Annotated in this window: 47 protein-coding genes (2 of these 47 running past the window's edge); 44 read left to right on the top strand and 3 right to left on the bottom strand. The window is 53.7% G+C overall.

From position 1 onward, the window contains the following. The 14 genes from ACTQ1N_RS00915 to obgE all read left to right on the top strand — a co-directional run. Positions 1–158, top strand: partial view of a sugar ABC transporter ATP-binding protein gene (locus ACTQ1N_RS00915; RefSeq protein ID WP_441953728.1) — the 3' end only. Its footprint begins 1,342 nt before the window's first position; the window shows 158 of its 1,500 coding nt (coding positions 1,343–1,500); its start codon lies off the left edge, out of view; the stop codon is at positions 156–158. 11 nt (positions 159–169) lie between these two features. Next, positions 170–1,165 (top strand): ABC transporter permease, encoded by a 996-nt coding sequence (locus tag ACTQ1N_RS00910; RefSeq protein WP_441953726.1) that lies wholly within the window; start codon positions 170–172, stop codon positions 1,163–1,165. A gap of 84 nt (positions 1,166–1,249) precedes the next feature. After that, positions 1,250–2,251, top strand: a complete 1,002-nt coding sequence (locus tag ACTQ1N_RS00905; RefSeq protein ID WP_441953724.1) for an ABC transporter substrate-binding protein — start codon at positions 1,250–1,252, stop codon at positions 2,249–2,251. Between the two features lie 222 nt (positions 2,252–2,473). Continuing rightward, a complete protein-coding gene (locus tag ACTQ1N_RS00900) occupies positions 2,474–3,766 on the top strand; it encodes an AGE family epimerase/isomerase (RefSeq protein WP_441953722.1) in 1,293 nt (430 codons plus the stop codon). 12 nt (positions 3,767–3,778) lie between these two features. Further along, positions 3,779–5,368, top strand: coding sequence for a response regulator transcription factor (locus ACTQ1N_RS00895; protein ID WP_441953720.1), 1,590 nt, complete (start codon positions 3,779–3,781; stop codon positions 5,366–5,368). Between the two features lie 11 nt (positions 5,369–5,379). Beyond that, positions 5,380–6,414 carry a sensor histidine kinase gene (locus tag ACTQ1N_RS00890; protein WP_441953718.1) on the top strand — a complete coding sequence of 345 codons (1,035 nt, stop codon included), beginning with the start codon at positions 5,380–5,382 and terminating at the stop codon, positions 6,412–6,414. A gap of 37 nt (positions 6,415–6,451) precedes the next feature. Next, the gene (locus ACTQ1N_RS00885) at positions 6,452–7,924 is read left to right on the top strand and encodes a hypothetical protein (RefSeq protein WP_441953716.1); all 1,473 of its coding nucleotides are present in this window, start codon (positions 6,452–6,454) and stop codon (positions 7,922–7,924) included. A gap of 167 nt (positions 7,925–8,091) precedes the next feature. Beyond that, positions 8,092–10,017, top strand: coding sequence for a TIGR03960 family B12-binding radical SAM protein (locus ACTQ1N_RS00880; protein WP_441953714.1), 1,926 nt, complete (start codon positions 8,092–8,094; stop codon positions 10,015–10,017). Next, positions 10,014–10,787, top strand: coding sequence for a TIGR03936 family radical SAM-associated protein (locus ACTQ1N_RS00875; RefSeq protein WP_441953712.1), 774 nt, complete (start codon positions 10,014–10,016; stop codon positions 10,785–10,787). The genes ACTQ1N_RS00880 and ACTQ1N_RS00875 overlap by 4 nt, the downstream gene beginning before the upstream one ends. Further along, positions 10,784–12,013, top strand: coding sequence for a ribonuclease E/G (locus tag ACTQ1N_RS00870; RefSeq protein WP_441953710.1), 1,230 nt, complete (start codon positions 10,784–10,786; stop codon positions 12,011–12,013). Before ACTQ1N_RS00875 ends, ACTQ1N_RS00870 begins: the two co-directional genes overlap by 4 nt. 119 nt (positions 12,014–12,132) lie before the next feature. Further along, a complete protein-coding gene (gene rplU / locus ACTQ1N_RS00865; protein ID WP_441953708.1) occupies positions 12,133–12,441 on the top strand; it encodes a 50S ribosomal protein L21 in 309 nt (102 codons plus the stop codon). 1 nt (position 12,442) lies between these two features. Next, a complete protein-coding gene (locus tag ACTQ1N_RS00860; protein WP_441953706.1) occupies positions 12,443–12,772 on the top strand; it encodes a ribosomal-processing cysteine protease Prp in 330 nt (109 codons plus the stop codon). 34 nt (positions 12,773–12,806) lie between these two features. Next, positions 12,807–13,109: a 50S ribosomal protein L27 gene (rpmA, locus tag ACTQ1N_RS00855; RefSeq protein WP_154524894.1), complete on the top strand. Its 303-nt coding sequence runs from the start codon at positions 12,807–12,809 to the stop codon at positions 13,107–13,109. A 104-nt stretch (positions 13,110–13,213) separates the two neighbouring features. After that, complete coding sequence (gene obgE / locus ACTQ1N_RS00850) at positions 13,214–14,536, top strand: GTPase ObgE (RefSeq protein WP_441953704.1); 1,323 nt, start codon at positions 13,214–13,216, stop codon at positions 14,534–14,536. Positions 14,537–14,673: 137 nt separating this feature from the next. Here obgE and ACTQ1N_RS00845 read toward each other — a convergent pair whose 3' ends face one another. Next, positions 14,674–16,434, bottom strand: coding sequence for an Rqc2 family fibronectin-binding protein (locus ACTQ1N_RS00845; protein WP_441953702.1), 1,761 nt, complete (start codon positions 16,432–16,434; stop codon positions 14,674–14,676). 205 nt (positions 16,435–16,639) lie between these two features. Between ACTQ1N_RS00845 and ACTQ1N_RS00840 the strand changes: the two genes are divergently transcribed. From ACTQ1N_RS00840 to ACTQ1N_RS00785, 12 genes are all read left to right on the top strand, one after another. Continuing rightward, positions 16,640–18,298 carry a diphosphate--fructose-6-phosphate 1-phosphotransferase gene (locus ACTQ1N_RS00840; protein ID WP_441953700.1) on the top strand — a complete coding sequence of 553 codons (1,659 nt, stop codon included), beginning with the start codon at positions 16,640–16,642 and terminating at the stop codon, positions 18,296–18,298. A 161-nt stretch (positions 18,299–18,459) separates the two neighbouring features. Next, on the top strand, positions 18,460–19,338 hold the full coding sequence (locus ACTQ1N_RS00835) for a YicC/YloC family endoribonuclease (RefSeq protein WP_441953698.1): 879 nt from the start codon (positions 18,460–18,462) through the stop codon (positions 19,336–19,338). Then, positions 19,331–19,582 (top strand): DUF370 domain-containing protein, encoded by a 252-nt coding sequence (locus ACTQ1N_RS00830; protein WP_441953696.1) that lies wholly within the window; start codon positions 19,331–19,333, stop codon positions 19,580–19,582. Before ACTQ1N_RS00835 ends, ACTQ1N_RS00830 begins: the two co-directional genes overlap by 8 nt. Next, complete coding sequence (gene gmk, locus ACTQ1N_RS00825; RefSeq protein WP_441953694.1) at positions 19,579–20,211, top strand: guanylate kinase; 633 nt, start codon at positions 19,579–19,581, stop codon at positions 20,209–20,211. The genes ACTQ1N_RS00830 and gmk overlap by 4 nt, the downstream gene beginning before the upstream one ends. 36 nt (positions 20,212–20,247) lie before the next feature. Then, the gene (rpoZ, locus tag ACTQ1N_RS00820; RefSeq protein WP_441953692.1) at positions 20,248–20,658 is read left to right on the top strand and encodes a DNA-directed RNA polymerase subunit omega; all 411 of its coding nucleotides are present in this window, start codon (positions 20,248–20,250) and stop codon (positions 20,656–20,658) included. Between the two features lie 9 nt (positions 20,659–20,667). Next, positions 20,668–21,993, top strand: a complete 1,326-nt coding sequence (gene rimO / locus ACTQ1N_RS00815) for a 30S ribosomal protein S12 methylthiotransferase RimO (RefSeq protein ID WP_441953690.1) — start codon at positions 20,668–20,670, stop codon at positions 21,991–21,993. After that, on the top strand, positions 21,990–22,637 hold the full coding sequence (pgsA, locus tag ACTQ1N_RS00810) for a CDP-diacylglycerol--glycerol-3-phosphate 3-phosphatidyltransferase (protein WP_441953688.1): 648 nt from the start codon (positions 21,990–21,992) through the stop codon (positions 22,635–22,637). Before rimO ends, pgsA begins: the two co-directional genes overlap by 4 nt. A gap of 223 nt (positions 22,638–22,860) precedes the next feature. Continuing rightward, positions 22,861–24,066 carry an NADP-dependent isocitrate dehydrogenase gene (locus ACTQ1N_RS00805; RefSeq protein ID WP_441953686.1) on the top strand — a complete coding sequence of 402 codons (1,206 nt, stop codon included), beginning with the start codon at positions 22,861–22,863 and terminating at the stop codon, positions 24,064–24,066. 53 nt (positions 24,067–24,119) lie between these two features. Further along, the gene (locus tag ACTQ1N_RS00800; protein ID WP_441953684.1) at positions 24,120–26,153 is read left to right on the top strand and encodes a BMP family ABC transporter substrate-binding protein; all 2,034 of its coding nucleotides are present in this window, start codon (positions 24,120–24,122) and stop codon (positions 26,151–26,153) included. Positions 26,154–26,185: 32 nt separating this feature from the next. Continuing rightward, on the top strand, positions 26,186–26,782 hold the full coding sequence (locus ACTQ1N_RS00795) for a metallophosphoesterase family protein (protein ID WP_441953833.1): 597 nt from the start codon (positions 26,186–26,188) through the stop codon (positions 26,780–26,782). Positions 26,783–26,796: 14 nt separating this feature from the next. After that, on the top strand, positions 26,797–28,635 hold the full coding sequence (locus ACTQ1N_RS00790) for an ABC transporter ATP-binding protein (protein WP_441953682.1): 1,839 nt from the start codon (positions 26,797–26,799) through the stop codon (positions 28,633–28,635). Then, entirely contained in the window at positions 28,632–30,269 is a 1,638-nt protein-coding gene (locus ACTQ1N_RS00785; protein WP_441953680.1) for an ABC transporter ATP-binding protein, read from the top strand. The genes ACTQ1N_RS00790 and ACTQ1N_RS00785 overlap by 4 nt, the downstream gene beginning before the upstream one ends. Positions 30,270–30,311: 42 nt before the next feature. On the opposite strand, the gene ACTQ1N_RS00780 is transcribed toward ACTQ1N_RS00785, so the two are convergent. Then, on the bottom strand, positions 30,312–31,196 hold the full coding sequence (locus ACTQ1N_RS00780; RefSeq protein WP_441953678.1) for a phosphoribosylaminoimidazolesuccinocarboxamide synthase: 885 nt from the start codon (positions 31,194–31,196) through the stop codon (positions 30,312–30,314). 460 nt (positions 31,197–31,656) lie between these two features. Next, positions 31,657–33,621, bottom strand: coding sequence for a ribosomal protection-like ABC-F family protein (gene abc-f / locus ACTQ1N_RS00775; protein ID WP_441953676.1), 1,965 nt, complete (start codon positions 33,619–33,621; stop codon positions 31,657–31,659). Between the two features lie 185 nt (positions 33,622–33,806). On the opposite strand from abc-f, the gene ACTQ1N_RS00770 reads away from it, so the two are divergent. From ACTQ1N_RS00770 to mutL, 18 genes are all read left to right on the top strand, one after another. Continuing rightward, positions 33,807–34,475, top strand: coding sequence for a redox-sensing transcriptional repressor Rex (locus ACTQ1N_RS00770; protein WP_441953674.1), 669 nt, complete (start codon positions 33,807–33,809; stop codon positions 34,473–34,475). Positions 34,476–34,616: 141 nt separating this feature from the next. Next, on the top strand, positions 34,617–35,777 hold the full coding sequence (gene alr, locus ACTQ1N_RS00765) for an alanine racemase (RefSeq protein WP_441953672.1): 1,161 nt from the start codon (positions 34,617–34,619) through the stop codon (positions 35,775–35,777). A 105-nt stretch (positions 35,778–35,882) separates the two neighbouring features. Further along, positions 35,883–37,208, top strand: a complete 1,326-nt coding sequence (locus tag ACTQ1N_RS00760; protein WP_441953670.1) for a hemolysin family protein — start codon at positions 35,883–35,885, stop codon at positions 37,206–37,208. Between the two features lie 19 nt (positions 37,209–37,227). Continuing rightward, entirely contained in the window at positions 37,228–37,971 is a 744-nt protein-coding gene (locus ACTQ1N_RS00755) for a YebC/PmpR family DNA-binding transcriptional regulator (protein ID WP_441953668.1), read from the top strand. A gap of 65 nt (positions 37,972–38,036) precedes the next feature. Next, positions 38,037–38,837: a CFI-box-CTERM domain-containing protein gene (locus ACTQ1N_RS00750; protein ID WP_441953666.1), complete on the top strand. Its 801-nt coding sequence runs from the start codon at positions 38,037–38,039 to the stop codon at positions 38,835–38,837. A gap of 84 nt (positions 38,838–38,921) precedes the next feature. Next, entirely contained in the window at positions 38,922–39,794 is an 873-nt protein-coding gene (locus tag ACTQ1N_RS00745; RefSeq protein ID WP_441953664.1) for an undecaprenyl-diphosphate phosphatase, read from the top strand. Between the two features lie 32 nt (positions 39,795–39,826). Continuing rightward, a complete protein-coding gene (locus ACTQ1N_RS00740) occupies positions 39,827–42,847 on the top strand; it encodes a DNA translocase FtsK 4TM domain-containing protein (RefSeq protein ID WP_441953662.1) in 3,021 nt (1,006 codons plus the stop codon). Between the two features lie 185 nt (positions 42,848–43,032). Continuing rightward, positions 43,033–43,917 carry a sulfide/dihydroorotate dehydrogenase-like FAD/NAD-binding protein gene (locus ACTQ1N_RS00735; RefSeq protein WP_441953660.1) on the top strand — a complete coding sequence of 295 codons (885 nt, stop codon included), beginning with the start codon at positions 43,033–43,035 and terminating at the stop codon, positions 43,915–43,917. Then, positions 43,917–45,320 carry an NADPH-dependent glutamate synthase gene (gltA, locus tag ACTQ1N_RS00730; protein ID WP_441953658.1) on the top strand — a complete coding sequence of 468 codons (1,404 nt, stop codon included), beginning with the start codon at positions 43,917–43,919 and terminating at the stop codon, positions 45,318–45,320. Before ACTQ1N_RS00735 ends, gltA begins: the two co-directional genes overlap by 1 nt. A gap of 143 nt (positions 45,321–45,463) precedes the next feature. Further along, complete coding sequence (gene rlmH, locus ACTQ1N_RS00725) at positions 45,464–45,958, top strand: 23S rRNA (pseudouridine(1915)-N(3))-methyltransferase RlmH (RefSeq protein ID WP_441953656.1); 495 nt, start codon at positions 45,464–45,466, stop codon at positions 45,956–45,958. Between the two features lie 170 nt (positions 45,959–46,128). Continuing rightward, positions 46,129–47,724 carry a xylulokinase gene (locus ACTQ1N_RS00720; protein WP_441953654.1) on the top strand — a complete coding sequence of 532 codons (1,596 nt, stop codon included), beginning with the start codon at positions 46,129–46,131 and terminating at the stop codon, positions 47,722–47,724. A gap of 3 nt (positions 47,725–47,727) precedes the next feature. Next, the gene (locus ACTQ1N_RS00715) at positions 47,728–48,771 is read left to right on the top strand and encodes a PhoH family protein (RefSeq protein ID WP_441953652.1); all 1,044 of its coding nucleotides are present in this window, start codon (positions 47,728–47,730) and stop codon (positions 48,769–48,771) included. A 2-nt stretch (positions 48,772–48,773) separates the two neighbouring features. Next, the gene (gene ybeY / locus ACTQ1N_RS00710) at positions 48,774–49,295 is read left to right on the top strand and encodes an rRNA maturation RNase YbeY (protein ID WP_441953650.1); all 522 of its coding nucleotides are present in this window, start codon (positions 48,774–48,776) and stop codon (positions 49,293–49,295) included. 110 nt (positions 49,296–49,405) lie between these two features. Further along, positions 49,406–50,617, top strand: coding sequence for a DUF3048 domain-containing protein (locus ACTQ1N_RS00705; RefSeq protein ID WP_441953648.1), 1,212 nt, complete (start codon positions 49,406–49,408; stop codon positions 50,615–50,617). 113 nt (positions 50,618–50,730) lie between these two features. Next, positions 50,731–52,401: a putative polysaccharide biosynthesis protein gene (locus ACTQ1N_RS00700; RefSeq protein ID WP_441953646.1), complete on the top strand. Its 1,671-nt coding sequence runs from the start codon at positions 50,731–50,733 to the stop codon at positions 52,399–52,401. 3 nt (positions 52,402–52,404) lie between these two features. Then, positions 52,405–53,901 (top strand): tRNA (N6-isopentenyl adenosine(37)-C2)-methylthiotransferase MiaB, encoded by a 1,497-nt coding sequence (gene miaB / locus ACTQ1N_RS00695; protein WP_441953644.1) that lies wholly within the window; start codon positions 52,405–52,407, stop codon positions 53,899–53,901. Further along, positions 53,888–56,569, top strand: a complete 2,682-nt coding sequence (mutS, locus tag ACTQ1N_RS00690; RefSeq protein WP_441953642.1) for a DNA mismatch repair protein MutS — start codon at positions 53,888–53,890, stop codon at positions 56,567–56,569. Before miaB ends, mutS begins: the two co-directional genes overlap by 14 nt. Before the next feature lie 155 nt (positions 56,570–56,724). Beyond that, positions 56,725–57,671, top strand: the 5' portion of a protein-coding gene (mutL, locus tag ACTQ1N_RS00685) for a DNA mismatch repair endonuclease MutL (protein WP_441953640.1). 1,198 nt of this gene lie beyond the right edge of the window; only the first 947 of its 2,145 coding nucleotides appear in the window; it begins with the start codon at positions 56,725–56,727; its stop codon lies off the right edge, out of view.

Below are 57,671 nucleotides of genomic sequence, written 5' to 3'. Positions count from 1 at the left end.
CAGTCATGTTTGCTTCCTCCGAGATGCCGGAGGTTTTGGGAATTGCGGACAGAATTCTGGTGATGTGTGACGGGCAGATTACAGGAGAGCTTTCCAGGGAAGAAGCAACTCAGGATCTGATCCTGAAATACGCGACCAGCTTTCAGGCAAAACAGTGAGGAGGAACGGAATGAAGAAGAGAAGTTCATGGAAGCGTTTCTTTGAAATCAAAGGAATGAGGAACGCTCTGACAGCTTTTGCAGGGTTGATTGTCATCTATATTGTTTTCGGAATCATCAACACCAAGGTGTTTTCCCTGATGAACTTCCTGAATGTGCTCAGGTCGATGTCCAAGTACCTTCTGGTCGGAATCGGACAGAGCTATGTCATGATCACAGGGAACATCGACCTGTCGATCGGGTCAGTCGTTGCAATGAGTACGATGCTGGTGGCAAAGCTGATGACGATGGGAGTGCATCCGGCACTGGCAATTCTGGTTGCACTGGCATGCGGGCTTCTGATCGGAGTCATTAACGGGTTCCTCGTCGGAAAGTTCAAGCTTCCGCCTTTCATCGCAACGCTTGGAACGATGTTTGTTGCAAGAGGTGTCGGCTATATCGTGAATAACAACCGGAATACGGACAGCATCAACAGTGCGCTTTCCAAGCCGGTGGCAGATCATTTTCAGAACCTGTTCTATTATGGAAAGTTTCTTGGTATCTACAACACCTTCTGGATCGCGTTGATTCTATTCATCGTATTCTTTTTCGTCCTTTCAAAGACGCGGACAGGCAGACATATCTACGCAGTTGGTTCCAATGTTGATGCTGCAAGACTTGCAGGGGTTGATGTCAACAAGACAACGACCATCACATACCTTGTGAGTGCGTTCTGTGCAACAGTCGTCGGTGTGATTCTCTGTGCGCAGGCAAGCATGGGCAATATGGAAGCGGGAAATATGTACGAAATGTACGGTGTTGCAGCAGGGGTCATCGGAGGGGTTTCTCCTCTCGGAGGTTCGGGCCTTCTGCTTGGAACATTTGCCGGAGCAGGTGTCTGGCAGGTTCTTGAAAATGGGCTGAACATGGTCCATGCGCAGGTCGGAATTCAGAGAATCGTCATTGGTGTGATCGTTGTTCTGGCAGTCCTTGCGGATATTCTTCTGAGAAACAGGAAAAAGAACTGAATTTTAGGCGGTGAACATCACCTTCCGGGCTCCCGGAGGGTGGGTAAGTATTTCAAAGCATTCCAAAACAGGGAGGAATCAACTATGAACAAAAAACTTATCTCCATTCTTTGCACAGCAGCTATGGCTGGGTCTCTTTTGGCTGCGGCACCGGCCTTCGCAGAGAGCCAGACAGAGGCTTCCACGGAAGCTTCCGGATCTGCTCCGACGGCAGAGGAACTTCTTGCGGAGAAGGTGACGCCGGACAAGGCGTACAAGTTTGCACTGATTACGATGGATTCCATCGACCAGCACTGGGTCAACATGAATAACGGCGCTCAGGAGGAAGCAAAGGCTGACGGTGTCACAGTTGACTTTATGTCCCCGGATACCAAGGATGATGCAAAGCAGATTGAGATGGTCAATAATGCAACAGCAGCCGGATATGATGCCATTATGATTGCGGCAAATGGCCCGGATGCCATCACAGGGGCGCTCAAGGACGCACAGGCAGCAGGAATCAAGATTGTCTATGTTGACTCACCCGCAAATCTTGATGCGGAGGCAACGTTCTCGACCGACAATAAAGCGGCTGGAAAGACGGCTGGCGAGCAGATGATCGCAGCGCTGAAAGACAAAGGCATCACCGAAGGCGACATTGGTATCGTAAATGTCAATGCATCCACACAGACAGCTGTTGACCGTGAGCAGGGCTTCCGTGATGCATTTGACGGCACGGATTTCAATATTCTTGAGACACAGTACTGCGACGGCGATGCTTCCAAGGCACAGAGCGAGGCAGAAAATTACATCACGCAGGGTGTTGTCGGCATCTATGGAACCAATGAAGGTTCTTCCACAGGAGTTGGCAATGCAATCAAGGCTTCTGGGAATACAGACCTGGTTGGTGTTGGGTTCGATAAGTCTGATACGATCAAGGATCTGATCAAGGATGGTTACCTGGCATGCACGATGGCTCAGAATCCGGATGTCATGGGGAAGCTCGGCGTCAAGGCCTGCATCAAGGTGATGAATGGCGAGGATCTCGGCGGTGTGACGGTTGATACAGGGGTCACAGTTCTGACAAAGGACAATGTGAACGGCTGAGAAACCTGAAGGTTGTACTGCAAAGCAAAAACAGAAGGAAAAGCTGCCGGGAGCCCGGTGGCTTTTTCTGTTGTGCAGTATATGCGGAGGTTAAATGGCTAAATACAGATGATGAATCAGTATGGCTGTTGTATACTTGAATAAACAGTCTGCAATGCCGAGGTACTGAGAAAGACAGGAACCCCGAGGAAAGACACAATGGATCAACAGGAGATGGATGACATGGACAGAAAATATCAGCTGGACACAGCAGAAAACAAAGAATTTTTGAAGAAGGTCCGGGATACGCTTCTCGAATTTGGAAAAAAATTTGCAGCTCCGGACGGGACAGCTTATTATCTTGGCGATGATGGAACACCTTGGACAGACAGAAGCCGGGATACCTACGAGACGGCACGCTATGCTCACAGCTATGTGCTGGGGTATCTGCTTGGGAAAAAGCAGTATGAGCAGCAGGCTTTTGACGCGATGAGAGGACTTGCAAAAGGTGCAAGGGATGAGAAAAACGGTGGATGGTTTGAAGGAATCAAGGTAGACGGCACACCGGTTTCCGGAAAACTCTGCTATACGCATGCCTTTGCGATTCTTGCGTCTTCCTCGCTTGTTCTGGCAGAGAAGGCAGGCGCTTCTTCTCTATCAGGGGTTGCTTGCACAAAGGGAGCAGGAGCTGAAAACCTGTTGAGGCTTGCACTGGATACCTATACGGAAAAGTTCTGGGATGAAAAGAGCGGACTGGCATATGATAACTGGAATACAGAATTTACAGAACTCAGCTCATACCGCGGACTCAATGCCAATATGCATTCGGTAGAGGCGTTTCTTGCAGCCTATGATGTTACAGAAGATACAGAATATCATGATCGGGCTAAGAGCATTATTGATCATGTAATTAGCTGGGCGAAGGATTGCAGCTGGAGAATTCCGGAGCACTATTCTGAAGACTGGGTGCCGCAGCCGGACTTCAACAAGGATCATCCGGATGATCAGTTCAAGCCATTCGGTGCAACACCCGGCCATGGGATTGAGTGGGCAAGGCTGATTACACAGTTTGCACTTTCCATGTATCCGGACGATGCAGACAGGGAGTTGAGAACGCACTATGTGGAGGCAGCGGAGCACCTGTATGGAAGGGCTGTCGCGGATGCATGGGACAGTGATGGGGCGCCGGGACTTGTCTACACGACAGATTGGGACGGGAGGCCTGTGGTGCACGAGCGGATGCACTGGGTACTGGCGGAGGCGATCAATACGTCGGCAGTTCTCTATCGTGTGACCGAAAAAGCAGAATATGCGGAGCGGTATGCGATGTTTATGGCATATCTCGACCGATTTGTGCTGGATCATGTCCATGGCTCCTGGTTCCACGAGCTGGACCGTGAGAATCACGTCTCAGGTAAAGTATGGCCTGGAAAGCCTGATCTGTATCATGCGATTCAGGCGACTCTGGTTCCTTACTGCGATCCATCTTTGTCAGTAGCGGTTGCACTGGCGCAGGGAAAGTCGTCGTTAAATTAAAGGGGATGTACCATGCTTCACGTTGTAATTGCGGACGACGAGAATCGGATCTGCCGCCTGATCAGAATGCTGGGGCACTGGGAACAACTTGGCATGCAGGTCGATGGAATGGCATCAAACGGACCCGAAGCCATCGACCTGCTTACGAAGAACCATACAGATATCCTGATCACAGATATCCGGATGCCGGGAATCAGCGGGCTTGAGCTGATCGCCCATGCACGCAGTCTGAATCCGGAGCTCCGTTTTATCGTCATCAGCGGATATGCCGATTTTTCCTATGCGCAGGAGGCAATCAGCCTGGGGGTAAGCGGGTATCTGCTGAAGCCTGTGAATGAACAGGAGCTGAATGATACCCTTGGGAAGATCGCTTCAGAGATCGGGACAAGGAATGAAAGAGAACAGGCACTCCGAACGGTTGTGCAGGAAAATGAAGAAAACCTGGACAAGGTGAAAGCAGCGCTGGTCCTGGATCTGATTCATGGCGTTGTACGTGACTATTCCTCTGCAGCTTTGAAGAAACAAAACCGGATTGAGGCGGGGAAGGGGCGTTTCCTCGTATTTTGTATAAAAGCAGATGAGAAAGCGTGCAGCAATACGGACATAATCCGGCGCGGTGCTTTTGATACAGCCCAGAGGCTGGCAAAGACGGAACTGGCACCTTTTGTATTTGACCTTGCGATGGCATCATCCGGCAGCATTCTATGCGGTGTGATTTTGGAAAAGAATGGTGAGGAGCGGAGAGTGGATTCAGCCCTCCGAAGAAGCATAGCAAGCCTGCAGACACAGAATGATGTTTTCGGAAAGTGGAATTTTTCCATGGGAGCAGGAGAGCGCTGTGAGATGCCGCAGGATCTTCCGTCTTCCTTCCGGCATGCGCAGATGGCAGCCTGCGACCGGATTCTGCATGGGTGCGGACGGCTGTATCAGATAGAGGCGGACTCAGCCGGTCTGGCTGTTCAGCCGCTTCTTACACGATTCTGGGAACAAGCTGGCAGAGCGATCGAACTGAAAGACCTGGCCGGGATGGATGCAGCCATCCGGGGCCTGAGGCGGGGATGTGCTGGATGTATGAATGCACGCGGATGGGAATATTTTCAGGTAGTAAAAACTGTCATTGGACGTTCATCGCAGGAGCTTCAGCTGCCTGTGATGAAGGAACTGACGGATCGTGCGTTTGAGGTGCTCGAAAACAGTTCCACGGTGGATGAGGTATTTGCAGCTGTAAGCCTATACTATCAGAAAATGATTGGGGCGATCAGCCAGGGTGAGCGGGAGCTGGATGAACGGCCAATCCGTCTGGCCCGACGCTATATCATGGAGCATTATGCAGAGCCGCTGACACTGGAGGAGGTCAGTGAAATTGCCGGCCTTGTGCCGAATTATTTCAGCAGTCAGTTCAAGAAAGTGACTGGAGACGGTTTTGCACACTATTTGATTGGTGTCAGGATGGACGCAGCCAAACGGTATCTGCAGCAGACAAGTCTTCCGGTCTCCGAAATTGCGGGAAGAGTTGGTTACAACGATGTGAAGTATTTCACAAAGACATTTATCAAATTGAATGGAATCAAACCAACCGTGTTCCGGAAACTGTATGGGTAAGCGATATGAGCATGAAGAATAGCAGATACCTGAGCTGGAGGATCCGTTTCTTTGCAGTACTGGTGCTGGCGTCTTTTCTGGTTTTTGTCCTGCTGGCAGAAATGGCGGCAAAGAATGACACGGCTCGTCTGTTTCTGGGCGCAGCAGCAGGTATTCTGCTTGCTGCTGCATTACTGACCTTTCATTACTGGATTCACAGTCCATGGAGGCAGCTTCAGCGGCTGCTTACGAGAATGGGGGAGGGGTATTTCCCGGAAGAAAAGCCAAATCAGCAGGGTGAGGTAATGCTGTCACCGGCTTTTAGAAAAGTGATGGAAAAAACTTATGATCTCCGCCACTCCCAGCAGTATCACATGATGAACAAGAGACAGATTCAGTATCTGGCTCTTCAGAACCAGATCAATCCGCATTTCTTATACAATACACTGGATGGGATCCGGAGTGAATCGCTGCTGGAGGGAAATACCACAGTTGCGGAGATGTCGGAGGCACTTGCAACCTTCTTCCGGTATACAATCAGCAAGGTGGAGAATCTGGTGACCATTGAGGAAGAGCTGGAAAACTGCGAGACCTACTTCCGGATTCAGCAGTTCCGGTTCGGGGACAGACTGAAGCTGGAAATTGTCAAAGATGAAGAGTGGGACAAGCTGTCAGGCTGCCTGATTCCAAAACTGACGCTGCAGCCGATTCTCGAGAACAGCATTATCCACGGGACGGAACTGAAGCTCGGGGAGGGGATATCCAGAATTATCATCAGGAGAAGCGGTCGTCTGCTTCTGATCCGTGTATCAGACAATGGCGTCGGGATGAATGAGGAAACGCTCCAGAAGCTGAACAACCGCATGAATACAGACCCGGATATCGGAAGAGATGAGGGAAACGGTTCAATCGCGCTTGCCAATGTCAGCAATCGGATTCATCTTATCTTTGGAGAGGATTACCATATGCATGTCTATTCGATCGAAAACCATGGAACGGATGTGGACATTACCCTTCCTTGCGTCTATTCGGAAAAAGAGATCGAGAAGGTAAAGGGTCTATCGTAAGAAATATGTATGCATCAGCCATGGCGGGAGATCTGATATGAAGACGGAAATACTGCGGATGAGCAATGTGACCTTCCGGAAAGACGGGAAAACCTATCTCCGGAATTTTGAACTGTCTGTTGAAGCCGGACAAATTATGGGCCTTCTCCTGGTAGATGGTTATGGTGCAAAAGAACTGGTTGACGTGCTGTTGTTCAACGAAGTCCTCTATAATGGCTGTGTCTATTACTGTGGGGAGCGGGTTAATTCCTGGAGACAGTTTCCCAGAAAGCGAAATCGAATCACATGGATTGATGAACGCGGATTTCTGATTTATGAGCAGAATACACTGACCAACATCTTTGTTCTTCAGGCCGAAAAACATTATGAGATCCTGCATGATCATCTGATGGAGGAGGCATTCAGGCCTTATCTGGAAGAATCCGGTCTTCAGATCGATCTTTATCAGCCGGTTGGAAAGCTGTCTGCGTACGAACAGGTTGCGATTGAACTTCTGAAGGGAATCAGCAGCGGAAGCAGACTGGTGATTCTGCAGAACATTGACAATGCACTATCAGACAGGGATCTGGAGAAATTCGGAAAACTGATTCGGCATTACGCTGAAAAGGGAACTTCATTTCTCTGCCTCAGCTCTCATCTGGAAACTCTGCAGGGGGTCTGCGGGCAGATTGGCATAATGAAGGGAGGTGGCATTCTGTCGGTGCTGGATGAGGCAGATGCACTGAATCAGGTCTTTGAAGTCTATTCTGCAGAATTTTCCAAAAGTGTCAGAATGTATACGCAGAACCGGGTGCTGGACGGACATGCTCCGGAAGTGTTTCGCCAGTCGGGCATCTGCTGTCGGGCGCTGAAACAATTCGGATTTTCGGTCAGGAAGGGTGAATGCCTGTGCATTCAATTTCTGGATAACCATGTATATGAGACCATAGAAAAGGCCTATCTGGAGGGCAGCGCATCGCTGTCTGGAGAGATTGATGTAGAGGGAAAATGCTGGAACAGGACAGATATCCAGGATGTCGCCATTCTGTCACGCAATCCTGATGAGAAGAACCTGTTTCCGGATCTGACCTTCTTTGACAATGTTGCGATGACGATGGACTACCGGTATCCGGCAATCTGGCGGGACGGAAGGGCAAGAAGAAACCTGCGGGAGATGCTGAAACGAATTCTCGGTCATGATTTATGGGATAAAAGTATCCAGTCCATGAGCAAGCGGGAACGATACGAAGTCCTCTACTGCAGACTCCTCCTGCAGCGGCCAAAAGTGATCATTGAATTCCAGCCGTTTCACCAGGCGGATGTGCAGGACCGGTTCGAAATCTGGAAGATCAACGAAGAACTTCTGAAGGAAGGGATCGCGGTTGTGCTGTTCAGCATCGGACTGTCAGATTCTCTTGCAATCGCGGATCGGCTGATCCGGGTTGAGAGCAGCGGAAACTGGGAGGAATATAGAAGAGAGGACTTCGGAAGACTTTCAAGAAATATTCCGTGGATCAGTATGTACAGATAAAAGGCTATCAACAGTTCCCTACAGATGAAAGCCACCGGAATTGCTGCGGTCAGCGCTTTTCATTTGAATCAATTGAATAAAAAGGGCTGCCCATGATATGATGTGAAGGTTATCAGGGCAGTTTTTTTATGAAATGAACAGGGTATAATTGACCACAGGAGATTTGAATGAATCAGAAACCAACTTCAGCCTATAAACTGGCACTTCCGGAGGAGATTCTTCTCCAGGTTGAGAAGCCGGAACGGTATCTCGGGAACGAGCTGAACGTCGTCCGGAAGGATAAGTCGACGATCGATATCCGCTTCTGTATGGCTTTTCCGGATGTCTATGAGATCGGGATGTCTCACCTGGGCATCCAGATTCTGTACTCGATGTTCAACCGAAGAACAGATACCTGGTGCGAGCGGGTTTACTCTCCATGGGCAGATCTGGATCATATCATGCGCCGGAAAAAGATCCCGCTCTTTGCGCTGGAATCACAGGATCCGGTGAAGGCGTTCGATTTTCTTGGCATTACGCTGCAGTATGAGCTTTGTTATACAAATGTGCTCCAGCTTCTGGATCTTGCAGGGATTCCGCTTCATGCGAAGGAGCGGCTGGATGCACCCCTCGGTGGGATGCCGATCGTGATCGGAGGCGGCCCTTGTGCCTATAACCCGGAGCCAATCGCCGATTTCTTTGACCTGTTTTATATTGGGGAAGGAGAGACGGTCTACGACGAACTGCTTGACTTGTACAAGGCGTGCAGAAAAGCCGGGACTTCACGGCGTGAGTTCTTATGCAGGGCAGGGCAGATCGAGGGCATCTATGCCCCTGGTTTTTATACACCGACCTACCATGATGACGGAACGATGGCTTCCTTCTCCCCGGATCCGGCTTATCCGGGACTTCCGCGCCGCATCCGGAAGCAGGCTGTCACGAATCTGGATGAGGCGCCATATATTGATAAACCCCTCGTCCCCTACATGAGGGTGACGCAGGACAGAGTGGTGCTGGAGGTCATGCGCGGCTGCATCCGAGGGTGCAGATTCTGTCAGGCCGGCATGATCTACAGGCCAAACCGGTATAAGAGTGCCGGGGTCCTGAAAAAACAGGCGGATCAGCTTCTGAGAGAAAGCGGGCAGGATGAGATTTCGCTCAGCAGTCTGTCGACGAGCGATTATCCCTGCCTTCCGGAGCTGGTGAATTATCTGATCGGGCAGTATGGGCAAAAACAGGTCAACATCTCGCTTCCGTCTCTGAGAATCGATGCGTTTTCGCTTGATGTGATGAGCAAGGTGCAGGATGTCAGCAAGAGCTCGCTGACCTTCGCGCCGGAAGCCGGATCTCAGCGGCTTCGGAATGTCATCAACAAGGGCCTGACGGAGGAGGATATTCTTCATGGCGCAGGGGAAGCTTTCAAAGGCGGCTGGAACAAGGTGAAGCTCTATTTCATGCTCGGCCAGCCGACAGAGACAGAGGAGGACCGGAAGGATATCGCCCATCTGGCGGAAAAAATTGCCGAAGAGTACTATGAGATCCCGAAGGAAGAGCGAAATGGAAAGTGCAGCATATCCATATCGACGTCCTTCTTTGTTCCGAAGCCATTCACGCCCTTCCAGTGGGCGGTGATGTATGATCCCGGTGATTATCTGGGCTTTGCATCGACGGTCAATCATGAAGTGAAGGAAATGAAAAACCACAAGAGCATACGCTACAACTGGCATGAGGCCTACGTGACGGTGCTTGAGGGACTTCTGGCGCGGGGCGACCGGAGAGTCGGGGCTGCGATCGAGGAGGCCTACCGGCAAGGGGCTTTGTTTGACGCCTGGTCTGAATACTGGGACTGGGACAGATGGGTCCGTGCGATGGAGAAGACCGGAGTGGATCTGGCTTTCTATACCAAACGGCAGCGGACAGAGGATGAGCTTCTGCCGTGGGATTTCATCGACTGCGGCGTGACAAAGAAGTTTCTGCTGGATGAATGGCACAGGGCGCTTGACGGTATTGTGACACCGAACTGCAGAGAAAACTGCAACGCCTGCGGGGCAATGAAATATGAATGCGGCATCTGCTATGACGAGGTGGACGGAAAGAAGGTGCTCCGGGTATGAGAGTCAGGATTAAATACAGCAAGCAGGTACTTTTGAAATTCATCGGACATCTCGATATGATGAGATGTTTTCAGAAGCTGCTGAGGAGAGCCAGTGTGGATGTCACATTTTCGGAAGGCTACAGTCCGCACATGGTGATGTCCTATGCCTTCCCGCTCGGTGTAGGGATGACGAGCGACTCGGAGTATGTGGATGTGGACCTGAACCGTGCGTACTCCAGCAGGGAGCTTGTCAGCCTGCTGAATGAGGCTGCCCCGGAGGGACTCCATGTACTCGATGCCAGAGAGGTGCCCCTCGGGAAGGGCAACAAGGGCATGACCCTTGTTGCGCGTGCGGATTATACGCTCGGCTTCCGTCCGGGGCATGAGTGGGCTCCTTCTTATCAGGAGGCCTTCAGAAGCTGGGTGAAGCAGCCCTCCATCTATGCCATAAAGAAGGGCAAAAAAGGGGAAAAGGAAGTCGATATCGCGCCATTTCTCTATGAGGCGGTCATATCACCGGAGCCGAAAAGAGTCTGCGGCATTGCCGATGAAGAGCCGGAGCTTCGGAAGGGGGATATCTTTCTTTCCCTGTCAGCGGGGTCTGGAACAAACATCCGCCCGGACCTGGTCATGGATACATTCGCGAAGGACAGCGGCCTTCTGCCGGATCCTTACCGCTTTATGATCAACCGGGACGAGGTTTACGCAGATCTGGGCGAGGCGAGGCCAGAATCGGACCGCTTTGTCCCGCTCATCGGGCTGGGGACCACAATGGAGTTTGGGGAATGAAGTATCTGATTGAAGCATACAGCAATCGCATATTGTCTGTGCTGCTTGGAGAGGATGGCCGGGCGGTTGAGATCCATGCGGACAGCAGAACAGATGGACTGAAGCTTGGGGACATCTGCATCGGCCGTGTTGAAAGGGTTGCAGCCAATACCGGCGCCTGCTTCGTTGAGGTTGCACGCGGGATCAAGGGGTATCTTCCGCTCGACGATATGGCGGCTCCGAGATATACGCGCAAGGGTTCCTCCCCCAAGGTGCAGCAGGGGGATGAACTGATTGTCCAGGTCAGCCGGGAGGCATTCGGCACGAAGGGCATGTCCCTGACAACAAAGCTGCAGCTTTCGGGACGGTACCTGCTTCTGGAAATGAGCGGGACGGAGCTTGGCATTTCGCGGAAGATTCCGGAGGAGAGAAGACGGGCGCTCAGAGAGCATCTGTTTTCCGGACAGGCACTTGACGCGATGAGACAGCAGCTTGGCACCTGCGGTGTGATTGTCCGGACAAATGCAGAACACGCGCCTGACGAAGAGATCCGGAAGGAGCTTCAGAACCTGGCAGCTGCGATGCATCAGCTTCTTCTGACAGCGCCCTATCGTCCGGCATACACCGTTCTGCTGCGGCAGCCTGACCGGTGGCTGAAGCGGATCGAGTCGGTGCAGACGGAAAGACTGGAGGAAATTCTGACAGATGACAGGAATCTGTATGAAGCGCTGGAAAACTATCTCCCACCATATTTGAGGGAAAAGCTGCGGTTTTACCAGGATCCGATGATCTCCATGCACAATGTCTTCTCCCTGACGCGGGAGCTGAGCCGTGCACTCTGCAGGAAGGTGAACATGAAAAGCGGCGCGAACCTGGTGATCGAGCAGACAGAAGCCCTTGTCTCAATTGACGTCAATTCCGCGCATTCGATCAATGGCCGGGATAAGGAAAAAGCCGTCCTGAAGGTGAACATGGAGGCGGCAGAGGAGTGCGCAAGGCAGATTCGCCTAAGAAATCTGTCCGGAATGATCCTGGTGGATTTTATCAACATGGAAGAGAAGGAATCCTACGATCAGCTGATGAGGCATCTGGCTCAGGCGGCGGCGCAGGATCCGATGCAGGTGAAAGTAGAAGATCTGACAGCACTCGGACTTGTCGAGATGACCCGGAGAAAGGTGGAGGTTCCGCTGTCCCGGCAGCTGAGCAGCCGCAGGGAACGTGCAGAAAACGCTGAATTTCTGTCTTGACAGTTGGGAAATGGCGTGCTATGATGCATTTCGTATGCCGCACGGAGAGGCATAAGTGCGTCCGGGTTTTGGGGACGACGCCATATTCGGCGAGATTGAAGAAAGGGGAGGTGCCCTGAATGTACGCAATTATTGCAACTGGCGGAAAGCAGTACAAGGTTTCCGAAGGCGACGAGATCAGAGTTGAGAAGCTCGCAGCTGCAGACGGAGAGACTGTCACATTTGATCAGGTTCTTGCTGTCAGCACAGATGATGGCCTGAAGGCAGGCGCAGATGCTGCAGGCGCAACGGTTACGGCTTCTGTTGTTACCACTGGCAGAGCAAAGAAGGTCATTGTTGCCAAGTACAAGAGAAAGACCGGATACCACAAGAAGAACGGCCACAGACAGTACTTTACACAGGTTAAGATCGACAAGATCAACGCTTAAGATGATCCGGATTCAGTTATACAAATCTGGAGACGATTTCCTTGGCTTTGAGTGCAGGGGACATGCGGGTGCAGGTGACGCAGAATATGATCTGATCTGCAATTCCGTATCGGTGCTGACAATCAACACTGCCAATGCCATCGAGAGCCTGACGGAGGCAACGTTTTCAGAGGAGGAAAACCCGGAAGGCGGATACCTGAAAGTCATGCTCAGCAGTTCGAAAGACCATGATGCCCAGCTCCTGATACGAGCGATGCTGCTTGGGCTTGAACAGATTGCTGAGAACTTTCCGGATTACATCCGGATACAGAAACGGGAAGTCAAACCCTGATCAGGGAATTCCCGAAGCGGGAGGTGAATGAGAGATGCTGAATATGAACCTTCAGTTCTTCGCGCACAAGAAGGGAGTCGGTTCCACAAAGAACGGGCGTGATTCAGAGTCCAAGAGACTTGGTGCAAAGAGAGCGGACGGACAGTTCGTCAAGGCAGGCAATATCCTTTACAGACAGCGTGGAACCCATATTCATCCGGGTGAGAACGTTGGAATCGGCAAGGACGATACCCTGTATGCAAAGGCTGACGGAGTTGTCAGGTTCTCCAGACTTGGCAAGTTCAGAAAGCAGGTTTCAATTGTTACCGAGAAGGCTGAGACCGAAGCAGCAGAGTAAATCCAGCTGAACAGAGATGGATGCAGGGGGGATTGCGTACGCAATCCCCCTTTCTGTGTTTGAAACGTCGTGCAGCGGCGTGAAGGCACGAATGAGGAAAAAGTATGTTTGCAGACAGAGCAAAGATTATTGTCCGCTCCGGGAAGGGCGGCGACGGACATGTCAGCTTCCGCCGTGAGAAGTTTGTGGCATCCGGCGGACCGGACGGCGGAGACGGCGGGAAGGGCGGCGATGTCGTGTTCGTGGTCGACGATGGCCTGAACACCCTGATCGATTACCGGCACCGCCGCAAGTTCTCCGCAACCGACGGCGAACCGGGCGGAAAGAAGAGATGCCACGGAGCAGACGGCCAGGATCTGGTCCTGCGGGTTCCTGCAGGGACAGTCATTCGCCTTGCCGAGACCGGGGAAGTCATCGCGGATATGTCCGGTGAGAACCGCAGACAGGTGATCCTGAAGGGAGGCCGCGGAGGGAATGGCAATATGCACTACGCCACCTCCACCATGCAGGCCCCCGAGTATGCCCAGCCGGGGCAGGAGTCACGTGAGCTCGAAATCAAGCTTGAGCTCAAGACAATCGCGGATGTGGGATTGATCGGGTATCCGAATGTCGGAAAGTCGACCCTCCTGTCGCACATATCCAACGCAAGGCCAAAGATCGCGAATTATCATTTTACGACGCTGAACCCGGAGCTCGGGGTTGTCGATCTTGAGGATGGCAGCGGGTTTGTCGCGGCGGATATACCGGGTCTGATTGAAGGGGCAAGCCAGGGAGCAGGACTGGGGCATGAGTTTCTGCGCCATATAGACCGATGCAAGGTTCTGATCCATGTCGTGGATGCGGCGTCCACAGAAGGACGGGATCCGGTCGAGGATGTATACCGGATTGATCAGGAATTGGCCGCCTATGACGTTGCATTGAGCGAAAAGCCACAGGTCATAGCAGCCAACAAGATTGATTCGATCACCGTCCCGGAGAATGGGAAAAATCCGGACGGGACAGCGTGGGAGGATCCCGTCAGCCGCCTGAAACATGAATTCGGGCCGAAGGGTATCGCTGTCTTTCCAATCTCCGCAGTCACGGGCGAAGGCCTGAAGGACCTGATCTATTACGTCAGTTCCATGCTGAGAAAGCTTCCGAAGGAGACAAAGGTCTACGAGCAGGAATATTTTCCGGAGGAACATCTCCCGGGGAACAAGCTTTCATATACCTGCTGGAAGGATGCGAAGGATCCGCATCTCTTCCATGTGGAGGGACCGAAGATCGACAAGATGCTCGGATACACGAATCTGGAGTCTGAGAAGGGCTTCCGCTTCTTCCAGAATTTCCTGAAGGACAACGGGATCCTGAAGGAGCTGGAGAAGCTTGGGATTGAGGACGGCGACACCGTCAAGCTGTACGAGCTTCACTTTGAATATTATAAGTAAACAGAATGCCAGCCGCCCGTCGCCAGCCATGCGTTGAGGAAGCATGGAGGGGGACAGGCGGCTGGCAGCTTTTGCCTCTGACGACAGGAAAAAGCATTCGGCATGTGTTTGGTTTCGCACGAAAATGAAAAATCAAATCACTCTACAAGTGTCAGCCTGCTGATGTCAGGCCGCGCGATCATGGAATAGTTTGTATAGTACACTACAAAACCCGGCTTTGCCCCGCCTGGTTTTTTCACTTCCTTTTTCTTTACATAATCAATCTCGACCTTGTCTGCACCGCGTCCCTGGGAGTAGTAGGCAGCCGCGCCGGCAGCCATCTCAAAGACATCATCCGGAAGCTCCTCGGTTCCTCTCATTTTCACGATGACATGAGAGCCCGGAATCTTTTTGGCATGGAACCACCAGTCTCCGCCTGAGGCAAAGCGGAAGGTCAGCTCATCATTCTGAAGGTTGTTTTTCCCAACATAGATGTCATAGCCGTCCGGTGTCCAGAAATGGTAAGGCTCCGACTTCTTTGTCCGCGCGGCTCCTTTCTTTTTCCCCGTTACCGTCCGCTTTCTGACATAGTCGGACTGTTCCAGCTCTTCCCGGATCTGTGCCAGATCCGCCTCTGTCTCCGCCTGGTCGAGAAAGGTGCTGATGGCCTCCAGCTGCCGGACCTCGCTTTCCGTCTGCTCAATCTGAACGGTGAGGGCTTCCGCGGTCCGTTTCTGCCTGGCATACTTGTCAAAATAGCGCTGTGCATTCTCCTGTGCCGTGAGGGTGCTGTCGAGCTGGATCTTCAGATCCTTCCCGCCGTCATAGTAGTTCGGAACCGTGACGCTGCCTGCTCCCTGCGGGACATCATATCCGTAGGTATTGAGAAGCTCGCCGCAGATGCGGAACTTTTCACGCTTTTCCGTGTCCTTCATCTGCTTTCTTTGCAGCGCAAGCTTTCTCGATTCACGCTCAAGGATGGTGGAGACGACATGCCGAAGATCCGCGGACTTCTGGCGGATCCGGGTGACAGCGCTTTTTTCGGCATAGTAGGTCTCAACGACCGCTGACATGGAGTCAAAGTTTTTCTGCTCATAGTCCGCGTACATGGTCAGGGGAAGCGCCGAGAATTCGACGGGGGTGCCATCCTTGTCGTAGATGATCCGGGGAGAAAATGAACCTGCCTTCACATCTTCCATCATCTCGCTGAAGACGCGGTAAAGGTGAACCCGGGCATTCTCAGGAAATTCGCGGGCGCTCTGGTCTGATTCCAGCGAAGCCCTGTGGCAGAGCTCCTCAGCGATCACCGGGCTGATGCCGGTGTAAACCGTATACAGTGCCTTTGAAAGCGGGAGAGGCTTTGCAAACACCTCGGAGCAGAACTGGCGCTCGTCCGTTTCTTTTGGGTTCAGCTTGTGAAGGGAGTCCGGTACAAAGTACGGCCGCCCCGGCAGAACCTCACGAAGAGAGGAGGTTTGTGCGGAAACGTGACGGATCGCATCCAGAATGATCTCATTCTCATCTACAAAAATCAGATTGGAGTACTTGCCCATCAGTTCCAGAACCAGGTATTTTTTTCGAAGATCGCCCAGTTCGTCATAATGTTCAATTTCAAAACGCACAATCCGTTCCAGGGAGGGCTGTGTCACAGACAGAATATGGCCGGACCCGATATGCTTCCTGAGAAGCATGCAGAAGTTCGGTGCAGTCATCGGACTGAGCTTTGACTGATCCGTCAGATAGAGGAGGGGAAGAGAGGCACTTGCCGACAGCAGTACCTTCTTCAGACCGGAGCGTGTCTTGACGCTTAACAGGATTTCGTCAGGCTCCGGCTGGGCGATCCTCGATATATGACCGTCCGCAAGCGAACCGTTCAGCTCCCGGACGAGACTTGCAACTGTGATACCATCAAATGCCATTGAACAATCTCCTTTCAGGCAATGGCCCTTGAGCCATCTCCATCCAATTATACAGGCTAATTCAAGGGTATCCAGCGAAAAATGATTCTGAATAAAAAGTTCAGCAAAGTCCCGGAAAGTTTGCTACAATGTGTGAGGCTGATACAGAGCCCGCGTATTTGCGCGGGCAGATTACATCTGTACATGTAGGAAAGGAGTTTTCACGATGGAAATATCACCGCTTCAGAAAGAAAGACTGAAATACCAGCCGAAGCTTCCGGGTATGCTGAGAAACGGAATCTCTGACATCTGCGTCAGGGAGGGCGAGGCCACTCAGAGTGTTGCAGATCAGGAGAAGATCAGAAGCCTGTTCCCGAACACCTATGGTAAGAAGGAGATTACCTTCCAGAAGGGAGCCAATACGTCCGCTTCCAAAAAGCAGGTCGTTGGTGTCATTCTCTCCGGCGGCCAGGCACCGGGCGGACACAATGTCATTTCCGGTCTGTATGACGCTCTGAAGGCAACGAACAGGGAGAATGTTCTTCTCGGCTTCAAGGGTGGTCCGAGCGGACTGGTGGACGACGACTGCGTTGAGTTCGACGACGCCTTCATCGATGCATACCGCAACACAGGCGGGTTTGATATCATCGGGTCCGGCAGAACGAAGATTGAGACACCGGAGCAGTTCAAGGCGGCGACTGAGACGGCTAAAAAGCATGGCCTCACAGCGGTTGTCATCATTGGCGGCGACGACTCCAACACGAATGCGGCTGTTCTTGCCGAGTATTTTGCGGCAAACCATGTCGGCGTACAGGTCATCGGATGCCCGAAGACCATCGACGGCGACCTGAAGAATGATGACATCGAGTGCTCCTTTGGCTTTGACACGGCGACCAAGACGTACTCCGAGCTCATCGGAAACATCGAGCGGGATGCCAACTCCGCAAAGAAGTACTGGCATTTCGTCAAGGTTATGGGACGCAGTGCTTCACATGTCGCCCTTGAGTGTGCGCTGGAGACCCAGCCGAATATCTGCCTGATCGGTGAGGAGGTTGCGGAGAAGAAGATGTCTCTGTCTCAGATCGCAGACCAGATTGCGGATTCTGTCGAGGCACGTTCCAAGACGGAGGGCAACTTCGGCGTTGTGATCATCCCGGAGGGGATCGTTGAGTTTGTTCCGGAGTTCGGCACACTGATCCGTGAGATCAGCGAGATGCTGGCAGGCTCAAAGACCGAGGAGTTCAATGCGCTTCCGGACTGGGCTGCAAAGAAGGAATTCATCCGCAAGGGTCTTACGGCGGAGTCCTACAAGGTATTCGACATTCTTCCGGAGACCATCCAGAAGCAGCTGTTCCTCGAGAGAGATCCCCACGGCAATGTCCAGGTTTCCCTGATCGAGTCTGAGAAGCTTTTCGCGGAACTTGTGAAGAACAAGCTGGACGAGCGGAAAAAGGCCGGCACATACAAGGGAAGCTTCAAGACGCAGTTCCACTTCTTCGGATATGAGGGAAGATGCGCATTCCCGTCAAACTTTGACGCGGACTACTGCTACAGCCTGGGCTACAATGCATTCATGCTGATCCAGTATGGATTCAACGGATATCTTTCCAAGGTTTCCAATCTGTCCAGACCGGCAGATGAATGGGTCGCCGGCGGTATGCCGATCACGAAGATGATGAACATTGAGCGCAGAAACGGCGAGGACAAGCCGGTTATCCGCAAGGCGCTTGTGGAGCTGGACGGAAAGCCGTTCAAGTACTTCGAGGCTCATCGGGCTGAATGGGCGGTCAAGACCTGCTATACATATCCGGGAGCCATCCAGTATTATGGCCCGTCTGATGTCTGCGACCTGACGACCAGGACGCTGGCACTTGAGAAGGGCTGAAATACCGTACAGCTGCAGCATTGATGAAAAACCAGTCGGGTTCCCCGGCTGGTTTTTTTCAAGGAGGCCTTTTTCCCGGGCTTTTCTGCTAGCCGTTGACTTTCGAATCAGGCGTGTCATATAATGACTTGATGTCTGAATTCAGAAGGGACAGGTATGCCATGATCAGAAGTATGACAGGGTTTGGCCGCGCGGAGAGTGCGGACAGCCAGTTGAAGTTTACGGTCGAGGTCAGATCCGTCAATCACCGGTACCTTGATGCCAGTGTTCGGATGCCGAAGGAATATGCATTTCTGGAGACCTTGGTGCGGACAGAGCTGAAGAAGTACATCGGCCGCGGGAAAGTGGAGGTCTCGGTGACATGTGAGCAGCTCGGGGAGGCAGAGCTGAGCCTGAAGCTGAATGAGCAGCTGGCGCAGAAGTATGTGGACGCCTACCGGGAGCTGGAAGAACGGTTTGGCCTGAGGAATGATGTGACGGTCTGCAGACTTGGAAGTCTGGACGGAATCTTCACGCTCAGCAAAGGGGAGCTCGATGAGGAGGTCATCTGGAACGTGCTCAGGCAGGCGCTGGATGGCGCACTGGAAAAGCTGGTCTCAGCGAGAGAGGCAGAGGGCGGAAACCTGAGAAGAGATCTCCTTGAAAAACTGGATGGAATGGACAGCCTGGTCAGCAAGGTGCAGGAGCGGTATCCGGAGATTATCGCAGCTTACCGGGAACGGATCAGGGAAAAGGTCCAGGAGATCCTCTCAGACGATCAGATCGATGAAAACCGCATCGCGTCGGAGGTTGTTCTGTATGCGGACCGGCTCGCGACGGATGAGGAAACGGTACGGCTTCACAGCCATATCAAGGCGATGCAGAAGGAACTCGAAAAGGGCGGAGACGTCGGGAGAAAACTGGACTTTATTGCGCAGGAGATGAACCGTGAGGCGAATACGATCCTGTCAAAGGCCAATGATCTGGTGACGACAGATATCGGAATCGGGCTCAAGACTGAGATTGAGAAGATCAGGGAACAGGTTCAGAACATTGAATAATCATTTTATCAATATCGGGTTCGGCAACCTTGTAAACAGGGATAAGATTATCGCGGTGGTCAGCCCTGAGGGGGCGCCGGTCAGACGACTGATCCAGCAGGGAAAGGAACAGCAGCGCGTTGTGGATGCGACCGCAGGAAGACGCACGAAGGCCGTGATCATCTGTGAGGGTGACCGGATGATCCTGTCGGCGCTTGGCGCGGATACAATCGGGAAGAGAACAGTGGAGGAGCAGAAGGAATGACGGAAAGAGGGAGTCTGATCGTCCTCTCCGGGTTTTCCGGAGTCGGGAAGGGAACCGTTCTGCGGCTCATGATGAGCCGGTATGACCACTATGCGTATTCCGTATCCGCCACGACAAGGCAGCCCCGCGCCGGAGAGGTCGATGGAAAAGATTATTTCTTTAAATCGACCAAGGAGTTCGAGTCCATGATCGAGCGGGGGGAGCTTCTGGAATATGCCCGCTATGTCGACCATTATTACGGAACTCCGCGTGCGTATGTCAGGCAGCAGATGGAGAGCGGCAGGGATGTCATCCTTGAGATTGAGGTACAGGGAGCGTTGAACATTCGCCGGATGGTACCGGAAGCTGTCTTGATTTATATGCTTCCGCCCGATGCGTCCACACTCGCCGGCCGGCTGAGGGGCCGCGGGACGGAGACGGCTGACGTCATCCGGGGGCGGCTGAAGGCGGCTGCAGGAGAGGCGAGGCACATTGGCGATTACGACTATGTCATTGTCAATGACGACGCGGAGCAGTGTGCGGTGAGGCTGAACGGACTGATCGAGGCACAGCGGCTCAGAACAGCCAGAAACCTACCATTTATCAAAGGGATACAGGAAGGGCTTGAGCGCGAGGCTAGGGAAAACTGAACCAGCAGATCGAGCGACACCGAAAGGAGTATATGTATGTTACATCCGTCTTATACGGAACTGATGGATCTGATCAACCAGGACAGCGATGAGGATACCCCGGTCGTCGGCAGCCGCTATTCGGTTGTCATGGCTGCTGCGAAGCGCGCGCGCCAGCTGATCGATGGCAAGACGGGTCTTCCTGAGGAGGATCTGCATAAACCGCTTTCGACGGCGGTCCAGGAGCTCTGGGACGGCGATATCCGGATTGTCCGCGAGGATACGGACATGGAGGATGAGAACGAGATCCGTGAGGACATGGACAAGGAAATAGAGAGCTTTCTCCCGAGCGAACAGGAGGCGGAGAAGCTGTATGCGGAGGAGCATCCGGGCGAGAAGGACCCGTATCTGAAGGAGAACGGCGGAACAGAGGAAGCTTCTGATGCATCCGGGGCAAAGCAGGAATAAGGGGACGTTATGCGGAAGATTCTGCTTGTATCTCTCGGATGTGACAAAAATCGTGTCGACTCTGAGAAGATGCTCGGGCTGCTGAACTTAAAGGGATATGAAATCACGGACGATGAGACCGAGGCAGAAGTGATCATTGTCAATTCCTGCTGCTTTATCAATGATGCCAAGCAGGAATCCATTGATACCATTCTGGACATGGCACGGCAGAAGGAGACAGGAAAGTGCAGGGCACTGATTGTCGCCGGATGCATGGCACAGCGCTACGAGAAGGAGATCCGGGAGACACTGCCGGAGGTAGACGCCTGCGTCGGGACCGGGTCAATTGCAAAGATCGGCGATGTGATCGATGAAGTGCTGAAAGGGCAGAGGGAAGATATTCTGGATGATGTCGACAGTCTCCCGCTTGCAGAGGGGAAACGGCTTCTGACAACCGGCGGACATTATGCCTATCTGAAGATCGCAGAGGGGTGTGACAAGCACTGTACCTACTGTGCGATTCCGATGGTCCGCGGCCGGTATCGTTCTGTCCCGATGGAAAGTCTTCTCTCCGAGGCAAAGGATCTGGCGGACATGGGCGTCAGAGAGCTGATCCTGGTTGCGGAGGAGACGACGCTCTACGGTACGGATCTGTATGGCAGGAAGTGCCTGCACGAGCTGATCCATCAGCTTGCGCAGATCCGTGGAATCCGCTGGATCAGGGTGCTGTACTGTTATCCGGAGGAAATCTATGAGGAACTGATCCAGTGCATGAAGGAGGAGAAAAAGTTTGTGCACTATCTGGATCTGCCGATTCAGCACGCGGACGACGAGATTCTCAGACGGATGGGCCGACACACGACCAATGAGGACCTGAGGCGTATCATCGCACATCTGCGTGAGGAGGTTCCGGACATCGTACTGCGGACGACTCTGATTACCGGTTTTCCGGGGGAGACACAGGAGCAGCACGAGGAACTCTGCCGCTTTATCAACGAGATGGAATTCAACCGGCTCGGCGTATTTCCTTACTCAAGGGAGGAGGGAACCCCCGCAGACCGGATGGATGGTCAGATTGATGAGGAAACGAAGCTGAAGCGCCGCGATGAACTGATGGAGCTGCAGCAGGAGATCTCCGCAGATCTTCTCCAGAATCTGGTCGGACATGAAGTTGAATGTATCATTGAGGGACAGGCTTCCGGGGAGAATGTCTACGTTGCGCGCAGTTACGGCGATGCCCCGGATGTGGATGGCTATATCTTCATCAACACAGATGAACCGATGATGACAGGCGATTTTGCACAGGTAAAGATCACAGCCGCATCCGACTATGATCTGACAGGAGTACTGGTATGAGCAAGAATGAGAGAGAAGATACAGCGACAGCTGCTGAGGCAAGGCAGAAACAGGTGAGGGAGACAAAGAACACAGGCAAGCCGTCGGGCGGAAAGTGGGTACCGGGGAAAAACCTGCCGAACCAGCTGACAATTCTGCGGGTATTCATGATCCCGCTGTTTGTCGTCTTTCTGATGGCGGTTCCGGGAAAAGCGGGAGACATCACGGCAACGGTGATCTTTATTGTTGCCAGCCTGACCGATACGGCGGACGGCTATATTGCAAGAAAATACAATTATGTGACAGTCTTCGGGAAATTCATGGATCCGCTGGCCGATAAGCTCCTTGTCTGCTCTGCGATGATCTGTCTTGTCGATCTGGGAAGGATTGAAAGCTGGATCGTGATCATCATCATTGCAAGGGAGTTCATCATCTCCGGCTTCCGCCTGATCGCAGTCGAGAAGGGGAAGGTGATCGCAGCCAACTACTGGGGAAAGTTCAAGACTGCCTCCCAGATGGTGATGGTGATCCTCATGGTTGCCAATCTCGGAGGATTTTTCAATACACTCGGCGAAATCTTCAAGTGGATTGCGCTGGCGCTGACTGTCATTTCTCTTGTATCCTATCTCGTTCAGAATCAGGAAGTGCTGAAGGAGACGGACTGATAAGGAGCCGGAGAGAGGGACAGCCTGATCCGGCGTCAGAAAAAGAAGATCGTGCACAGGCACCCGGCATCCGGCCGGGTGCTTTTTGTATGTGCTTTTCAGGTGTTTTCGGATATGGTAAGATGAAGAGCGGTATGAAAGAACGGCGCAGACTGTTTTGATGAAACAGATGGCTGCGGAAACCGGATGCAGCGCAGATGGATGAAGAAGAGGAGGAGACAGCATGGGAAAGATTCAGATGAAGACACCGCTTGTCGAGATGGACGGCGATGAGATGACGAGAATTCTTTGGAAGATGATCAAGGATGAGCTCCTGCTTCCTTATATCGATCTGAAGACGGAATACTATGATCTGGGGCTTCAGCACAGGGATGAGACCGATGATCAGGTGACGGTCGATTCCGCGAAGGCGGCATTGAAATACGGCGTGGCGGTCAAGTGTGCGACGATTACGCCGAATGCAGCCCGCATGGAGGAATATCATCTGAAAAAGATGTATAAGAGTCCGAATGGAACGATCCGGGCGATTATGGACGGGACGGTGTTCCGCAAGCCGATCACGGTGAAAGGGATCGAACCGAATGTCCGTACATGGAAGAAGCCGATCACGATCGCCCGTCATGCATACGGGGATGTCTATCGTGATGTGGAGATGCGGATCCCGGGACCTGGAAAGGCAGAGATGGTTTTCACGGATGCGGAAGGGCATGAAAGCCGGAAACTGATTCACGAGTTCGATGGACCGGGTGTCATTCAGGGGATGCACAATCTGGACAAATCAATTGAAAGCTTCGCCAGAAGCTGCTTCTCCTACGCGCTCGATGCAGGGGAGGATCTCTGGTTTGCATCGAAGGATACGATTTCCAAGCAGTATGATGGAAGATTCAAGGAAATCTTCCAGACCATCTATGAGACAGAATATAAAGAGCAGTTTGCGAAAAAGGGAATTACCTATTTTTACACGCTGATCGACGACGCGGTTGCGCGTGTCATGAAGAGTGAGGGCGGGTTTATCTGGGCCTGCAAAAACTACGATGGGGATGTTATGAGTGATATGCTGTCGTCCGCTTTCGGATCCCTTGCGATGATGACGTCTGTTCTGGTGAATCCGGACGGAAAGTATGAATATGAGGCGGCACATGGAACCGTGCAGCGCCATTATTACAAGTATCTGAAGGGGGAGGAGACCTCCACGAACTCCGTCGCAACGATCTTTGCCTGGACTGGAGCCCTGAGGAAGAGAGGGCAGCTGGATCAGCTTCCGGAGCTCGTATCGTTTGCGGACCGGCTGGAGAAGGCAACGCTTCAGACGATTGAATCCGGGAAGATGACAGGGGATCTGGCGAGGATCACGACTCTTGACAGCCCGGTAACACTCAGCAGCCGTGATTTTATCCTGGCAGTCAGAGACACCATGGAGACACTCTGACAGACTGCTTTTCAGACAGATACCTTGACAGATGATCACGAAGGAGGAATCCTATGGCATCAGACGATTACAAAAAAGCACTGAAGATGGGCAAGGCGGCTTACCGCAGGGCGTTGAGCCGCGGAGAATACCCGTATCTTCCCGCCCTGGATGCCATTCTGACGCAGGCGGAGATGAAAACGGAGGAATCCCTGGGACTTGTCAATATTCCGCTTGATCAGATCGTCGGAACAAAGACCGAGGGAAGGCAGAACTCATTTGCCAGCAACTTTATGCCGCTCATGCCGGAATACTCTGAATTCGCCAGAAAGTGGGACGGCGTGCTTGATTACCATATGAACCAGGGAATCGGTGATCCGATTGTCTGCTATGAGTTCATGAATAAGTTCTATGTGCTTGAGGGAAACAAGCGCGTCAGTGTCCTGAAGTATTTTGGCGTGGATTCGATCGAGGGGACGGTCACGCGCGAGATTCCGTATCCGCAGGACACGCCGGAGAGCAGGATCTATTTTGAATTTCTGGACTTCTACAAGGACAGCCAGGTGAATTATATCTGGTTTACGCAGCCTGGAAGTTTCCCGAAGCTGACGCTCGCCCTGAAGAAGAAACCGGGTGAGAAGTGGACGGACGAGGATAAGGAGAATTTCCGTTCTCTCTACACAGAATTTCTGGGACTTTTCAAGGATAAGGGCGGAGATAAGCTGAAAATTACAGCAGGGGATGCCCTTCTGTTTTACCTGTCGCTCTATTCCTACAAGGAGATTCTGGAGAAGTCCCATTCTGAGAAGGCGAAGGATCTGGACCGGATCTTCAAGGAGCTGCCTGCACTCGGTGAGGAGACGCAGGAATCACTTGTCTTCAAGCCGGAGGCAGCATCAGGCGGAAGCGTTCTGAACCGGATTCTTCATCCGCTTGGCGGGAAGACGCTCCGGATTGCCTTTATCCATGACCGGCGTATGAGCGAATCCGGCTGGACCTACGGACATGAGCTCGGGAGAATGCATGTGGAGGACGTATTCGGGGACAGGGTCCAGACGGCTGCGTATTTTCTGCAGGATGATGAGCGGGATATTGCGGAGCTGCTTGATGCGGTCATCCAGGATGGATATGAGATCATATTCACGGCCAATCAGAAATTCCTTGCGGCGAGTCTGAAGGCGGCGATTGAACATCCGGAGGTCAAGATTCTGAACTGCTCTGTCGGGCAGCCCCATAACTCCATCCGCACGTATTACGGAAGGCTGTTCGAGGCAAAATATCTTGCGGGCATGATCGCCGGCGCCATGACGGAAAACGAAAAGATCGCGTACCGGGCGAATTTCCCGATTTATGGAACCATGGCAGAGATTAACGCTTTTGCCCTCGGAGCCCGGATGACGAATCCGAGAGCGCAGGTATATCTGCACTGGGACAGCCTGAAGGATCATGAGCATCTGAGCGATCTTCTGGACCGGGAAAACATCAGCGTCGTGTCGGGCAACGATATGATCCGCCCCGGGCAGGAAGGCAGCGAATATGGTCTGTTCCTCCGGAAGAATGGGAAAACCGTGAATCTCGCAGCACCCATCTGGAACTGGGGAAGATTCTATGAACGGATCATCAGTGATATTCTGCAGGGAAACTGGGACAGTGGAGACGATGTGAAGTCCAGGAATGCAGTCAACTACTGGTGGGGGATTTCAAGTGGAATCATCGATCTTGTCCTTTCCGGCAACCTTCCGCATGGGGTACGGCGGTTTGCCGATGTGATGCGGAGCCGGATTGCGGAGGAGGACTGGCTGCTGAATCCTTTCGCGGGAAAGCTTTTCCTGCAGGATGGCCGTGCAATCGGGACAGATACGGGGGCGCTTCCTGCGCAGGAGGTGATTACGATGAATTACCTTCTCGAAGGCATCGTGGGCAGCATTCCCTCGCTCGATGAGCTGAATCAGGAGTCGAGAGACCGGATTGCGATGCAGCAGATTATCACGCCGGAGTCTGTGAATGCAGCGACAGCAAAGCACACACCGGTCCAGGTGGTGGAGAAGGTCATCATGACCAGTGAGGAACCGCCAAAGGAAGCCGTATCGGAAGAGAATAATACCTGAACGGCAGGTTAGAAAGTTGAGATGGATTGATGATGAAAATCCTCCTGGTTGCGGATGAACCGTGTAAATCGTACTGGGACTACTATGATGAGTCAAAGCTGAAGGGAATTGACCTGATCCTCTCGGCCGGGGATCTTCCGCCTGAATACCTGTCGTTCCTTGTGACATTTGCAAACTGCCCGCTCTTATATGTTCATGGAAATCATGACGCCAAGTATCAGGAAAGGCCGCCGGAAGGCTGTATCAATATTGATGACAGGGTCTATGTCTACAATGGCGTGCGGATCCTGGGGCTGGGCGGAAGCCAGCGATATGGATTCGGCGACTATCAGTATACAGAGAAGGAGATGCAGAAGCGGGCGAAGAAAGTCCGCTTTCAGATCATGAGAAGACACGGGATTGATATCCTGCTGACGCACGCTCCGATGCGCGGATGCGGCGACCAGGACGATCTGCCGCACCAGGGATTTGACACATTCCGGGACATTGTGACACGCTACAAGCCAGCCTACATGGTGCACGGGCATGTGCATAAGTCCTACGCCTATGATTTCCTCCGCACAAGGCAGGTTGACAGCACGACGGTGATCAATGCGTATGAACGGTACATTCTGGATTATCCATCCTGACGGGGAACGGAATTGTGACAAATACAGACCATAATCAAGACTCAAAAGGGACCTGGCACAGAACGCGCCAGGTCTTTCGCACACCAGTCAGGTATCCGGACCGGATTTACAGCTACTTTTTCAGGGAGTGGAGGACGCTTCTGATTGTAGCCGTGAGCGGGACTTTGTTTAATCTCGGACAGTCGCTCTGTGCCATGCGCCAGGGACAGCTGGTTGATGCCATTGCCGCGCAGGAAAGGCATGGCAGCGGAGCGGTTCTTCACGCAGCGGGTGTTTTCCTTCTGACTGTCATCGTGGTGCAGCTGCTGCGTCTGGCAAAGCGATACTATGTAAGACGGTTTGCGAATGCGACGGATATCTCCATGCGGATGATGGTATACAATCATATCATCCACGAAGACATCAGCAGACTGGAAGCTGAAAATTCCGGACAGGTGATGACGAAGGCGCTGGGGGATGTTGACCTGACAGTCGAAGGCATGCGGAAGGCAACAACAGAAGTCTTTGATACCGGCGTTCTCCTGGCCGGTTATCTTGTGACGATGCTGAGGGGAAGCATTCCGTGCACAGTGTTGTCTCTGCTGCCGGTTCCGTTCGCACTGCTGGCTGCGCGGTTCTTAAAAAGGTATGTTGAGGCATCAAACAGGAGAGCCCGTGAGATGAGTGCCCAGGTGGCCGGCGCAAGCCTGGATGCGGTCAGGAACAGCCTGCTCTATCGTGTGACTGGATCAGCCGGCAGGCAGGAGACGGCTTATGAGAGCCGCCTGTCTGCTCTTGAAAAGGAGCAGATATCAGCCGGTATTCTGGAAAATGCCATGCAGCCGGCCTATAACGCAATCACACTCTGCGGGGCGCTTGTGGTCCTTTTCTATGGCGGGCGGCTTGTTCTTGCCGGAAACTGGACAGTGGGAGCGTTTACGGCTTACCTCACGATTTTTCTGGCCTTTTCGCTGAAAATCGCCAAGGTATCAAAGCTTCTGAACGCTTGTCAGAAGGCAAGCGTCTCCTGGAAACGGGTGAAGCCTTATCTGTCCGGGTGGCGGGAGGAAGCCCCTGCGGCTGATCCGAGGTATCCTGAAGCGGATATGAAAGAAACAGCCATTACGCTTCTGTGCAGAAACCTCACGGTTTCCAGGGGCGGCCGGGAACTGCTGTCTCCGGTCTCATTTGCAGGGAAAAAAGGGCAGCTGATCGGAATTACCGGTCCTGTTGCCAGCGGAAAGAGTACGCTGGGCGAGGCGATCGCCGGAATCCGGACCTGCGGCGGGACAGTGAGGGTGATGGGACATGACCTGGCGCTCTTATCCGGGGCAGAAAAGTCGGAGCTGATTTCCTATATGGGACATCGCCCTGAGCTGTTTGACCTGAGCCTGCGGGACAATATTCTGCTCGGCAGGCGGGAGGATCCGGACAGGCTCAGGGAGGTCCTCCACGATGTCTGCCTGGATGAAGACCTGGATAAGATGGGAAGAGGCGCTCTGGACCGCAAGACGGGTTCTGCAGGAAAGATGCTCTCAGGCGGTCAGCGGAGCCGGATTTCCTGCGCGAGAGCGTTGTACGGAGAGCAGCCGCTGATCGTTCTGGATGAACCATTTGCAAATGTGGACAAGGATACGGAACAAAAGATGATTCGGAACCTGAAGGCGCACCATTCGAATTCCCTTCTGATTCTCATCACGCACCGAATGAGGGTGCTGGCAGATGCGGATCTGGTGCTGATGATCGAGGAGAACGGGTATGTCCGGACCGGCACGCACGAAAGCCTGATGAAGGAGTCTGAACGGTATCGGGAAAGCTTCCTGCTTCAGGAAAAAGAATGCATGCAGAAAGAGTCAGAGCGGGGGAATTTATGAGGAGAGGAAAGCATTCCCGCGTATGGGAAGAGATCGGGTCTGTCATCCGGAAGAACAAGGGAAAGGCAGTTTTTCTGGCCGTCTGCATGACTGCATCTGTCATCCTGGCGCTGATTCCGCCGCAGATACTCAGGCATGTGGTGGATGACAATCTGATCTCCGGCAGACGGCAGGGGCTGTTCGGGCTTGCCGTTCTCTATGTTGCAGCCTCTGTGCTTGGTGCGGCCTCAGAGTTTGGAAAAGGCGTCATGCTGACGGTGATCGGGGAGAAGTATATTCACAGAATCCGGACCGATCTGATGGAAAAGCTGAACAGGCTGCCGCTTGAAAAACTGACACATGAAAGTGAGGGTGAAATTACCGGCCGCTTTGTGAACGATGTCGAGAGCGTTGGGTCGCTTGTCTCTGACGGAATTGCATCGATGGTGACCGATCTGCTGAAAATCATCGGAATCATTCTGTCCATTCTGCTGTTCTCGTGGAAAATGGCACTCCTTGTCGCTGCGCTGGTGCCGGCGGTCTTCTTTCTGACCAGGCTGTTTCAGAGGCTGACCCTTGGCGCGCAGGAAAAAAATCTGGCCCAGATGGGACAGATGAACACAGTGCTGACGGATTCCATTGATAAAGCCCAGACGATCAAGGTGTACCACAGAGAAGCCTGGATGCAGCGAATTTATCACCTGGAGCTGGAGGATAACTACAGGACGAATGCGTCGATCTATCTTCTGGATGCTTCCTACTCGCCGATGGTTCAGGTCATCCGGGCAGCTGCCATCGCCCTGATCGCTGCGATGGAGTCACAGCATCTTCACCTTGTCACGATTTCGGCTGGTGTGGCAGCAGCCTCCATTGATCTGATCGCCAGACTGTTCGACCCGATCAATACGCTGGGGATGGAGTTTCAGAACATTCAGAGAGGAATCTCAGGAATCAGAAGAATCGATCTGTTTCTGGACCAGGAACAGGAGGAAGAGCGCACGCGGATGCTTGACGCGGAAGAACTGGAGGGAGAAGTCCGGTTTGACCATGTCTCATTTGCCTACAGAGGCGGACCGACTCTGTTTCACGATTTCTGTCTCACGATGAGACGGGGAGACCGGGTCACGGTCACCGGGCGGACTGGTGCCGGGAAGACAACGCTTGTCGGCCTCCTGACGGGCTTGTTCTCTCCTGCGCAGGGCAGGGTGATGATCGGGGGCATCGATACCAGGGAGATCGCGGACGCGCAGAAACGAATGATCTTCGGCTATGTGCAGCAGGACTTTGTCGAGATACCGGGAAGCGTTCTGATGCAGGTGACGATGGGAGATGAACGCGTTACAGAGGATATGGCGCTGGAGGCGATCGGGAAAGTCGGACTGATCGATGAGCTCCTGGCGCTGCCGGATGGGCTTGATACGGACATGAGTCAGGCAGGTCTTTCCCAGGGGCAGAGAATGTTGCTTCAGATTGCGCGCGCCATCGCGCCGCGTCCGAATATCCTGATTTTTGATGAAAGCACCGCAGGCCTCGACTCTGTCACAGAGAAACGAATCGATGACGCCCTGGTCCAGGCCGGAGAGAACCGTATTGTTCTGATCATCTCGCATAGAAAGACGGAAGGGCTGCCAGGCGGGAAAGTTGTGCAGCTGTAAGAAAAAGAGAGCCGGGGGAAATCCCCGGCTCTCTTTCTGCAGTTACCTTCCGGTGCGGGTAAATTCCTTCCCTGTCAGCAGAAGATAAGCTTCCTTATACTTCTCAATGGTACGGTCGATGACTTCCTGGGGAAGCTCGTAATCGCTGTCCGGGTTGGCTTTCAGCCAGTCACGGACAAACTGCTTGTCGTAGGAAGGCTGACTGTGTCCGGCCTGATAGCCGTCTGCCGGCCAGAATCTGGAGGAATCCGGGGTCAGCATCTCATCTCCAAGGACGATTTCTCCATTCTCATCAAGGCCGAACTCGAACTTGGTGTCCGCAATGATGATGCCGCGGCTGCTGGCATAGTCGGCACATTTGGTGTACAGTTCGATCGTCTTGTCACGCAGCGCGGTCGCATATTCTTTCCCGTGACCGGGGAACTTCTTTTCCAGCACATCAATCGACTGTTCATAAGAGATGTTCTCATCGTGATCGCCCAGATCTGCTTTTGTGGAAGGGGTGTAGATCGGCTCAGGCAGCTTCTGGCTCTCGACCAGGCCCTCAGGGAGCCGGATGCCGCAGACCGTTCCGGTCTTCTGATAGGAAGCCCAGCCGCTTCCGGTGATGTAGCCTCTGACGATGCATTCAAGCGGGAGCATGGTCAGCTTCCGAACCTTCATACTGTTGCCGGTAAACTGCTCTTGGCGGAAGAATTCCGGCATTCTTTCGTTGTCCGTCGTGATCATGTGGTTCCGGATGACATCCTTCGTGTACTCAAACCAGAAAGAAGACATCTGTGTCAGGATCGCACCCTTGTCCGTGATCCGGTTCTTCAGGATGTGATCAAATGCTGAGATCCGGTCTGTTGCGACCATGATCAGGCTGTCTCCGATGTCATAGACTTCTCTGACTTTTCCAGACTTGAATGGCTTGTACTCCTTCATGCTGACTGTCCTTTCCCAACTGTTGAACAAAACTTATCGCCTGACCAATTCTAGCACAGTGGATATGCCCTTGTATATTGAAAAATTCGCAGAAACGTTCGGAAGGAATTCTGCGCGGAAGAAGAGCAGCAGCCAGCCGGTATGAATGTTACATGCACACATATTTGATTCACTAAAACAAATGTTACATGAAATAATTGAATATGCATACAATGCATAAACATGCATAATATGCACAAATGAGTGTGGATACCATAAAAAGGCCGAAAATGTGGATAAGTGGATATCTGTGGGGATATGTTGAAAAGTGAGAGAGAATGGAATGCCGATGGAGATGATTCCGAGGGGTCTCAGAGAAAATGTTACATAAATGAAGGGCAGCGGAGACACCCGCTGCCCTTCCGGACACGTCATTTACATGTCAATCTGATTCTGGTTTCTGTCTGCTTGAAGGCTGTGCTTACTCGGCCAGCTTAGACCATTCATCGTAGAGCGCTTCCAGCTGTGTGGTGAGTGCTGCTTTTTCCCTGGAGAGGCTTGTCACTTTTCCGACATCCGTGAAGACTTCTTCCCGGGACATCTCCTCGTCGATCTCGTTGCTGCGCGCTTCCAGACCGGAGATCTCCGCCTCCAGCTTTTTCAGCCGGCTTTCTTTTTTCCGGGCTTCGGCCTGAAGCTCCTTCTGGCGCTTCCAGTTCTCTGCGCCTGCGTCGCTGCCGGATACGTGCTGCATGGAAAGGTGAGAGGCATTCCCGGAAGCGATCTGTCCGCCGGAAGCGGAGTGGATGGTCTGCTCATTTGCGGGAGCAAATTTCGCTGTCAGTTCATCCTTCTTTTCAAGATAGTAATCGTAGTTGCCGAAATAGCTCACGATGACGCGGTTTGTCAGCTCGATGATGCGGGTCGCAACCTGGTTGATAAAATAACGGTCATGTGAGACACAGAGAACCGTACCACTGTAAGATTTCAGGGCGTCCTCGAGAATCTCCTTCGAGAGAATGTCCAGATGGTTTGTCGGCTCATCGAGAATCAGAAAGTTGGACTCCGAGAGCATCAGCTTCGCGAGGGACAGCCGTCCCCGTTCGCCGCCGGACAGGTCTGACACACGCTTGAATACATCATCTCCGGTGAAGAGAAAAGAGGCGAGGGTGTTTCGGATGGTCGTGTTGTCCAGTGTGGGGTAAGCATCCTGAAGCTCTGAAAACAGTGTCTTGTCCGGATGCAGTGTCTGGTGTTCCTGATCGTAATAGCCGATGTGAACACGGGTACCGAGCCGGATGGTTCCCTCGTCCGGCTTCAGGCTGCCGATGATCAGTTTCAGAAAGGTGGACTTTCCTGTTCCGTTGTTTCCGATCATACAGACTCGTTCGCCGCGCCTGATTTCAAGGTTCAGATCTGTGAAGAGCGGGTACTCAAAGCCTTTTTTCAAGTGTTCAACTGTCAGGACATCATTGCCGGAGAGAATACGGGGCGTCAGCTGGAGGTGCATGCGGGCGTCGGCCTCGGCAGGCTTGTCGATCCGCTCGATTTTATCCAGCGTCTTTTCACGGCTCTCCGCGCGCTTGATGGACTTTTCTCTGTTGAAACTTTTCAGCTTCTCGATGACAGCTTCCTGATGGCGGATTTCAGCCTGCTGGTTCATCCAGCTTTTCAGCTGTGTCTCCCGCAGCTGTCTTTTTTTCTCTGCGTATGCAGAGTAGTTTCCGGTAAATGTCATGCAGGTTCCGTTATCGATTTCCACGACCTTTGTCACAACTTTGTTCAGAAAATAGCGGTCATGGGCCACAATGATCACGGAGCCCTGATAATTCAGCAGATAGTTTTCCAGCCACTCGATCGAGTTGAGATCCAGATGGTTGATCGGCTCATCGAGCAGGAGAATGTCAGGTGCCTGAAGGAGCAGCTTGCCGAGTGCCACACGGGTTTTCTGTCCGCCGGAAAGACTGTCGGCGGGTTTTCCGAATTCTTCTTCTGTGAAACCAAGGCCCTTCAGAACCCCGGAGACCTCGCTTTTCCAGGCGTAGCCGCCCAGCCGCTCATATTCCTCCTGTGTTTTATGGTACTGATCCATCAGAAGATTCAGACTTTCCCCGGAAACCGTGCTCATCTGCTGCTCCATGCTCCGGAGGCTTTCTTCCATATCAATGACGTTCTGCTTGACCTGCGCTGTCTCGTCCCAGATCGTCCGGTGACCGGAGAGTGTGTTGATCTGGGCAAGATATCCCAGCGTACGGCCTCGGGAAACCGTGACTTCCCCGCTGTCGGGCGCAAGCTCTCCGATGATGATTTTCAGAAGGGTAGACTTGCCGGCTCCATTGATCCCGACGATGGCAGCCTTCTCATGCTCTTCAATATGAAAGGATACGTTCTTCAGGACAACGTCAGTCCCGAAAGCTTTTGAAATATTGTGACAGGATAGAATCATGATTCACTTTTTCCTCTGGATAATAATCGTGATGACACGTTCATCATGATATGGGAAGCGCTTTGAAAAATCAAGAAGCGGCGTGTTTGACGAATGTGCGGGAAAAACCTATAATAATCAGCAGTATGCCTGCGAGAAACGATATCATCTGCAGGTTTTTTATTCATGTGGAGGATTGTACGGCGATGGAAGAAAAGGAAATCCCGAAGGCCGTCATCAGCCGGCTCCCGAAATACTACAGGTACCTTGGCATCCTGATGGATGAGGGCGTGGAGCGCGTCTCCTCGGCAGATCTGAGCCGTCATATGCACGCTACAGCATCCCAGATCAGGCAGGATCTGAATCATTTCGGGGGGTTTGGCCAGCAGGGGTACGGCTATAACGTCAAATATCTTTATGAAAGCATCGGAAAAATTCTGGGCCTTGACAGGGGCTACACGATGATTATTGTCGGCGCGGGACGGATTGGAATGGCTGTCGCAAGCTATGCCCGTTTCGAAAAAAGAGGGTTCAAGGTCATCGGCATCTTTGACCGCAGACCGGAGAACCATCGCGGAGAGAATGCCGGCGGTATCAGGGTCAGAGGGATGGATGAGCTGCCTGCTTTTCTCAGGCAGACCAAGCCGGATATCGCGGCGCTGACCATGCCGTCGGAGGGGGCTGCCATGGTGACACCGATTCTGATCGAGGGCGGAGTCAAGGGCATCTGGAATTTTTCCCATATGGACCTGGAGGTTCCGGAGGATGTCACCATCCAGGATGTTCATTTATCGGAGAGCCTGATGGAACTGGGATACCGGATGAACCATCCTTCCGGAGGGCAGAAGTCTTCCGGAAAGAGATCGGAATCCTGATTGCGGCGGAGAAACCGGAAGGGTTTTCCGGAAAGAGATCGGAATCCTGATCGCCGGCGGAGAAACCGGAAAGGTTTTCCGAAAGGCTTCGGGCGGGAAAGAAAGAATCGTCGGGATGTGTATTTGTCGGAGGAGATCGGCATGATACCTAATATGGATATGGATACGGAACGAGGCGGGTACCCTCGTGTGAAGGCGGAGATTGATCTTGGCGCCATCCGGGATAATTTTATGGCGATGAGAAGCAGGCTTCGGGATGACACGAAGATGATTGCGGTTGTCAAGACGGATGCCTACGGACACGGTGCGGTCAGAATCGCAGAGATGATGGAACCCGAGACGTTTATCTGGGGCTTTGCAGTGGCGACGACAGAGGAAGCCGTGGAGCTTCGCCGCGCCGGGATCAGGAAGCCGATCCTGTGTCTTGGCTTTGTATTCCCTCAGGATTATGCGCTGCTGGTTCGGCTTCAGATCCGGCCGGCAACCTTCAAGCTGTCCATGGCACGGCAGCTCTCGGAGGCGGCTTCAAGGGCAGGCATGACACTTCCGGTTCATCTGGCGGTAGATACGGGGATGGGCCGGATCGGATTCCAGGTTTGTGAAGGAGATGCGGACGAGGCGGCGGAGATTGCGAAGCTTCCGAATCTGAAGGTGGAGGGGCTGTTCACTCATTTCGCGCGGGCGGATGAAAGGGACAAGGATTATACGCAGGAGCAGTTCCGGAAATACTGCCGGTTTGAGCAGATGCTTAAGGACAGAGGTGTCAGCATCCCGCTGCGCCATGCTGCCAACAGTGCATCGATCATGGAACTTCCAGGGACACACCTGGACGCGGTCCGCGCCGGGATCACCATCTATGGCATCTATCCGTCCGACGAAGTTGACAGAAGCCTGATGCCGATGAAGCCAGCGATGTCGCTCATCAGCCACATCTGCTACATCAAGAAAGTTCCTGCCGGAACTTCCATCAGCTATGGGGGAACATTTGTGACGGAGCGGGAAAGCCGGATCGCGACCATTCCGGTCGGGTACGGAGACGGATATCCGAGAAGCCTTTCGAACAGGGGCAGCGTTCTGATCCGCGGCAAGCGTGCGCCCATTGTCGGACGGGTCTGTATGGACCAGTTCATGGTGGATGTGACCGACATCGAGGCGGAGGAGTTCGACAGGGTAACGCTCCTCGGACAGGACGGTGAGGATGCGGTGACGGCCGATGAACTCGGGAGACTGTCCGGCAGGTTCCCGTATGAGCTTGTCTGCGACATCTCAAAACGTGTGCCGAGGGTGTACGTGGGTGCGTGATCCCGCTGCCTTGACGGTGATAGGTTTTATTGTTATATTTAAGCTTGCGTCTGCTGGCGGCGGAACCCATACGACCGTCAGCCGGGAAATCAGAGGGAGTTTTCAATGAGCGATGACCTGGGGCCTTTCCCCGGAATACTGATGTTTGTGTTTCTGGCTGCGGCTGATTTTATCTGTTCAGCGTTCAGCGCGGCTGCCTCGGAATTGTCCGATACGGATCTTGAGCGGAGTGGAAACGATTCAGAGGACGAGGACGGGACGGATTTTTCAGACAGACAGAAGACCATATGCAGCGAGCTTGCAAAGATCCTGGACAAGCCGGAGCAAATGATCGGAACTTCCGCCTTCTGGCAGATCCTGACAGCTGTGTGCGGAGCACTGATATTTAACAGCATCCAGGGGGCAGGGGTCTGGCTTTCTATTCTGTGCGCCGTCTTTCTGACTTATGTTTTCGGGAGGGCGCTGCCGGGATACATCGGAAAGGTGCACAGACTCGGCTATATTTTTGCGGTTTATCCGCTGTGGCGGGTGCTTTCAGGCGCCGCACTGCCGTTCACGACTGTGTTTGGATGGGTGGCTGCCTTTCTCGCAAAACTGGCCGCATCCGATCCGGCCCAGATCCGGGAGAAGGTGACCGAGAGCGAGATCATTTCCATGGTCAACGAGGGTCACCAGCAGGGAACGGTTGACGAGGATGAAGCGGAGATGATCCGGAACATCTTCGAGCTGGATGAGAAACAGGCTCAGGACATCATGACGATCCGGGGCAAGATCATTGCGCTGAGCGGAAAAACCCCGCTGGACGATGCAATCCGTCTGATCGTCAAATCACCGAATTCCCGATTCCCGGTATACGACGATTCCATCGACAACATTACCGGAGCTCTCTACATCAAGGATGCCATGTCCTTCCATATGAAGGAACAGTATAATCAGAAAAGCATCCGGGATATCCCGGGACTTCTGCGGCAGGTGAAGTTTGTGCCGGAGACACGCAGAATTGATGAGCTGTTCTCGGACATGCAGAAAAGCCAGGTGCAGATCGCGATCGTCGTCGATGAGTACGGGGAGACGGCAGGTCTTGTGACGATGGAGGATATTCTGGAGGAGATTGTCGGGAATATCTTTGATGAGTATGACAGGGTGGAGCGGCTGATTGTCCCGATTGGGAAGGGAAGATGGAAGATCAGCGGCATGGCGCCTCTCTCCGATGTCGCGAAGACGCTGGGCGCCCAGGAGAATGAAGACTATGAGACCCTGAATGGGTACCTCACCGCGAGACTGGATCATGTGCCGGGACCCGATGACGTAGGAAAGCGCGTCGCAGACGAGGAGAATGGCATTCTGTTCACAGTGAGGGCGGTGCACGGGAATACGATTCAGTGGGCTTTGGCCGAAAAGCAGCAGTCAGACCAGAAAGAAGAAGGTTGAATCAAAGGAGAAGGATTCTATGTCAGGACATTCAAAGTTTGCGAACATTAAGCACAAAAAGGAACGCAACGATGCCGCCAAGGGAAAGATTTTTACAATCATCGGCCGTGAGATTGCCATCGCCGTCAAAGAGGGCGGACCGGACCCGAACAACAACTCCAAGCTTCGCGATGTGGTTGCAAAGGCGAAGGCAGCCAACATGCCGAACGAGACAATCGCCCGCGGCATCAAGAAGGCTGCCGGAGACGCTGACTCTGTCAACTACGAGGAAGTGACCTACGAGGGCTATGGCCCGAACGGCGTCGCGATTGTTGTGGACTGCCTGACCGACAATCGGAACAGGACTGCAGCGGATGTTCGGGCGGCATTCTCAAAGAACGGCGGCAATGTCGGGACACCGGGCTGTGTTTCCTTTATGTTCGATAAAAAGGGTCAGATTATTGTTGATAAGGAGGAGTGCAGCCTCAGCTCCGATGACCTGATGATGGCAGCGCTGGACGCCGGGGCGGAGGACATCAACGAGGAGGAAGATTCCTATGAGATTCTGACCGATCCGAATTCATTCTCAGAAGTGCGTCAGAAGCTGGAGGAAGCCGGCATCCCGATGGCATCCGCTGATGTCACGATGATCCCGCAGAACTATGTCAGCGTCGACAGTGAGGAAGCCAGCAAACAGCTTACCCGTCTGCTGGACACCCTCGATGAGAATGATGATGTGCAGGCTGTCTATTCCAACCTGGAAGAGAACGACAGCGCAGAGTGAGGATAACCCGGAGGCTGATCTTCTGAGGAAACAAGGCCGCCGGACAGGCGGCAGGAGGCATGTTCATGAATGACTATGAAACCGGTATGGCGGGCATGCGGGATGCACTGAAAACGCACGATGCGCTTCTGAATGCATTTTCGCGTAAGCTGTACGCCGAACAGTTCAAGGACTATTACATGAGCCTGATTCCGGCGATGGACGCAATCGAGAACCTGTATGCGGCTGTTGTGGAGAAGGATACGATGCTGGAGAACATGGCGCAGGAGCTGGTGACATCTGCTTCGCAGATGCTTGAGGCGGCGCCAAGGAGAGAGAAAGAGCGTCTGAACATCAATCTCAGTCTTGCCATGGCCGGGTATGTTTTTCCGGCACTTTTGAAATATCAGGGATCGTCCTCAAAGCCACTTGTCGATCATGTTTCAAAGGCCTGGAAGCGGGCGTTCCCGAAGTCGAACCTGACACCGGCAGAATATGACGTGATTGAAAAAGGCTTCCATAAAAAATTCTGTTTTATCACGACAGCCTGCTGCAGGCGGCTGAACCGTCCGGATGACTGCTATGAACTGACCCTCCTGAGAACCTACAGGGATCAGTACATGGCTTTCCTTCCGGATGGGGAGAAACTCATTGAGATGTACTATGATGTAGCGCCGTCCATTGTCAAGCACATCGACCGGCTTCAGGATGCGGACCGTATCTACGACGGGATCTGGGATACTTACATCCAGCCGTGCATCCGCCTGATCGAGAGCGGGAAAAACGAGGAGTGCAGAGCGCTCTACACACAGATGGTGCTGGATCTGAAGAACCGGTATTTCCTGGCAGAACCGGTCCGGACCTGCCCGTCCTCTAAAATCGCCTGAGAAGGGACGCCTTCACAGAAGAAGGCTGTCCTGGCTTCAGGCTGATCCGAAACCTGTCAATGAGTCGGGAAAGGAATCGATCACATGTCAGTTCTTCAGGCTGTTTTTCTCGGAATCGTGCAGGGACTCACTGAGTTTCTGCCGGTCTCCAGTTCCGGGCACCTTGCGATTTTTCAGAATATTTTCCACATTGAGACCGGCAGCAGCGTGCTGTTTGACGTCATGCTCCATGTCGGAACGCTTCTTGTGGTTCTGGTTGTCTACTGGAAGGACATTCTCAAATTGATTGTAGAGTTCTTCAGGATGGTGGGCGATCTGTTTGCCAATCTGGCCATGCTGTTTTCGTCTGGAAGAAAGCAGCCGCGTTACCGCAAAATCGTCCGTACCAACTACAGAAAGTTCGTGGTGCTGATCATTGTCTCAACAATTCCGACAGGCATCATGGGATATCTTGGCAGCAAACTGATCAAGGATGCTTCTGGAACCCTGATCGTTCCGGGAATCTGCCTTCTTATCACAGGTGTGCTGCTTCTGTTTTCTGACAGAAAGACAGACTGCTGGAAGATTCCGAAGGATGTATCCTATGGGGAAGGTGTTCTGATCGGAATCGCCCAAGGGTTTGCGACACTCCCGGGGCTTTCGCGTTCCGGCAGCACGATTGCGGCTGCAACGTTCTGCGGGCTTGACCGCAAGTTTGCTGTGAATTATTCGTTCATCCTGTCAATACCAGCGATTATTGGCGCTGCCGTGCTGGAACTTTCTGATATCTCCTCGGAAGCGGTTACCGGCAGGCTGGTCGGAACTTATGCGGCAGGGATGATTGCGGCAGCGGTTGTCGGTTATCTGGCGATTCGATTCATGCTGCGGATTGTCCAGAACAGGAAACTGAGATATTTTTCGTATTATTGCTTTGCGATCGGGGTTCTCTCGATCATCGGACAGTTTGTGTTCATGTAAACTGTCTCAGCAGGCACAGGAGGGTCTTCTGAATGGCTGATCGCAGAAAGACAGCAGGCAGAAAACAGAGTGCAGCTTCAGGAAGGGCGGGAACGAGTTCCCGCTCTTCTTTGAATGGAAAGAGGAGTACAGCTGCCCGGACCGGAAAATCATCCGGCTCCGGAAAAGCGGCAGCTTCGAAGAAAACAACCGTTCGTCAGACGGGGAAAACGATGCCGCAGTCCAATCCGGCGATGAATACCGAGATTTTCTGCTGGATCCTGCTCGCAGTATCGGTGCTGATCTTTATCAGCCTGTTTGGGATCGGCGGAAAGATCGGAAATGCACTTGGCGGCATCTTTTTCGGATTGATGGGAACCAACGCCTACGTCTTTCCGTTTCTACTGTTCTTCCTGACCCTTTATATCATGGCGAACCGGGGCAGCAGAAGGGCATACGTACAGACAGCTTCTGCCGCGGGCCTGTTTGTAACGGTCTGCGGGCTTCTCGAGCTGATGCTTGTCGGCTGGCGGGAAAGCCACAGTCTGAATGAATACTATGAGGTTGGAATGCAGTACCACCAGGGCGGGGGTCTGATCGGCGGCGCACTCGAGAATCTGTTTTGTCCGACGATCGGTGTGGCCGGGACCTATATTGTGCTGATTGCAGCCACAATTCTTCTCCTCGCGCTGATCACACAGAAAACGCTGTTTGTCTCCGCGGGAAACTGGGGCAGGCAGACGCTGGATGAGAGGCGGGAAATTCTCGCAGCCCGCAGAGAGGCTGAGCGCGCGAGACGCCAGGAGGAACGCGCTGAAAGGCGGGCAGAAGCCATACGGCTGCGCGAGGAGGAAAAGAAGCGTTTTGGAGAGCAGTCCGCCCTGAAGGCAGTACCGGGAGGAAGCGGTGAAGATCCGGATGGTTTGTCCATCTCTTTCTTTGACAGACGCGGGGCGGAAAGGAAGAGAACGTCTGCGGAGGATACGCAGCAGGATCTTTTCGGCGATGTCAGATATGCTGGAAAAAAAGGCAAAAAGGATTTTGCCGTATTCAGCAAGCTCAGCGGGGAGGTGCCGGATGGCCGGAATGCTCCGGTTACTTCATTTGAGAAGGACGACTTGAAGGCGAAGACCGTTTCGTCGGGGGCATTGTACAAAAGAAGCAGAAAGGCGGATGCGCATCAGCTGGAAGGGGTTTCTGATGCCGGAGAAACGGATGATCCGGCATTCGCGGCTCAGGAGCCGGAGCTTGGGGCCGGAGCTCTTTCACCTGATCTTGTGATACACAGGGGAGGGGAAGAAGCGCTGCCTGTCAATGGGGCAGGCAGCCAGATGCTGAAGGAAACGCTGAAGCATGACAGCCGCAGCGCTTCACAGGCCTCCATATCCGGTAAGGAAGCAGCCGGCTCCGGCAGGCTGCCGGATGAGGAACAAGGCCAGGCAGAACCCGGAGCGGTTGTGACAAAAAAGGAAATTGAGGAGGCCGGAGCGTCCAATATCAGAAGGAAGGCAGCCCAGCAGGCGGGGGCGCAGGCCTCAAAGAAAGTATCTGCGCTGGAGGCTGAGCAGGCTGCCGACAATGTCGCGAAAGAAATCGAGTCAAAGGAGGAGGAAGTACAGCCATATGTATTTCCGCCGGTGGAGCTTCTCGAGAGACCGAAGCGCAGTGCGGACAGCCTGACAGATGCGGATCTGAGAGAGACAGCGTCGAAGCTTCAGCAGATTCTTGCGACATTCGGAGTGCATGCCAAGGTGACCAACGTATCCTGCGGACCGTCGGTCACCAGGTATGAGCTTCAGCCTGAGATGGGAACGAAGGTTTCGAAGATTACGAACCTGGCGGATGATATCAAGATGAATCTGGCGGTTACGGATATCCGGATCGAGGCCCCGATTCCGGGCAAGGCGGCAGTCGGGATCGAAGTGCCGAACAAGACGCCTTCCATGGTTTACCTGAGGGAGCTGATCGATTCGGAAGAATTCCGGAAGGCCAAGGGCAGGCTGACGTACGTGGTCGGAAAGGACATTGCCGGGAAAATTGTCGTGTCTGACATTGCGAAGATGCCGCACCTTCTGATTGCCGGGGCAACCGGATCCGGAAAGTCTGTCTTCATCAACACAATGATCATGTCGATTCTGTACAAGTCAGATCCGTCTGACGTCAAGCTGATTATGATTGACCCGAAGGTCGTTGAGCTTTCTGTGTACAATGGCATTCCGTATCTGTTCATCCCGGTCGTCACCGATCCGAAGAAGGCGGCCGGCGCACTCAACTGGGCCGTGTCAGAGATGACGAAGCGCTATCAGATGTTCGCTGAGGTCGGTGTCCGGAACCTGGCCGGCTATAACGCAAAGGCAGAGGCGCTCCAGAAGGCCGGCACCGCCGGTGCGCCGAAGAAGCTTCCGCAGATTGTCATCATCGTCGATGAGCTGGCCGATCTGATGATGGTCTCCGGAAATGAAGTTGAGGACGCGATCTGCCGTCTGGCACAGCTGGCACGTGCCTGCGGGATCCACCTGGTCATCGCAACGCAGCGGCCTTCTGTCGATGTCATCACGGGACTCATCAAGGCCAATATACCGTCAAGGATTGCGTTCGCGGTCTCGTCAGGAACCGACTCGAGGACCATTCTGGACCGCGGCGGTGCAGAGCGCCTGCTTGGAAACGGAGACATGCTCTTCTCACCTCAGAATTATAAGAATCCCGTCCGGATTCAGGGCGCTTATGTTTCAGATGAGGAGATTCAGGAAGTCGTCGACGCCATTAAGGTGGACGGAAATCCCGATCAGATCAAAGAGCGGATGGAGGAAGTTCAGAAGGCAGCTGTCAGCGCGGAGCCGGGAGGCGGAGGAGATGTGGATGAGCTTTTCGCCGAGGCGGGAAGATTTATCATCTCGAAGGACAAGGCGTCCATCGGTATGCTGCAGAGGTGGCTGAAGATTGGCTTCAACCGTGCGGCAAGAATCATGGACCAGCTCTCGGATGCTGAGGTAGTCGGCCCGGATGAGGGGACGAAACCCAGGAAGGTTCTGATGTCAGAGGAACAGTTTGAGAATTATCTGGAAACACATTGAGAAATATTTGTCAATATTGCCATCAGAAGCCTGAAATGATTTAAATATTCGTTTAATATACACAAATTATTCCACATCTGTACTTGATGGAAGTGTTTTTTGGCTATATACTGAACATAATGACATGAGTGTCAACAATACCTTTTGCCACTCATTTATGATTACAGCAGGATGGAGGGAAGGTCATGTACAAGATTCTGAAGGCAGGGAACCTTGCCGGCCCGAATTATGAGATGCTTGTCGAAGCACCGCGCGTGGCACAGCGGTGTCTGCCGGGGCAGTTTGTGATTGTGAAGGTCGGGGAGGAAGGCGAACGGATTCCGCTGACCATCACCGATTATGACAGAGAAAAGGGGACCATTGAACTCGTCTATCAGCCGATCGGGGTCAGTACTTCGAAGCTTTCACAGCTTCACGCAGGCGACAGAATCACAGATTTTGTCGGGCCGCTCGGCCAGCCTTCCGAGCTGACAAGAATGTCGGATGAGGAGCTGAAAAAGCATAAGTTTGTCTTTATCGGAGGCGGGGTCGGGACTGCGCCCATCTATCCGCAGGCCAAGTGGCTCCATGAGCACGGCGTGCAGAGCGATGCGATCATCGGCGCGAAGACAAAGGACCTTGTCATTCTGGAAGACCGGATGAGGGAGGTGGCGAACGTCTTTATCACAACCGATGACGGCTCCTACGGGCGGTGCGGGATGGTGACAAAGTGCCTGGAGGATCTGATCGCAGAGGGCCATTCCTACGATTACTGTGTCTGCATCGGACCGATGATCATGATGAAGTTCACCTGCCTGACCACGAAGAAGTACCAGATTCCGACGATCGTATCGATGAACCCGATCATGGTGGATGGAACCGGTATGTGCGGGGCCTGCCGTCTGATGGTCGACGGGGAAGTGAAGTTTGCCTGTGTCGACGGGCCGGAGTTTGACGGCCACAAGGTTGATTTTGACCTGGCCATGAAGAGACAGACGCTATACAGGACCCAGGAGGGAGAAGCATTTCTGGCCTGGAAGGAAGGGAAAACTCACAGTGGCGGCTGCGGACAGTGCGGAGGTGACAAGTAATGGCTGAGATCAGAGGATTGAAGAGAGTTCCGGTCAGAGAGCAGGATCCGAAGGTCCGTGCAGCTAATTTTGAGGAAGTCTGCCTCGGGTACGATGAGGATGAGGCGGTTGCAGAAGCCGAAAGATGCCTTCACTGCAAAAATCCGAAGTGTGTCGCCGGCTGCCCGGTCAGCATTGACATCCCGGGCTTTATCGCAGCACTGAAGGAGAGACAATTCGAGGAAGCCTACAATATCATCTCACGCTCGTCCTCGCTCCCTGCCGTCTGCGGCCGTGTCTGCCCGCAGGAGACACAGTGCGAGGGAAAGTGCATCCGCGGCATCAAGGGAGATGCGGTCTCGATCGGCAAGCTGGAGCGCTTCGTCGCAGACTGGGCGAAGGCGCACGACAAACATATGCAGTGCTACAGAGGGCGCACGGGACACAAGGTGGCCGTCATCGGTTCAGGTCCCTCGGGTCTGACCTGTGCCGGAGATCTCGCAAAGCAGGGCTACGATGTCACCATCTTCGAAGCGCTTCACCGTGCAGGCGGGGTCCTGGTCTACGGAATTCCTGAATTCCGTCTTCCAAAGGACAGGGTTGTCGCCAAGGAGGTCGAGAATGTACAGTGTCTTGGCGTGAAGCTGGAGACGAATGTCATCATCGGCCGCTCGGTCACGATCGAGGATCTTCTGACAAAGGAGGGCTTTGATGCTGTCTACATCGGATCAGGAGCCGGTCTTCCGATGTTCATGAATATTCCGGGAGAGCAGGCAAAGGGCGTGTTCTCCGCCAATGAATTCCTGACCAGGAATAATCTGATGAAGGCTTACCGGGATGACTATGATACCCCGATTGCCTGTGGAAAGAAGGTCGTTGTCGTCGGCGGAGGAAACGTAGCGATGGACGCAGCCAGGACGGCGCTGAGGCTTGGAGCGGAGGTACATGTGGTGTACAGGCGTTCTGAGGCGGAGCTGCCTGCCAGAAAAGAGGAAGTCCATCACGCAAAGGAGGAGGGGATTCAGTTCGACCTTCTCACCAATCCGGTTGAGATCCTGGCGGATGAGAACGACAATGTCCGAGGAATGCGCGTCATACGCATGGAACTGGGCGAGCCGGATGCTTCTGGAAGAAGACGCCCGGTTCCGGTGGAAGGATCGGAGTATGAGATTGCCTGTGACACGGTGATCATGGCACTTGGGACAAGACCCAACCCGCTCATATCCTCTACGACGAACGGCCTCGAGGTCAACCGGAAGGCTTGTATTGTTGCAGATGAAGAAGGGGCGACGAGCCTTCCAGGCGTGTTTGCAGGCGGAGACGCCGTGACAGGGGCTGCGACGGTTATTCTGGCGATGGGCGCCGGAAAGACAGCCGCAAAGAGCATCGACGCATATATCCGTTCAAAATACGGAGAGTCCTGAGATACGAAGGTGCTTCCGGCAGCGACAGCCGGGGCGTATGGAAAGGGATGGAAACAAACAGACTTTCAGAGGGCGGCTGTTTCGGCACGCCCTCTTTTCCTGTGAAGGCATAAGGACGGACAGAACGAGAAGGGCAGGCAGGGATGAAGATTACAATCCTTTGTGCGGGAAAGTTCAAAGAAGCTTACTGGGAGGCGGCTGCTGCGGAATACCAGAAACGGCTCACCCGGTACTGCAGCCTCCAGGTCATAGCGGTTGCGGACGAGGCAACGCCAGAGCATGCATCCGAAAAGCAGGAGCAGAAAATCCGGGAGAAGGAAGGGGAGCGGATGCTGGCCTGGATGGATAAAAATGTCCAGGGGCCGGGCTGCCGGGTGATTGCGCTTGCAATAAAGGGGAAGCGGATGGATTCCATCGGATTTGCCTCCTGTATTGAAATTGCGCAGAATGAAGGGTGCATGCAGCTGATTTTTGTCATCGGAGGCTCACTGGGACTCTCGGATGCTGTCCTCCGAAGAGCGGATCTGCAGCTGTCCTTTTCGGATTTCACATTTCCCCATCAGCTGATGCGGGTCATCCTGCTGGAGCAGATTTACCGGGCCTACCGGATCATCTGCAGGCAGCCGTACCACAAGTAAGGGATGCGTGAAACCTGAAGCACGCTGCAGGGACTGGGAAAAAAGACCGGGATTTCTGGAAAATGGGCAGGGTATCGTGAGAATTGACGAAAACTGAGCCATATTATACAATGAAAGACAAGTTTTTGACAAAAAACATGAAATACCTGGGAACAGGGAAGGAGCAGATTATGTGCAGTGAAGCAGAAGTCATTAAGGCCGGCAAGGCCGTACTGGGGATTGAGTTTGGATCGACAAGAATCAAGGCAGTGCTTGTGGATCCGGAAAACCGCGTGATCGGACTGGGCACGCACGACTGGGAGAACCGTCTTGTGGACGGGCTGTGGACTTACACCCTTGAGGATATCTGGGGCGGGCTTCAGGACTGCTACGCGAGTCTTTCAGCGGATGTTCAGAAGCGGTATGGGGTTGTCATTGAAAAACTCGCGGCCGTCGGCTTCTCGGCGATGATGCATGGTTATATGGCGTTCGGAAGCGATGATGAACTGCTGATTCCCTTCCGTACATGGAGAAATACCAATACAGGAAAGGCGGCCGCGGCGCTTACAAAGCTGTTCAACTTCAACATGCCGATGAGGTGGAGCACCTCCCACCTGTACCAGTGCATTCTGGACGGGATGGATCATGTGAGAAAGGTTACCTACTATACAACGCTCGCGGGATATATCACATGGGCACTGACAGGCAACAAAGTGATCGGCGTCGGCGATGCAGCCGGCATGTTCCCGATTGACCCGAAGACCCGCGATTTCGATGAGAGGATGATCGGGCAGTTTGACGAACTGGTGAAGGAGTATCATTATCCGTGGAAGCTGCGGGACATCATGCCGAAGGTACTGGTTGCCGGGCAGCAGGCAGGAACCCTGACAGAGAAGGGAGCAAGGCTGCTGGATGTGTCCGGCCATCTTCAGGCCGGTGTGCCGGTCTGCCCGCCGGAGGGGGATGCCGGAACCGGTATGGTTGCCACGAACAGCTGTGAGGTGACGACGGGGAATGTGTCGGCAGGAACGTCCGTCTTTGCCATGGTTGTCATGAAGGAGAATATGAAGAATCTTCATACGGAGATTGATATGGTGACAACGCCGGACGGCGCGCCGGTGGCGATGGCGCACTGCAACAACTGCACATCAGATTTGAACGCCTGGGTCTCCATTTTCAGGGAATTTCTGGAGCAGATGGGCATCGAACCGGATATGAACAAGATTTTCTCAGTGCTGTACAATCATGCGCTTGATGGAGATCCGGATTGCGGCAGGGTTCTTGCTTACAATTATTATTCAGGTGAGCCGGTCACCGGATTCAATGGCGAGGGCAGACCGCTGCTGGTCCGCCGCCCGGATTCTGCATTCAACCTGGCAAACTTTATGCGGGCGAATCTGTATTCTTCCCTGGCCTCTCTCAAAATCGGACTTGACATCCTGCTGAAAGAGGAGCATGTTGAGCTGACAAGACTGATGGGACACGGCGGATTGTTCAAGACGAAGGGTGTTGCTCAGCGGATCCTTGCCGCAGCCGTGGATGCACCTGTCACCGTCATGGACACGGCGGGTGAGGGCGGCGCCTGGGGCATGGCTGTCCTTGCTCAGTATATGATTCAGAAGAAGGATGGGGAGACTCTTCCGCAGTATCTGGATGGCCGTGTGTTCGCCGGTCAGAGCGGAACAACCATCAGCCCGGCGCCGGAGGATGTTGAGGGCTTCAACAGCTTCATCGAGATGTACAAGAAAGGATATCCGATCGAGCAGGCTGCGGTCGAATCGATGTAAATAATGGCATTGGTAGAAAGAGTTGCAAAGGTTCCTGAGGAACTGGAAGGGCAGGTATTCGGACAGTTTGATGCCTGGCTGAAAAAAATTGAGCGGACACTGAATGTGACCGTAATCGCACGGGATTCAGAGCTGAGAGTGATCGGTTCTGAATCCGCCGCAGACGGGGCAAGAAGGGTGCTGGAGGATCTTGCGGCACTCGCCGGGCAGGGCAGCGTGATCACAGAGCAGAATGTCAATTATGCGCTGTCCCTGGCGATGGAGAAGACAGACGGAAGCATTGCAGAGATTGACAGAGAAATCATTTGTCACACCGCGGCAGGAAAGCCTGTCAGCCCGAAGACCTTCGGACAGAAGAATTATGTGGAAGCGATCAGAAGCCATATGATCACCTTCGGCATCGGACCGGCGGGGACGGGCAAGACCTATCTGGCGATGGCGGCAGCGATCACGGCGTTCAAGAATGAAGAGGTCTCGAGAATCATCATGACCCGGCCTGCGATCGAGGCCGGTGAAAAACTAGGCTTCCTTCCGGGAGATCTGCAGAGTAAGATCGACCCTTATCTGAGGCCGCTGTACGATGCCCTCTACCAGATTATGGGGCCGGACAGCTACCAGAAAAATGCGGAGAAGGGGCTCATTGAGGTCGCTCCGCTCGCGTACATGAGAGGCCGGACGCTGGACAATGCCTTTATCATTCTTGATGAAGCGCAGAACACGACGCCGGCGCAGATGAAGATGTTTCTGACACGTGTCGGCTTCGGATCGAAGGTGATTGTGACAGGCGATCTGACGCAGAAGGATCTGCCGTTTGAGTCCCGGTCCGGTCTCGAGGTTGCGGTGGAAGTCCTTTCGAAGATTGATGAAATCGCGTTCTGCCGCCTGACCTCGAAGGATGTGGTACGGCATCCGCTCGTACAGAAAATCGTCCAGGCATATGAGACTTATGAAAAAAAGCATCCGGCGCAGGAGGAGGGCAGGCCGCATTCCGGCAGACGGGATATGCGGGAACACAGCCGCCGTATGCCGGGGAGAGCCAGAGGCTGAACATGACGCTAAACTTTGAAAATGAATCGGACCGGCAGTTTGAATTTGATCCTGAAAAGATTGCTTCCGCTGTCTGCAGGGCAGCTCTCGACGCGGTCGGATGCCCCTATGAAGCGGAGGTGTCGCTGCTCATCACGAATGGAGAAGAGATCCGCGAGATGAACCGGACATACAGAGGAATCGACAGGGAGACAGACGTGCTCTCCTTTCCGCTTCAGGAATATGATGCGCCCGGCTCATTTGACCGGTTTGAAGAACCGGAGATTCAGAGTGATGCCTTTGATCCGGATTCGGGGGAACTGCTGCTTGGGGACATCGTCATCTGTGCGGACCGGGTAGCCTCGCAGGCGAGGGAGTACGGACATTCGGAGAAGAGGGAATTTGCTTTCCTGGTGGCGCACAGCATGCTTCACCTGACCGGCTATGACCATATGGAAGCGGAGGAGCGGGAAGTGATGGAAGAAATGCAGCGGAAGATCATGGACATGGTACAGATTCCGAGAGACTTCCAAAATCCCGCCTGATGTTGTATACTGCCGTTTGGCAGCGGCAGGTTTTGAGAGATATTCATTCATTGCTGTTTCCTGCCGGTTTCAAACCAGAGTTCCGGTTTTCCGGAAACGAAAGGAGTTTTATGAAAAAAAGAGAATTATTCAGCTTTCTCACCGCTGGTGTGATGGCGCTTTCCATGCTTGGCGGGTCTGTCTATGCAGAGGATGCGGCAGCTGACAGTACAGCGGCAGCCGACAGTACGACGGCAGCTGACGACTCTTCCTCCGGGATGGTTCAGAGTTATCTGACAGGCAAGCAGGTTCCTGCTTCCTACGGAAGAAAGAGACCGCTTGCAATCATGCTTGAGAATACGCCGGATGCACTTCCGCAGTTTGGAATTGAGAATGCCGATGTCGTCTATGAGGCGATGGTTGAGGGCTCCATCACCAGGCTGATGGGCATATTCGAGAACTATCAGGATGTGGACCGGATCGGGACGGTTCGTTCCTGCCGCCCGTACTATGTCTACTTTGCACGCGAGTTTAATGCGTATTATGCACACTACGGACAGGTCATCTACGCCGTCCCGGTTCTGCAGCTTCCGACAACGGCAGACATCGCAGGACTGCCTTATGGGGAGGACGGTCAGAACTATACGCTCAATGATGGTTCCGCGGCATTCTACCGGATAGACGACCGCTCGGCGCCGCACAATGTCGCGACAGATTATTCGAGAATCCAGAGTGTTGTGCAGAGCAGCGGCTGGTCCACGGACTATGCAAGCGGCTACAGCGGGCATTATCAGTTTGCACAGGACGGACAGGAGGTCAACCTGGACAACGGGCAGATCGCGAAGGTCGTAATCCCTGGCTTTATCTACAATCACGCAAGGTTTGACTACAACGAGTCTGACAAGCTGTATTATCGTTCTGAATTTGGAAGCGCCCAGGTGGACGGGACGACCGGCAACCAGCTCGCCTACAAGAACATCATCATTCAGGAATGCCCGTCGACGATGTTCGATGAAAAGTATCTGTGGACAGACCCGACTGGAAACGGACAGGGCGGAAGCGGCTGGTATATCACGAACGGACGGGCTGAGAAGATTACCTGGCAGAAGGAGAACTGGAGTGCGGATGATCCGGTCGAGACGACCATCAGTTCTGCGAATGTCGCCTTCGACGTCAGGGAATGCGATTTCAATGTAACCCGCTACTATGATGAAAACGGGAACCAGATCACACTGAATCAGGGGAAGACGTTCGTCGAGATTGTCAGGAACCAGGATGATCCGCTGGTCGTGCTTTCGGATGACCCGAATATTGATACTTCCATCATCGATTCCCTCGGCTGACCGGTTGACGGCCTGTCTTGACAGGCCAGATTCGGAGGAGGGACCATGGCGCGCAACCCGGGAAGAGGGACAAAGTCTGTCTTCCCGGGCATATTGATAGTTGAGGTTATAGTGTGAGTAAGCCAAATGACAAGTCCGGCGGAATGACAAAGGCCGTCCTGGTGCAGGGAACCATCCTTGCGGCCGCTTCGATCATCGCGAAGATCATCGGCCTGATCTACAGGATTCCGCTGACCAACATCCTCGGGGATGACGGAAACAGCTATTATTCCACAGCGAACGAGATTTACTCGATCATTCTGATGGTCTCGTCGTTCAGTCTTCCGCTGGCAGTATCGAAGCTGATGAGTGAGCGGCTGCACAGGGGCTATACGAGAAGCGCGTACAAGGTATTTCTCTGTGCGATGCGGATTGCTGTGATGGCAGGCGTCATTCTGGCTCTCATCACTTATCTGTTTGCCGGAATCATCACAAAGAATGTGATGAACCTGGAATATGCCAAGTACGGACTGAGGGTACTGGCACCGGCGATTCTGATTTTTGCCATCACGGGAACGTTCAGGGGCTTTTTTCAGGGCTTTTCCAACATGGTTCCGACCGCGGTATCCCAGCTGATCGAGCAGGTTGTGAATGCGGTTGTCTCCCTGTATGGTGCCTACGTGATGGTGGATTACGGACGGCAGCTTGCGAAGGAACGCGGGGATGATCTTCTTGGGCCCTCCTGGGGAGCTGCGGGGGCGACCTTCGGAACGGTTGCAAGCGTGACAGTTGCCATGATTGTCATGATGGTCATGTACACTGCTTTCTTCAGAAAGTTCAGAAAGCAGCTTCGGGAAGACCACAGCGGGCACCGGGAATCATCCAGAACCATTTATCGGGCGCTGATCCTCACAATCCTGCCGATTGTACTCTCGACGCTTGTCTACAACATCTCCAATGTGCTGGACCAGGGAATCTTCAACGCGGTTCTCAAGAGTCAGGGCTACACAGAGAAGCAGTATGCGACGATCTGGGGCATTTACTCCGGGAAGTTCCGTGTCCTGATGAACGTACCGCTTTCTCTGGCGTCATCTCTTGGCCCGGCAGTTGTGCCGTCTCTGACGGCTGCCATCGCGTCCGGAGACAAGAAGAGTGCCGTGCGGACGGTACACTCCTCGACACGATACACGATGATCATCACGATTCCCTGCGCACTTGGCATGGCGGCACTGGGCGGACCGATCATCGAGATGCTGTTTCATCCAAAGACCGGCGTTCCGCTCTCGGCCGGAATCATGCAGGCCGGCGCGCTGGTCATCATCCTGTACTCCCTCTCGACACTGACAACAGCCATTCTCCAGGGACTTGGAAAACTCCGGGAACCGCTGATTCACAATGTCATTGCGCTGGTGATCCATACGGTTGTACTCTATATCATGCTTCGCGTGCAGAACCTGAACATCTACGCGGTTCTCTATGCGAATGTGATCTTTGCTCTGATTGTATGTATCCTGAATGCGCTGAAAATCCAGAGGTTTATCTTCTACAGGCAGGAGTACCGGAAGACATTCATCGTGCCGGCAGCCGCATCCATCATCATGGCGTTTGCGGCTTATCTCGCGTATCATCTGTTTCATATGCTGGCCGGCAATTCGATATCCACGATTCTTGCAATCCTGGTCGGCATGATGGTCTATGCCATCGCGCTTGTGGCATTCAAGGGATTGACGAAGGATGAGATTTTAAAGTTCCCGAAGGGGCAGCTGGCAGTAAGGCTGTTTCAGAAGATGGGACTGATGAGGTAAGACATGAACGGAGTTTTTGAGTCCGAAGAATTTCGGAGACTGATCCAGCATACAGATTTGGAAAAGGAGCCGCCCGAGGAGGACGGCTCCGCGCGTCAGGCGTACTTTCTGAAGGAAGCTTCAGACCTGATCCGGGAGAAGGAAGAAAGGCTTGGCAGACGGATGAAGGCCTGCGTTGTCACATTCGGCTGTCAGATGAATGAGCGCGATTCCGAAAAGCTGCGCGGCATCCTGGCACTGGCAGGCTACGAGATGACAGACAGTGAAGATGCGGATCTGGTTCTGTACAATACCTGTACGGTCCGGGAGAATGCCAATATCCGTGTTTACGGCCGGCTCGGGGGGCTCTCCGCATACAGAAAAAAGAACCCGGAGATGATTGTCGGGCTGTGTGGATGCATGATGCAGGAGCCGGATGAGATCGAAAAGATCCGGAAGGATTTCCGCTATGTGCGTCTGGTCTTCGGCACGCATAATCTGCACCGCTTTGCCGAGCTTCTGGTGCGTGTCCTGCTCTCGGACAAAGGAGAGCAGGTGATCGAGGTTGCGGGGAAAGATGACCATATCGTCGAGAATCTGCCGGCGGAGAGAACGTATCCGTTCAAGTCCGGCGTCAATATCATGTTCGGATGCAACAATTTCTGCACCTACTGCATCGTTCCCTATGTCAGGGGACGGGAAAAGAGCAGAAAACCGGAGGACATTGTCCGGGAGATCACGGAGCTTGCCCGGGATGGCGTGAAGGAGGTCATGCTGCTGGGGCAGAATGTCAACTCCTATGGGAGAGGGCTTTCGGAGCCCTGCAGCTTCGCTGAGCTTCTTCAGATGGTCGAGAAGGTCGACGGGATTGAGCGGATCCGTTTCATGACATCCCACCCGAAGGATTTATCGGACGATCTGATCGAAACCATGAAACATTCCGAAAAGATCTGCCGTCACCTGCACCTTCCGCTGCAGTCGGGGTCAGACCGGATCCTTTCAGCCATGAATCGTCACTATACCAGCGAAGTCTACCTGAAGCTGGCTGAAAAACTGAGGCGGGAGATGCCGGATCTGTCTCTCACGACGGACATCATTGTCGGCTTCCCGGGTGAGACGGAGGAGGATTTTCAACAGACGCTGGATGTTGTCCGGAAAGTCCGCTATGACTCGGCATTTACATTCATCTACAGCAAACGAAGCGGGACGGCTGCCGCCAGGATGGAAGACCAGGTCCCGGATGAGGTGGTCCATGACCGCTTTGACAGGCTGCTGAAGGAAGTACAGCAGATCGGACGTGAGGAGACCTCCCGGTTTGAAGGGCAGACACTGCGGGTGCTCGTCGAGCGGGTGAACCGGGAGGATGGCAGCCTTATGACCGGGCGTACATCGCAGAATACGGTCGTGCATTTTCCAGGTGATTCCTCTCTGATCGGGCAGATTGTGGATGTCCGGCTGGATTCGTGCAGAGGATTCTACTATATCGGAACCATGACGGGAGGCAACCATGCTGCTGGATGAGATTGACTATGACAAACTCTCCCCCATGATGAAGCTTTATGTCGAGACGAAAAGGCAGGTTGCAGACTGCATCCTGTTTTACCGCCTCGGCGATTTTTATGAAATGTTCTTCGATGACGCGGTGATGGTCTCGCAGGAGCTTGGGCTGACGCTGACCGGGAAGGAATGCGGCCTTCCGGAGCGGGCACCCATGTGCGGTGTCCCGCATCATGCCGTCGAATCCTATCTGAATAAGCTTGTTCAAAATGGTCACAAGGTCGCGATCTGCGAACAGGTGGAGGATCCGAAGAAGGCTGTAGGACTGGTGAAGCGGGAGGTTGTCCGGATTGTGACCCCGGGGACAAACCTGGACACGGATGACCTGGATGCCTCCCGGAACAATTATCTGATGTGCGTGTTCTGCCTGGGAGAGAAAAGCGGAATTGCGACGGTCGATATCACAACCGGCACCTTCCTTGTGACAGAGACCGATTCCAGGCGAAAGCTCCGGGATGAGATTCTGAGGTTTTCACCGGCGGAGATCATCTGCAACGATGCGTTCGAGCTGACGGGGCTGAATCTTCAGGAGATCAAGGACCAGACCGGCGCGACCATCTTCACGCTGGATTCCACCTACTTTGATGATGAAGAGTGCAGACAGTCGATCAAGGACCATTTCCATGTCGGAAACCTTCAGGGGCTTGGTCTTGCGGACATGGATGCGGGCGTGGCGGCGACAGGCGCGACGCTGCGGTACCTAACGGAGACGCAGAAGACAAAGCTTGAAAACCTGACGTCGATCGAGCCCTATTCGATCGGAAAGTACATGGTGCTCGATTCCTTCACAAGGAGGAACCTGGAGCTGACGGAGACGCTGCGGGAAAAGAACCGGAGAGGCTCGCTTCTCTGGGTGCTGGATAAAACGAAGACGGCGATGGGGGCGCGGCTGCTTCGTTCCTTCCTCGAACAGCCGCTTGTGGACAGCGAGGAGATCGAGGCCCGGCTGACGGCAGTCGAGGAGCTGAACCAGAACGCCATCACCCGGGAGGAACTGCGGGAATATCTGGGACCCGTGTATGACCTGGAACGGCTGATCTCCAGAATCGCCTTCATGACGGCGAACCCAAGAGATCTGATTGCCCTGAAAACCTCGCTTGGCATGGTTCCGGCGATCCGGACAGCGCTTCAGGAATTCCAGTCGCCGCTTCTTTCTTCCATTCGGGAGGAAATCGACCCGCTGGAGGATGTCTGCGGGCTGATCGGGAAGGCCATTGTCGACGATCCGCCTGTCTCCGTGAGGGAGGGCGGATTCATCCGCGAGGGATACAGCGAGGAGGTCGACCATCTCAGATCGGCGAAGACGGATGGAAAACAGTGGCTGGCAGACATCGAAGCCCGGGAGAAGGAGCGGACCGGCATCCAGAAAATGAAAATCCGCTACAACAAGGTCTTCGGCTATTATCTGGAGATTCCGAACAGCTACCGCGGGGAGATTCCCCAGGATTATATCCGCAAGCAGACGCTGGTGAACGCGGAGCGTTACATCACACCGGAGCTGAAAAAGCTGGAGGAGACCATCCTGGGGGCCCAGGACCGGCTGGTGCAGCTGGAGTATGATCTGTTCGTGGATCTCAGAAATAAAATCTCCGACTGTACGCTGCGGATCCAGCAGACCGCAAAGGCACTGGCCCAGACGGATGTATTCTGTTCTCTTGCCGCCGTTGCGGAGCGCAACCGTTATGTCCGTCCGAAGATCAACACCCGCGGTACCATCGACATCCGGGAAGGCCGCCATCCGGTTGTGGAGCAGATGATGTCCTCCGGGGAATTCATCCCCAATGACACCGTGCTGGACAATCATAAAAACAGGGTCAGCATCATCACCGGCCCGAATATGGCCGGAAAGTCCACCTATATGCGGCAGAGCGCCCTGATTGTGCTGATGGCGCAGATCGGAAGCTTTGTTCCTGCCAAATCGGCGGATATCGGCATCGTCGATCGGATCTTCACGAGGGTTGGCGCTTCCGATGACCTGGCGAGCGGTCAGTCCACCTTCATGGTGGAAATGAGCGAGGTGGCGAATATTCTGCGCCAGGCGACGAAGAACTCTCTTCTGATCCTCGATGAGATCGGGCGCGGGACATCCACCTACGACGGTCTCTCGATTGCCTGGGCAGTTGTCGAGCACGTCGCTGACACAAAGAAGCTCGGTGCCAAGACACTGTTCGCCACCCATTACCATGAGCTCACGGAGCTCGAGGGAAAGATTCCCGGCATCAACAACTACTGCATTGCGGTCCGTGAGAAGGGTGATGACATCGTGTTCCTCAGGAAGATCGTGCGCGGCGGAGCGGATAAAAGCTACGGAATCCAGGTCGCAAAGCTGGCCGGTGTGCCGGACGACGTCATCAGTCGTGCGAAGGAGCTGGCAGCGGAGCTGTCGGACAGCGACATCACCGAGAAGGTACAGGAGATCACGGAGACGGACGACGCTGAGAAGCCGAAGAAAAAGCGCCATAAGGTGGACGAGGTGGATATGAACCAGATGTCGCTTTTTGATACGGTCTCGGATGCGGATATCGTGAGGGAACTGATGGAGATCGATGTGACGCACCTGACACCGCTCGATGCGCTCAACACGATCTATGCGCTCCAGAACAAGATGAAGAACCGCTGGAACGGAGCCTGAGCAGATCGTTGTCCTGCAGCATCCGGGGCCGGGTGCGCAGGTCTTTTCAGGGGAAGATTCGAGTGATACCGGGATGGCCTGACTGCACAGAAGCGAGGAATCAGGTCATCCGGTCATCCGGAGTGAGACAGAAATCAGGACGAAAGGAGGGCGTCATGGCGGTCATCCATCTGCTGGAGCAGGCGACAATTGACAAGATCGCAGCCGGGGAGGTCGTTGAAAGGCCGAGGAGCATCGTGAAGGAGCTGACAGAGAATGCCATCGATGCCGGGGCAACCGCCATTACGGTGGAGATCCGAGACGGCGGCATTACGATGATCCGGGTGACCGATGACGGGGGCGGGATCCCGGCGGACCAGGTCCGCACCGCGTTCCTGCGCCATGCCACCAGCAAAATCGAGAAGGTCGATGATCTGACCAGCATCCGGTCCTTCGGGTTCCGCGGCGAGGCGCTCTCCAGCATTGCAGCTGTAAGCCGCGTGGAGCTGATTACAAAACCGCAGGAGAGCCTGGTCGGAACCCGGTACCGCATTGAGGGCGGGATCGAGACCGGTATGGAGGAGATCGGAGCTCCGAACGGATCCACATTTGTCTGCCGGGACCTGTTCTACAATACGCCGGCCAGACGGAAGTTCCTGAAGTCGGCTCAGACGGAGGCAGGGTACATTGCGGAGTTTGTCGAACGGCTTGCGCTGTCCCATCCGGAGCTGGCCATCAAGTTCATGGCCAACGGGACGACAAAGCTGGCTACCTCCGGCAATGGAAAGCAGGCGGACGTCATCTACCGTATCTTCGGGCGGGAGATCAGCGGCAATCTGATCGAGGTGGATCAGACCGACGAGGCGACCGGCATGCACCTTCACGGGTTTCTCGGCAAGCCGCAGATTTCAAGAGGAAACCGGACATACGAAATCTACTATGTGAACGGACGGCTGATCGCAAGCAATATTCTGTCAAAGGCGGCGGAGGAAGGCTACGAGACCTTCCTGATGCAGCATCGTTTTCCTTTTCTGATTCTGGCACTGGATCTCGATGGAACGCTGGTCGATGTCAATGTCCATCCGGCCAAGGCGCAGGTCCGCTTTGCGGACGGCCCTGCGGT

The sequence above is a fragment of the Porcincola sp. LCP21S3_C12 genome (assembly GCF_052118625.1).
Taxonomy (GTDB): domain Bacteria; phylum Bacillota; class Clostridia; order Lachnospirales; family Lachnospiraceae; genus Porcincola.
The sequence above is the reverse complement of the archived record's forward strand: the minus strand, read 5'-3'. Positions and strand labels throughout refer to the sequence as shown.

Coding starts and splice junctions, on each gene's coding strand:
- ACTQ1N_RS00840 (WP_441953700.1), top strand. CDS start 16,640: ATGGAAATATCACCGCTTCAGAAAGAAAGACTGAAATACCAGCCGAAG.
- ACTQ1N_RS00900 (WP_441953722.1), top strand. CDS start 2,474: ATGGACAGAAAATATCAGCTGGACACAGCAGAAAACAAAGAATTTTTG.
- ACTQ1N_RS00910 (WP_441953726.1), top strand. CDS start 170: ATGAAGAAGAGAAGTTCATGGAAGCGTTTCTTTGAAATCAAAGGAATG.
- miaB (WP_441953644.1), top strand. CDS start 52,405: ATGAACGGAGTTTTTGAGTCCGAAGAATTTCGGAGACTGATCCAGCAT.
- ACTQ1N_RS00800 (WP_441953684.1), top strand. CDS start 24,120: ATGGCATCAGACGATTACAAAAAAGCACTGAAGATGGGCAAGGCGGCT.
- ACTQ1N_RS00745 (WP_441953664.1), top strand. CDS start 38,922: ATGTCAGTTCTTCAGGCTGTTTTTCTCGGAATCGTGCAGGGACTCACT.
- rimO (WP_441953690.1), top strand. CDS start 20,668: ATGCGGAAGATTCTGCTTGTATCTCTCGGATGTGACAAAAATCGTGTC.
- ACTQ1N_RS00705 (WP_441953648.1), top strand. CDS start 49,406: ATGAAAAAAAGAGAATTATTCAGCTTTCTCACCGCTGGTGTGATGGCG.
- ACTQ1N_RS00885 (WP_441953716.1), top strand. CDS start 6,452: ATGAAGACGGAAATACTGCGGATGAGCAATGTGACCTTCCGGAAAGAC.
- ACTQ1N_RS00735 (WP_441953660.1), top strand. CDS start 43,033: ATGTACAAGATTCTGAAGGCAGGGAACCTTGCCGGCCCGAATTATGAG.
- ACTQ1N_RS00785 (WP_441953680.1), top strand. CDS start 28,632: ATGAGGAGAGGAAAGCATTCCCGCGTATGGGAAGAGATCGGGTCTGTC.
- obgE (WP_441953704.1), top strand. CDS start 13,214: ATGTTTGCAGACAGAGCAAAGATTATTGTCCGCTCCGGGAAGGGCGGC.
- ACTQ1N_RS00770 (WP_441953674.1), top strand. CDS start 33,807: ATGGAAGAAAAGGAAATCCCGAAGGCCGTCATCAGCCGGCTCCCGAAA.
- ACTQ1N_RS00760 (WP_441953670.1), top strand. CDS start 35,883: ATGAGCGATGACCTGGGGCCTTTCCCCGGAATACTGATGTTTGTGTTT.
- ACTQ1N_RS00905 (WP_441953724.1), top strand. CDS start 1,250: ATGAACAAAAAACTTATCTCCATTCTTTGCACAGCAGCTATGGCTGGG.
- ACTQ1N_RS00740 (WP_441953662.1), top strand. CDS start 39,827: ATGGCTGATCGCAGAAAGACAGCAGGCAGAAAACAGAGTGCAGCTTCA.
- pgsA (WP_441953688.1), top strand. CDS start 21,990: ATGAGCAAGAATGAGAGAGAAGATACAGCGACAGCTGCTGAGGCAAGG.
- rlmH (WP_441953656.1), top strand. CDS start 45,464: ATGAAGATTACAATCCTTTGTGCGGGAAAGTTCAAAGAAGCTTACTGG.
- mutS (WP_441953642.1), top strand. CDS start 53,888: ATGCTGCTGGATGAGATTGACTATGACAAACTCTCCCCCATGATGAAG.
- ACTQ1N_RS00780 (WP_441953678.1), bottom strand. CDS start 31,196: ATGAAGGAGTACAAGCCATTCAAGTCTGGAAAAGTCAGAGAAGTCTAT.
- rpoZ (WP_441953692.1), top strand. CDS start 20,248: ATGTTACATCCGTCTTATACGGAACTGATGGATCTGATCAACCAGGAC.
- gmk (WP_441953694.1), top strand. CDS start 19,579: ATGACGGAAAGAGGGAGTCTGATCGTCCTCTCCGGGTTTTCCGGAGTC.
- ACTQ1N_RS00805 (WP_441953686.1), top strand. CDS start 22,861: ATGGGAAAGATTCAGATGAAGACACCGCTTGTCGAGATGGACGGCGAT.
- ACTQ1N_RS00715 (WP_441953652.1), top strand. CDS start 47,728: ATGGCATTGGTAGAAAGAGTTGCAAAGGTTCCTGAGGAACTGGAAGGG.
- rpmA (WP_154524894.1), top strand. CDS start 12,807: ATGCTGAATATGAACCTTCAGTTCTTCGCGCACAAGAAGGGAGTCGGT.
- ACTQ1N_RS00870 (WP_441953710.1), top strand. CDS start 10,784: ATGAAGTATCTGATTGAAGCATACAGCAATCGCATATTGTCTGTGCTG.
- gltA (WP_441953658.1), top strand. CDS start 43,917: ATGGCTGAGATCAGAGGATTGAAGAGAGTTCCGGTCAGAGAGCAGGAT.
- ACTQ1N_RS00750 (WP_441953666.1), top strand. CDS start 38,037: ATGAATGACTATGAAACCGGTATGGCGGGCATGCGGGATGCACTGAAA.
- abc-f (WP_441953676.1), bottom strand. CDS start 33,621: ATGATTCTATCCTGTCACAATATTTCAAAAGCTTTCGGGACTGACGTT.
- ACTQ1N_RS00895 (WP_441953720.1), top strand. CDS start 3,779: ATGCTTCACGTTGTAATTGCGGACGACGAGAATCGGATCTGCCGCCTG.
- ACTQ1N_RS00845 (WP_441953702.1), bottom strand. CDS start 16,434: ATGGCATTTGATGGTATCACAGTTGCAAGTCTCGTCCGGGAGCTGAAC.
- ACTQ1N_RS00890 (WP_441953718.1), top strand. CDS start 5,380: ATGAAGAATAGCAGATACCTGAGCTGGAGGATCCGTTTCTTTGCAGTA.
- ACTQ1N_RS00835 (WP_441953698.1), top strand. CDS start 18,460: ATGATCAGAAGTATGACAGGGTTTGGCCGCGCGGAGAGTGCGGACAGC.
- alr (WP_441953672.1), top strand. CDS start 34,617: ATGATACCTAATATGGATATGGATACGGAACGAGGCGGGTACCCTCGT.
- ACTQ1N_RS00755 (WP_441953668.1), top strand. CDS start 37,228: ATGTCAGGACATTCAAAGTTTGCGAACATTAAGCACAAAAAGGAACGC.
- ACTQ1N_RS00875 (WP_441953712.1), top strand. CDS start 10,014: ATGAGAGTCAGGATTAAATACAGCAAGCAGGTACTTTTGAAATTCATC.
- ybeY (WP_441953650.1), top strand. CDS start 48,774: ATGACGCTAAACTTTGAAAATGAATCGGACCGGCAGTTTGAATTTGAT.
- ACTQ1N_RS00860 (WP_441953706.1), top strand. CDS start 12,443: ATGATCCGGATTCAGTTATACAAATCTGGAGACGATTTCCTTGGCTTT.
- rplU (WP_441953708.1), top strand. CDS start 12,133: ATGTACGCAATTATTGCAACTGGCGGAAAGCAGTACAAGGTTTCCGAA.
- ACTQ1N_RS00795 (WP_441953833.1), top strand. CDS start 26,186: ATGAAAATCCTCCTGGTTGCGGATGAACCGTGTAAATCGTACTGGGAC.
- ACTQ1N_RS00720 (WP_441953654.1), top strand. CDS start 46,129: ATGTGCAGTGAAGCAGAAGTCATTAAGGCCGGCAAGGCCGTACTGGGG.
- ACTQ1N_RS00880 (WP_441953714.1), top strand. CDS start 8,092: ATGAATCAGAAACCAACTTCAGCCTATAAACTGGCACTTCCGGAGGAG.